58 protein-coding genes are annotated in these 57,671 nt (G+C 47.8%); 35 read left to right on the top strand and 23 right to left on the bottom strand.

Annotated elements, in window-relative coordinates; all coding sequences use genetic code 11:
- From BR62_RS0109680 to nosA, 7 genes are all read left to right on the top strand, one after another.
- Positions 1-1,128, top strand: a 1,128-nt coding sequence (locus BR62_RS0109680) for an exosporium glycoprotein BclB-related protein (RefSeq protein ID WP_050498181.1), incomplete at its 5' end; no start/stop codon positions are given.
- Positions 1,129-1,312: 184 nt separating this feature from the next.
- Entirely contained in the window at positions 1,313-2,917 is a 1,605-nt protein-coding gene (locus tag BR62_RS0109685; RefSeq protein ID WP_032870665.1) for a sensor histidine kinase, read from the top strand.
- A complete protein-coding gene (locus BR62_RS0109690) occupies positions 2,914-3,594 on the top strand; it encodes a response regulator (protein WP_007408483.1) in 681 nt (226 codons plus the stop codon). Before BR62_RS0109685 ends, BR62_RS0109690 begins: the two co-directional genes overlap by 4 nt.
- 12 nt (positions 3,595-3,606) lie before the next feature.
- A complete protein-coding gene (locus BR62_RS0109695; protein ID WP_012117061.1) occupies positions 3,607-4,569 on the top strand; it encodes a tripartite tricarboxylate transporter substrate binding protein in 963 nt (320 codons plus the stop codon).
- Positions 4,570-4,761: 192 nt separating this feature from the next.
- Positions 4,762-6,060 (top strand): Mg(2+)/citrate complex secondary transporter CitM, encoded by a 1,299-nt coding sequence (locus tag BR62_RS0109700; protein ID WP_032870667.1) that lies wholly within the window; start codon positions 4,762-4,764, stop codon positions 6,058-6,060.
- Between the two features lie 51 nt (positions 6,061-6,111).
- Complete coding sequence (locus tag BR62_RS0109705) at positions 6,112-6,906, top strand: MBL fold metallo-hydrolase (RefSeq protein WP_007408486.1); 795 nt, start codon at positions 6,112-6,114, stop codon at positions 6,904-6,906.
- 123 nt (positions 6,907-7,029) lie between these two features.
- On the top strand, positions 7,030-8,121 hold the full coding sequence (gene nosA / locus BR62_RS0109710) for a nitric oxide synthase (protein WP_007408487.1): 1,092 nt from the start codon (positions 7,030-7,032) through the stop codon (positions 8,119-8,121).
- Here nosA and BR62_RS0109715 read toward each other — a convergent pair.
- On the bottom strand, positions 8,115-8,387 hold the full coding sequence (locus BR62_RS0109715) for an acylphosphatase (protein WP_015239384.1): 273 nt from the start codon (positions 8,385-8,387) through the stop codon (positions 8,115-8,117). The genes nosA and BR62_RS0109715 overlap by 7 nt on opposite strands.
- Positions 8,388-8,454: 67 nt before the next feature.
- On the opposite strand from BR62_RS0109715, the gene BR62_RS0109720 reads away from it, so the two are divergent.
- Positions 8,455-9,114 (top strand): MOSC domain-containing protein, encoded by a 660-nt coding sequence (locus BR62_RS0109720; RefSeq protein ID WP_015239385.1) that lies wholly within the window; start codon positions 8,455-8,457, stop codon positions 9,112-9,114.
- A 40-nt stretch (positions 9,115-9,154) separates the two neighbouring features.
- On the opposite strand, the gene BR62_RS19180 is transcribed toward BR62_RS0109720, so the two are convergent.
- The 4 genes from BR62_RS19180 to map form a co-directional block, all read right to left on the bottom strand.
- Positions 9,155-9,289 (bottom strand): YflJ family protein, encoded by a 135-nt coding sequence (locus BR62_RS19180; protein ID WP_003155609.1) that lies wholly within the window; start codon positions 9,287-9,289, stop codon positions 9,155-9,157.
- 178 nt (positions 9,290-9,467) lie between these two features.
- Positions 9,468-9,623, bottom strand: coding sequence for a hypothetical protein (locus BR62_RS19565; protein ID WP_003155608.1), 156 nt, complete (start codon positions 9,621-9,623; stop codon positions 9,468-9,470).
- Between the two features lie 82 nt (positions 9,624-9,705).
- Positions 9,706-10,017: a DUF3243 domain-containing protein gene (locus BR62_RS0109725; RefSeq protein ID WP_032870668.1), complete on the bottom strand. Its 312-nt coding sequence runs from the start codon at positions 10,015-10,017 to the stop codon at positions 9,706-9,708.
- 56 nt (positions 10,018-10,073) lie between these two features.
- Positions 10,074-10,823 carry a type I methionyl aminopeptidase gene (gene map, locus BR62_RS0109730; RefSeq protein WP_007408490.1) on the bottom strand — a complete coding sequence of 250 codons (750 nt, stop codon included), beginning with the start codon at positions 10,821-10,823 and terminating at the stop codon, positions 10,074-10,076.
- A 164-nt stretch (positions 10,824-10,987) separates the two neighbouring features.
- Here map and nagE point away from each other — a divergent pair, with 164 nt between their 5' ends.
- Together nagE and BR62_RS0109740 are read left to right on the top strand one after the other, a co-directional pair.
- Positions 10,988-12,370 carry an N-acetylglucosamine-specific PTS transporter subunit IIBC gene (nagE, locus tag BR62_RS0109735; RefSeq protein ID WP_015239387.1) on the top strand — a complete coding sequence of 461 codons (1,383 nt, stop codon included), beginning with the start codon at positions 10,988-10,990 and terminating at the stop codon, positions 12,368-12,370.
- Between the two features lie 126 nt (positions 12,371-12,496).
- Entirely contained in the window at positions 12,497-12,940 is a 444-nt protein-coding gene (locus BR62_RS0109740) for a YfmQ family protein (RefSeq protein ID WP_032870670.1), read from the top strand.
- Between the two features lie 40 nt (positions 12,941-12,980).
- Here the strand turns inward: BR62_RS0109740 and BR62_RS0109745 are convergent, their stop codons facing one another.
- Positions 12,981-14,918: a lipoteichoic acid synthase gene (locus BR62_RS0109745; protein WP_020955498.1), complete on the bottom strand. Its 1,938-nt coding sequence runs from the start codon at positions 14,916-14,918 to the stop codon at positions 12,981-12,983.
- Positions 14,919-15,163: 245 nt separating this feature from the next.
- Here BR62_RS0109745 and BR62_RS0109750 point away from each other — a divergent pair, with 245 nt between their 5' ends.
- A complete protein-coding gene (locus BR62_RS0109750) occupies positions 15,164-15,541 on the top strand; it encodes a DnaJ family domain-containing protein (RefSeq protein ID WP_020955499.1) in 378 nt (125 codons plus the stop codon).
- Positions 15,542-15,550: 9 nt separating this feature from the next.
- Here the strand turns inward: BR62_RS0109750 and BR62_RS0109755 are convergent, their stop codons facing one another.
- The 3 genes from BR62_RS0109755 to BR62_RS0109765 are packed head-to-tail and all read right to left on the bottom strand — an operon-like array spanning position 15,551 to position 16,515.
- Positions 15,551-15,982: an Hsp20/alpha crystallin family protein gene (locus BR62_RS0109755; protein WP_032870672.1), complete on the bottom strand. Its 432-nt coding sequence runs from the start codon at positions 15,980-15,982 to the stop codon at positions 15,551-15,553.
- Positions 15,983-15,997: 15 nt separating this feature from the next.
- The gene (locus tag BR62_RS0109760; protein WP_003155595.1) at positions 15,998-16,240 is read right to left on the bottom strand and encodes a spore germination protein; all 243 of its coding nucleotides are present in this window, start codon (positions 16,238-16,240) and stop codon (positions 15,998-16,000) included.
- Positions 16,241-16,254: 14 nt separating this feature from the next.
- A complete protein-coding gene (locus BR62_RS0109765; RefSeq protein ID WP_007408496.1) occupies positions 16,255-16,515 on the bottom strand; it encodes a spore germination protein in 261 nt (86 codons plus the stop codon).
- 269 nt (positions 16,516-16,784) lie between these two features.
- Between BR62_RS0109765 and treP the strand changes: the two genes are divergently transcribed.
- The 4 genes from treP (at position 16,785) to BR62_RS0109785 (ending at position 21,497) form a co-directional block, all read left to right on the top strand.
- Entirely contained in the window at positions 16,785-18,200 is a 1,416-nt protein-coding gene (gene treP, locus BR62_RS0109770) for a PTS system trehalose-specific EIIBC component (RefSeq protein ID WP_032870674.1), read from the top strand.
- Between the two features lie 75 nt (positions 18,201-18,275).
- A complete protein-coding gene (treC, locus tag BR62_RS0109775; protein ID WP_032870676.1) occupies positions 18,276-19,961 on the top strand; it encodes an alpha,alpha-phosphotrehalase in 1,686 nt (561 codons plus the stop codon).
- 21 nt (positions 19,962-19,982) lie between these two features.
- Positions 19,983-20,699, top strand: a complete 717-nt coding sequence (gene treR / locus BR62_RS0109780; protein WP_032870678.1) for a trehalose operon repressor — start codon at positions 19,983-19,985, stop codon at positions 20,697-20,699.
- Between the two features lie 132 nt (positions 20,700-20,831).
- Positions 20,832-21,497, top strand: coding sequence for an NAD(P)H-dependent oxidoreductase (locus tag BR62_RS0109785; protein ID WP_003155588.1), 666 nt, complete (start codon positions 20,832-20,834; stop codon positions 21,495-21,497).
- A gap of 35 nt (positions 21,498-21,532) precedes the next feature.
- On the opposite strand, the gene BR62_RS0109790 is transcribed toward BR62_RS0109785, so the two are convergent.
- The 3 genes from BR62_RS0109790 to BR62_RS0109800 all read right to left on the bottom strand — a co-directional run bounded on the left by BR62_RS0109790 (position 21,533) and on the right by BR62_RS0109800 (position 27,932).
- Positions 21,533-22,294: a YibE/F family protein gene (locus BR62_RS0109790; protein WP_007408500.1), complete on the bottom strand. Its 762-nt coding sequence runs from the start codon at positions 22,292-22,294 to the stop codon at positions 21,533-21,535.
- Entirely contained in the window at positions 22,291-23,430 is a 1,140-nt protein-coding gene (locus BR62_RS0109795) for a YibE/F family protein (RefSeq protein ID WP_032870679.1), read from the bottom strand. The genes BR62_RS0109790 and BR62_RS0109795 overlap by 4 nt, the downstream gene beginning before the upstream one ends.
- Before the next feature lie 209 nt (positions 23,431-23,639).
- The gene (locus tag BR62_RS0109800; RefSeq protein ID WP_119027121.1) at positions 23,640-27,932 is read right to left on the bottom strand and encodes a multifunctional 2',3'-cyclic-nucleotide 2'-phosphodiesterase/3'-nucleotidase/5'-nucleotidase; all 4,293 of its coding nucleotides are present in this window, start codon (positions 27,930-27,932) and stop codon (positions 23,640-23,642) included.
- A 220-nt stretch (positions 27,933-28,152) separates the two neighbouring features.
- Here BR62_RS0109800 and BR62_RS0109805 point away from each other — a divergent pair, with 220 nt between their 5' ends.
- Positions 28,153-28,668 carry a type 1 glutamine amidotransferase domain-containing protein gene (locus tag BR62_RS0109805; protein ID WP_003155578.1) on the top strand — a complete coding sequence of 172 codons (516 nt, stop codon included), beginning with the start codon at positions 28,153-28,155 and terminating at the stop codon, positions 28,666-28,668.
- A 20-nt stretch (positions 28,669-28,688) separates the two neighbouring features.
- On the opposite strand, the gene BR62_RS0109810 is transcribed toward BR62_RS0109805, so the two are convergent.
- The 5 genes from BR62_RS0109810 to BR62_RS0109830 all read right to left on the bottom strand — a co-directional run bounded on the left by BR62_RS0109810 (position 28,689) and on the right by BR62_RS0109830 (position 33,341).
- The gene (locus tag BR62_RS0109810; RefSeq protein WP_007408503.1) at positions 28,689-29,720 is read right to left on the bottom strand and encodes a LacI family DNA-binding transcriptional regulator; all 1,032 of its coding nucleotides are present in this window, start codon (positions 29,718-29,720) and stop codon (positions 28,689-28,691) included.
- A 136-nt stretch (positions 29,721-29,856) separates the two neighbouring features.
- Positions 29,857-30,741: a shikimate dehydrogenase gene (locus tag BR62_RS0109815; RefSeq protein ID WP_007408504.1), complete on the bottom strand. Its 885-nt coding sequence runs from the start codon at positions 30,739-30,741 to the stop codon at positions 29,857-29,859.
- 65 nt (positions 30,742-30,806) lie between these two features.
- Complete coding sequence (gene aroD, locus BR62_RS0109820; protein WP_032870683.1) at positions 30,807-31,568, bottom strand: type I 3-dehydroquinate dehydratase; 762 nt, start codon at positions 31,566-31,568, stop codon at positions 30,807-30,809.
- 26 nt (positions 31,569-31,594) lie between these two features.
- Positions 31,595-32,788 carry an MFS transporter gene (locus BR62_RS0109825; RefSeq protein WP_032870685.1) on the bottom strand — a complete coding sequence of 398 codons (1,194 nt, stop codon included), beginning with the start codon at positions 32,786-32,788 and terminating at the stop codon, positions 31,595-31,597.
- Between the two features lie 337 nt (positions 32,789-33,125).
- A complete protein-coding gene (locus BR62_RS0109830; RefSeq protein WP_003155571.1) occupies positions 33,126-33,341 on the bottom strand; it encodes a DUF1128 domain-containing protein in 216 nt (71 codons plus the stop codon).
- Between the two features lie 155 nt (positions 33,342-33,496).
- Here BR62_RS0109830 and BR62_RS0109835 point away from each other — a divergent pair, with 155 nt between their 5' ends.
- Genes BR62_RS0109835 through BR62_RS19570 form a run of 4 tightly spaced genes read left to right on the top strand, consistent with a single transcriptional unit; the run spans position 33,497 to position 35,313 of the window.
- Positions 33,497-33,970, top strand: a complete 474-nt coding sequence (locus BR62_RS0109835) for a low molecular weight protein-tyrosine-phosphatase (protein WP_007408507.1) — start codon at positions 33,497-33,499, stop codon at positions 33,968-33,970.
- A 13-nt stretch (positions 33,971-33,983) separates the two neighbouring features.
- The gene (locus BR62_RS0109840; RefSeq protein WP_012117079.1) at positions 33,984-34,310 is read left to right on the top strand and encodes a hypothetical protein; all 327 of its coding nucleotides are present in this window, start codon (positions 33,984-33,986) and stop codon (positions 34,308-34,310) included.
- A gap of 11 nt (positions 34,311-34,321) precedes the next feature.
- Positions 34,322-35,161 (top strand): YihY family inner membrane protein, encoded by an 840-nt coding sequence (locus BR62_RS0109845; protein WP_007408509.1) that lies wholly within the window; start codon positions 34,322-34,324, stop codon positions 35,159-35,161.
- A gap of 8 nt (positions 35,162-35,169) precedes the next feature.
- On the top strand, positions 35,170-35,313 hold the full coding sequence (locus BR62_RS19570; protein WP_017419116.1) for a hypothetical protein: 144 nt from the start codon (positions 35,170-35,172) through the stop codon (positions 35,311-35,313).
- A 34-nt stretch (positions 35,314-35,347) separates the two neighbouring features.
- Here BR62_RS19570 and BR62_RS0109850 read toward each other — a convergent pair whose 3' ends face one another.
- Complete coding sequence (locus tag BR62_RS0109850) at positions 35,348-36,526, bottom strand: MFS transporter (RefSeq protein WP_007408510.1); 1,179 nt, start codon at positions 36,524-36,526, stop codon at positions 35,348-35,350.
- Between the two features lie 159 nt (positions 36,527-36,685).
- On the opposite strand from BR62_RS0109850, the gene cax reads away from it, so the two are divergent.
- Positions 36,686-37,741, top strand: coding sequence for a calcium/proton exchanger (gene cax, locus BR62_RS0109855; RefSeq protein WP_007408511.1), 1,056 nt, complete (start codon positions 36,686-36,688; stop codon positions 37,739-37,741).
- A gap of 70 nt (positions 37,742-37,811) precedes the next feature.
- Complete coding sequence (locus BR62_RS0109860) at positions 37,812-38,606, top strand: YfkD famly protein (RefSeq protein ID WP_023356782.1); 795 nt, start codon at positions 37,812-37,814, stop codon at positions 38,604-38,606.
- 28 nt (positions 38,607-38,634) lie between these two features.
- Here the strand turns inward: BR62_RS0109860 and BR62_RS0109865 are convergent, their stop codons facing one another.
- A complete protein-coding gene (locus BR62_RS0109865) occupies positions 38,635-39,468 on the bottom strand; it encodes a mechanosensitive ion channel family protein (RefSeq protein WP_007408513.1) in 834 nt (277 codons plus the stop codon).
- A 6-nt stretch (positions 39,469-39,474) separates the two neighbouring features.
- Complete coding sequence (yfkAB, locus tag BR62_RS0109870; RefSeq protein WP_032870687.1) at positions 39,475-40,596, bottom strand: radical SAM/CxCxxxxC motif protein YfkAB; 1,122 nt, start codon at positions 40,594-40,596, stop codon at positions 39,475-39,477.
- 146 nt (positions 40,597-40,742) lie between these two features.
- Between yfkAB and BR62_RS0109875 the strand changes: the two genes are divergently transcribed.
- Together BR62_RS0109875 and pdaA are read left to right on the top strand one after the other, a co-directional pair.
- A complete protein-coding gene (locus BR62_RS0109875) occupies positions 40,743-40,928 on the top strand; it encodes an SE1561 family protein (protein ID WP_003155558.1) in 186 nt (61 codons plus the stop codon).
- Positions 40,929-41,028: 100 nt separating this feature from the next.
- Positions 41,029-41,820 carry a delta-lactam-biosynthetic de-N-acetylase gene (gene pdaA, locus BR62_RS0109880; RefSeq protein ID WP_020955506.1) on the top strand — a complete coding sequence of 264 codons (792 nt, stop codon included), beginning with the start codon at positions 41,029-41,031 and terminating at the stop codon, positions 41,818-41,820.
- A 37-nt stretch (positions 41,821-41,857) separates the two neighbouring features.
- Here the strand turns inward: pdaA and BR62_RS0109885 are convergent, their stop codons facing one another.
- The 3 genes from BR62_RS0109885 to corA all read right to left on the bottom strand — a co-directional run bounded on the left by BR62_RS0109885 (position 41,858) and on the right by corA (position 44,439).
- The gene (locus BR62_RS0109885; protein WP_032870689.1) at positions 41,858-42,718 is read right to left on the bottom strand and encodes an NAD(P)-dependent oxidoreductase; all 861 of its coding nucleotides are present in this window, start codon (positions 42,716-42,718) and stop codon (positions 41,858-41,860) included.
- 50 nt (positions 42,719-42,768) lie between these two features.
- Positions 42,769-43,416, bottom strand: coding sequence for a hypothetical protein (locus BR62_RS0109890; RefSeq protein ID WP_015239402.1), 648 nt, complete (start codon positions 43,414-43,416; stop codon positions 42,769-42,771).
- Positions 43,417-43,479: 63 nt separating this feature from the next.
- Entirely contained in the window at positions 43,480-44,439 is a 960-nt protein-coding gene (gene corA, locus BR62_RS0109895) for a magnesium/cobalt transporter CorA (protein WP_012117086.1), read from the bottom strand.
- A 106-nt stretch (positions 44,440-44,545) separates the two neighbouring features.
- Between corA and BR62_RS0109900 the strand changes: the two genes are divergently transcribed.
- The 11 genes from BR62_RS0109900 to BR62_RS0109950 all read left to right on the top strand — a co-directional run bounded on the left by BR62_RS0109900 (position 44,546) and on the right by BR62_RS0109950 (position 57,655).
- The gene (locus tag BR62_RS0109900; protein ID WP_032870691.1) at positions 44,546-45,409 is read left to right on the top strand and encodes a DNA-3-methyladenine glycosylase family protein; all 864 of its coding nucleotides are present in this window, start codon (positions 44,546-44,548) and stop codon (positions 45,407-45,409) included.
- A 134-nt stretch (positions 45,410-45,543) separates the two neighbouring features.
- Positions 45,544-46,944 (top strand): 23S rRNA (uracil(1939)-C(5))-methyltransferase RlmD, encoded by a 1,401-nt coding sequence (rlmD, locus tag BR62_RS0109905; RefSeq protein WP_021493862.1) that lies wholly within the window; start codon positions 45,544-45,546, stop codon positions 46,942-46,944.
- A 793-nt stretch (positions 46,945-47,737) separates the two neighbouring features.
- Positions 47,738-48,037, top strand: a complete 300-nt coding sequence (locus BR62_RS0109910) for a YfzA family protein (protein WP_032870693.1) — start codon at positions 47,738-47,740, stop codon at positions 48,035-48,037.
- A gap of 925 nt (positions 48,038-48,962) precedes the next feature.
- The gene (locus tag BR62_RS0109915) at positions 48,963-49,946 is read left to right on the top strand and encodes a tRNA dihydrouridine synthase (protein ID WP_007408522.1); all 984 of its coding nucleotides are present in this window, start codon (positions 48,963-48,965) and stop codon (positions 49,944-49,946) included.
- 156 nt (positions 49,947-50,102) lie between these two features.
- A complete protein-coding gene (locus BR62_RS0109920) occupies positions 50,103-50,582 on the top strand; it encodes a DUF6884 domain-containing protein (protein WP_020955511.1) in 480 nt (159 codons plus the stop codon).
- Positions 50,583-50,858: 276 nt separating this feature from the next.
- Positions 50,859-51,860 (top strand): acetoin:2,6-dichlorophenolindophenol oxidoreductase subunit alpha, encoded by a 1,002-nt coding sequence (gene acoA, locus BR62_RS0109925; RefSeq protein ID WP_007408524.1) that lies wholly within the window; start codon positions 50,859-50,861, stop codon positions 51,858-51,860.
- 1 nt (position 51,861) lies between these two features.
- Complete coding sequence (gene acoB / locus BR62_RS0109930) at positions 51,862-52,890, top strand: acetoin:2,6-dichlorophenolindophenol oxidoreductase subunit beta (RefSeq protein WP_032870694.1); 1,029 nt, start codon at positions 51,862-51,864, stop codon at positions 52,888-52,890.
- A 14-nt stretch (positions 52,891-52,904) separates the two neighbouring features.
- Positions 52,905-54,098, top strand: a complete 1,194-nt coding sequence (locus BR62_RS0109935) for a dihydrolipoamide acetyltransferase family protein (protein WP_032870697.1) — start codon at positions 52,905-52,907, stop codon at positions 54,096-54,098.
- Positions 54,099-54,112: 14 nt separating this feature from the next.
- Entirely contained in the window at positions 54,113-55,492 is a 1,380-nt protein-coding gene (lpdA, locus tag BR62_RS0109940; RefSeq protein ID WP_032870699.1) for a dihydrolipoyl dehydrogenase, read from the top strand.
- Positions 55,493-55,598: 106 nt separating this feature from the next.
- Positions 55,599-57,407 (top strand): sigma-54-dependent Fis family transcriptional regulator, encoded by a 1,809-nt coding sequence (locus BR62_RS0109945; protein ID WP_020955513.1) that lies wholly within the window; start codon positions 55,599-55,601, stop codon positions 57,405-57,407.
- A 65-nt stretch (positions 57,408-57,472) separates the two neighbouring features.
- The gene (locus BR62_RS0109950) at positions 57,473-57,655 is read left to right on the top strand and encodes an H-type small acid-soluble spore protein (protein WP_003155535.1); all 183 of its coding nucleotides are present in this window, start codon (positions 57,473-57,475) and stop codon (positions 57,653-57,655) included.
- Positions 57,656-57,671: the final 16 nt, after the last annotated feature.

Genomic DNA, 57,671 nt, shown 5'->3' on the forward strand with positions numbered 1-57,671 from the left:
GGGATAACGGGAGCAACCGGGATCACCGGAGCAACCGGAGTAACGGGAGCCACCGGGATAACGGGAGTAACCGGAGCAACCGGGGTAACGGGAGTAACCGGAGCAACCGGGGTAACAGGAGCAACCGGGATAACGGGATCAACAGGAGTAACAGGGATAACGGGAGCGACAGGAATAACAGGAGCAACCGGGATCACCGGAGCGACAGGAATAACGGGATCAACTGGAGATACTGGAGCCACCGGAGTAACAGGAGCAACCGGGGTAACGGGATCAACAGGAGCAACCGGGATCACCGGAGCCACTGGAATAACCGGAGCAACAGGAGCGACAGGAATAACGGGAGCCACCGGAGTAACCGGAGTAACAGGAGTGACCGGAGTAACAGGAGTAACCGGAGTAACCGGAGTAACCGGAGTAACCGGAGTAACGGGATCAACTGGAGTAACAGGAGCCACCGGAGTAACAGGAGCGACCGGAGTAACAGGCTCGACCGGAGCAACCGGAGATACTGGATCTACCGGAATAACGGGTGCAACCGGAGTAACGGGAGCCACAGGTGCAACTGGGGTAACGGGAACAACCGGAATAACCGGCGCAACAGGAGCAGGCGCAATCATTCCTTTTGCTTCAGGTCTCCCAACTGCCGTGACGACCATTGCCGGCGGATTAATCGGAACGGTGAGCCTTGTCGGGTTCGGCAATTCTGTGACGGGCGTCAATGTCGGAGGGGGAGGCGCAATTGATCTTACAGGAGCCGGAGGGACTCTGCTGAACTTTGCTTTTTCTGTTCCGAGAAGCGGAACCATTACATCAATTGCCGCCTATTTCAGTACAACCGCAGCATTGTCGCTTGTCGGCTCGACTGTTACGATAACCGCACAATTATACAGTTCCACAGTGCCGAATAATACGTTCACGCCGATTCCCGGAGCATCCGTCACTTTAGCTCCTCCCCTCACCGGCGTATTGTCAATCGGCAGCATCAGCAACGGAATCACGACAGGGCTGAACATTGCGGTAACTCCTCAAACCCGGCTGTTAATGGTATTCTCCGCCACTGCGACAGGCCTTTCGCTTATTAATACAGTGGCGGGATATGCAAGCGCGGGAGTTACGATTTCCTGATAGATTGCCAGACTGACTTCGGTCAGTCTTTTTTATGTGTTATATCAATTGTGTAAAAGTAAATATATATCTATCATCACCTTTTTGGTAAGCCACAAGAGAAAAAGATCACGAAAATTCTCAAAAATGAGAAATGAAGATTTAAAAAATGGTATGATTTTAGGAGGAAAGGACGGCTGGTGCTGTGTTGGAAGCGAAGCGGTTTTATGTCTCTCTGCAAATGAAAATCGCCGGATTAATTGCGGCTTTATTAATACTTGTCATCGGAACGCTCACAGTTATATTTGCCTTTCAGCAATTAAAGGAAGGCCAGAAGCAGGCTGAACAGCTGGCGGTGCAAACGGCAAAAACCATTTCATACATGCCTCCTGTAAAAGAAGCGTTCCGGCTTGCGGATCAAGAGGCTTTTACAAAGTTAGACGTCATTGAACAAATGAAAGAACAGGCAGGCGCGCACGCCGTCTACATCACTGATCAAAAAGGGCATGTTGCATTTCATTCGGCCCGAAGCAGTATTCCGAAAGAAAATCAAAATTTGCAAAATAAAACCGTCATGTTCGGCGGGTCACCGGTTTCCGACGGAATGAAGGCTGTCCGGGGGAGCGCGCCGGTTATTTTGGAGGAAAAAAATCATAACGAAGTCGTCGGAACGGTGACAGTCGAGTTTTTACAAGATGAGATAGAAAAAGATATGAAAGCGCATCTGCGGCATTTAGGCTATTTTGCATGTTTGGTGTTTCTTATCGGCATCGGGGGAGCGGCGGCGCTCGCAAAAAGCATCCGTAAAGATACACTCGGCCTTGAACCGCATGAAATTGCAGCGCTGTACAGGGAGCGCAATGCGATGCTCCTTGCGATTAAAGAAGGGATTATCGCCGTAAACAAAGAAGGCGCGGTAACCATGATGAATTTATCTGCGGCTGATATGCTGAATCTGCCGGAACCGATGATCGGAAGGCATATAAAAGAAATCATGCCGGGCGCAAATCTCATGCCGGTGTTGGCAGGGGGAGAATTACCGCCGAACGTGGAGGTGCGTGCCGGAGATAAAGTATTTATCTTAAACGTGAAAGAAATGAAGCAGACCGGGCAAGTATACGGAGCGGTGATCAGCTTCCGCGAGAAAACAGAGCTCAAGAAACTGATTAACAAGCTGACTGAAATGAAAAAATACTCGGAGGATCTCCGGGCGCAAACGCATGAATTCTCGAATAAGCTTTACGCGATACTCGGTCTGTTAGAGCTGGGAGAATATAATGAAGCCATTGAACTGATAAAAGAAGAGTACGCCATCCAGAATGAACAGCACGAAATCCTCTTTCAAAACATTCATTCACAGCGGGTTCAGGCCATACTATTAGGAAAAATGGGAAAGGCGTCTGAGAAGAAAGTGAAGCTTTCAATAGATGAAAACAGCTTTTTAGAATCGCTGCCGGAGCATGTGGGTTCATCCCAGCTCATTACGATCATCGGAAATCTTATTGATAACGCTTTCGAAGCCGTCGCCGAAAAAGAGAAAAAAGAGGTCGCCTTTTTTATGACTGATATCGGCAGGGATATCGTCATCGAAGTGGCGGACTCAGGGGATGGCGTGCCTCAGGAAAAAACAGAAACCATATTTGAAAAGGGCTACTCTTCAAAGGGGACAAGGAGAGGATACGGCTTAGCCAATCTGAAAGAAGCCGTCAGTGAATTACAGGGATCGATAGAGATTTCGCAGCAAAAGAGCGGCGGAGCCGTATTTACGGTGTTTATACCGAAAGAAAGGCCAAAGGGGGAATCGGAGTGATTAACATCGCGATTGCAGAGGACGACTTTCGAATAGCGCAAATTCATGAAAAATTTATCGAACATCTTGATGGATTCAATGTCATCGGCAAAGCAATCAATGCCAAAGACACCATATCGCTGCTTGAGAAACGGCAGCCTGATCTGCTGCTTTTGGATATTTATATGCCGGATGAGCTGGGAACAGATCTGCTCCCGCTTATCCGCGGCCGTTTTCCTTCCGTTGATATCATCATTATTACGGCTTCTGCCGAAACAAGACTGCTGCAGGAAGCGCTCAGATCAGGCGTTTCCCACTATGTCATAAAGCCGGTGTCGGCACATAAATTTACAGAAGTGCTTTTGCAGTACCGTGAAAAAAGAGAATGGCTGCACTCACAGCCGGAGCTGAGCCAGTCCGTTATCGACATGTTTTTCGGAAGCGGTCAGAAAGAACAAAAACAGCTCAATGATCTGCCGACCGGGATTAATTCGATTACACTTCAAAAAATCAAAAACGCGCTCAGGGCAGCCCAAAAAGGGATGACGGCTGAAGAACTGGGCGAAAAAATGGGCGCCTCCAGAACAACGGCGCGGCGCTACGCCGAGTTTCTCGTTTCTCAGGAAGAAGCGCTCGCTGAATTAGAGTACGGCATTATCGGCAGGCCGGAACGGAAATATTATTTAGCACATGAATAAGGGATGGGAGAAATGAAGCGGTTGGGAGTGCTTCTTGTCATGCTGGCGGCGCTGGTTTCTTTTGACGGACGGCAGATGGCGGGCATCCGTTCAGCCGAAGGGCCGGTTGAAATTGTCGTCCCGGCAGCGCCTCAAGGGGGCTGGGACGTAACGGCAAAAGCTTTGCAATCGGTAATAGAGCGGAAGCAAATATTAGGCCGGCCCGTAAAGATCGTCTATAAACCCGGCGGAGGCGGAGACAGCGGCTGGAAATATGTAAACGAACGAAAAACGGATGTCATCAGTATGAATTCAAGCCTGCTGTTAAGCAATGAAATTTTGGGACAAAGCCGGCTGAAGGCAGCTGATTTTACGCCTTTGGCCATTATCGCAAAAGAGTGGCAGACCGTCGCTCTTCCGAAGGATTCAAAGATAAAAAGCGGAAAGCGGCTGCTCGGCGATATTAAAGCACATCCGGGCGGCATAAAAATCGGATTTGCGCCCGGCCTCGGAAATGATGACCAGCTCTCCTTTGCGAGAGCGGCGGAAATGGCCGGAATCTCTCCGTTTGATATCCGCTTTTTTCAATACGGGAGCAGCAATGAAGTCATTGAAGCTCTTATCAGCCACGAGATAGACGCCGCCTCAATGACCATTTCAGAAGCGAGAGACGCCTATCGGAAAGGGAAAATCACATTGGCGGCCGTTACGTCGGACAAAAGGCTCTCCGGCTTCAGCGATGTGCCGACATGGAAAGAGCAGGGGGTGCCGTTTGTCTTTGCGCACTGGAGAGGCATCATGGGGCCGAAAGACATGACCGAAGGCGAGATCGCCTATTGGGATCAGGCTTTGAAACAGATTACCTCATCCGCGGAGTGGAAGCAAATGTTGAAAAAACGGGATTGGGAGAGCTTTTATAAAAACAGCAGCGGCGCAAAACGCTTTTTAGAAGAGCAGACCGAGTTTTATAAAGAGATGATGAGCAGCGAAAAATAAGCCTTCCGCATATTTGCGGGAGGCTTTTTATTTATAAATGAACAAAATGAACGAAAAGGTTATAAAAAATTAAAAATCTTTAAAATCCAAAATATTTACTTCAATATCCAATTCTCATAAGATAGCAAAAAGGCGGATAAAGGGGATCGGGCCTTTAAAATGTAAGCGTATTCATGATAAGGGGGACATACTGTGTTAGCAATCTTAGGCTTTCTTATGATGCTTGTTTTTATGGTACTGATTATGACAAAACGGCTTTCAGTGTTAACGGCGCTCGTATTAACGCCGATCGTGTTTGCGCTGTTTGCCGGGTTTTCTTTTAACCGGGTCGGCGAGATGATGATTTCCGGGATTGAACAGGTGGCGCCGATTGCAGTCATGATTATGTTTGCGATTCTTTATTTCGGCATTATGATTGATACCGGTTTATTTGATCCGATGGTGTCGCGTATTTTAAAGCTGGTTAAAGGTGACCCGCTCAAAATTGTAGTCGGAACAGCCGTTTTAACCATGCTTGTCGCACTGGACGGAGACGGCTCGACGACGTATATGATTACGACAAGCGCAATGCTGCCTTTGTATATCATGCTCGGAATCCGTCCGATTATTTTAGCGGGAATCGCCGGTGTCGGCATGGGTATCATGAACACGATACCATGGGGCGGCGCGACGCCGCGTGCGGCGAGTGCGCTCGGCGTTGACCCGGCAGAGCTGACGGGGCCGATGCTGCCTGTCATTGCCAGCGGAATGGTGTGTATGATTGTGGTCGCTTATGTACTCGGAAGGATGGAAAGGAAACGGCTCGGGGTGATCGAATTAAAGCAGCCGTCCCATACAAATGAAACGGCTGCGGCTGCGGAAGATGAATGGAGGCGGCCGAAACTGTGGTGGTTCAATTTACTGTTAACGCTTTCTTTAGTGGGATTTTTAGTGTCAGGAAAAGTGAATTTAACCGTGCTGTTCATCATTGCGTTTTGTATCGCGCTGATTGTCAACTATCCGAAGCTTAACGATCAAAGGGAGCGTATTTCAGCCCATTCGAGCAATGTGCTTGCGATCGGTTCGATGATTTTTGCCGCAGGCGTGTTTACCGGAATTTTAACGGGGACGAAGATGGTTGATGAGATGGCCATTTCCCTCGTAACGCTTATTCCGGAACAGATGGGGGGATTTATTCCGGCGATTGTTGCCTTAACGAGCGGTATCTTTACGTTTCTGATGCCCAATGACGCCTATTTTTACGGCGTGCTGCCCATTTTGTCCGAGACCGCCGTGGCGTACGGTGTAGATAAGGTGGAAATCGCCCGCGCTTCGATCATCGGCCAGCCGATTCATATGTTAAGCCCGCTCGTGCCGTCGACGCATTTATTAGTCGGGCTTGCCGGGGTCACCATTGATGAACACCAGAAGTTTGCGATGAAATGGGCGGTTCTTGCCGTTATCGTCATGACGGCCTTTGCGCTCATCATCGGCGCAATCACGATTTTTTAACATAAAACACCCGGTTCGTCGCACACTAAAGGCATCAGAGGAGGTGCCATGATGAGTGATCCGTTTATGCCGCTTTTTTCAGTGAGAAGCGGCGCCGGTTTTAAAGCGGCGGACGGCGTTTACGGACTGACCGTGCAGATTGCGAATGTTTACTTTATCGAAAATCCCTCAGCTCCGCGGGAAATCATTCTGGTTGACGCGGGAATGCCGCAATCGGCAGAGATGATAACAGAAGAAATGAAACGCCGATTCAAAGAGGGGTATCAGCTGAAGGCGGTCATTTTGACACACGGTCATTTTGATCATGTCGGTGCGATTGAAGAGCTGCTTGAGCTTTGGGATGTGCCGGTTTACATTCATGAAAAGGAGCTCCCGTACGTCACGGGGAAAGCGGATTATCCGCCTGCCAGGCCCGATGCGAAAAAAGGGCTTGTCGCAAAGCTGTCACCGCTGTTTCCGCGCCATACGATCCGCATTCCGTCCGTTCAGGCACTGCCTTCAGACGGTACCGTTCCGTTTCTTGAAGAATGGAAATGGGTGCATACGCCCGGTCACACCCCCGGCCATATTTCATTATTCCGGGATAAAGACCGCGTTCTGCTTGCCGGTGATGCCGTGATCACTGTTGAACAGGAATCGCTTGCGGACGTTGTCATTCAAAAGCAAGAGCTTCACGGGCCGCCTGCTTATTTTACAGCGGATACGCAGACGGCGGCCGCATCCGTTCAGAAACTGGCCGAACTGGAGCCGGAAGCGCTTTTGACGGGTCACGGAATTCCGATGACGGGAAAAAACTACCGTGAGGATTTGCTTACACTGGCTGAAAAACTGCATTCCGTTTTGTAAAACACCTGCGAACATCACAGGTGTTTTTTCTTTGCAGTTTCCAGTATGATACAAAAAAACCATTGTGTTCACACTTAAAAACGATACAATGGGAAACAGATGTAAATTGAAGGAGAGAGTTTTTTGAAACATACGGAAATACTTTGGGATGAGGCGAAGGATTTTATTGATGTCTGCTATCAGGAACTCGGAATGGAATCGCAAATCAACGCGCGTCTGCACGCGATAAAAGATGAGATAGATCGGACGGGAAGTTACGTCCATACGGCGGAAGAGCTTGAACACGGGGCGAAAATGGCGTGGCGCAACAGCAACCGCTGTATCGGGCGTCTGTTCTGGCAATCGCTGAACGTCATTGACCGGCGCGGTGTGAACACGAAAGAAGAGGTGCGCGACGCATTATTTGAACATATCAAAATCGCCACGAACGGCGGAAAAATTAAACCGACGATTACGATTTTCCCTCCTGAGAAGAATGGGGAAAAACAAGTGGAGATCTGGAATCACCAGCTCATCCGCTATGCGGGATATGAGACTGAAAAAGGAAGAGTCGGTGATCCGGCATCATATGAGCTGACGGCTGTCTGCGAAAAACTCGGCTGGCGCGGGAAGCGGACCGATTTTGATATTCTGCCGCTGCTTTTCCGGATGAAAGGGGACGGGCAGCCGGTCTGGTATGACCTGCCTCAGACGCTCGTGAAAGAAGTGCCGATCACCCATCCGGATATTGAAGAGTTTGCCGATTTAAATCTCAGATGGTACGGGGTTCCGATTATCGCCGATATGAGGCTTGAAATCGGCGGGCTGTCGTACAACGCGGCGCCTTTTAACGGATGGTATATGGGAACCGAAATCGGCGCAAGGAACCTTGCTGACGAAAAACGGTATGATATGCTCAAAAAAGCCGCTGCGGTCATGGGGATTTCCGCCAGCCTGAATACCGACCTGTGGAAAGATCAGGTGCTGGTGGAACTGAATAAAGCAGTGCTCTATTCATACAAAAAACACGGTGTCAGCATTGTCGATCACCATACGGCGGCGAATCAATTTAAACGCTTTGAAGAACAGGAACAAGACGCGGGCAGAAAGCTGACGGGCGACTGGACCTGGCTGATTCCGCCGATCTCGCCGGCTTCCACCCACATTTTCCATAAATCATATGACAATACGATTGTGAAGCCGAATTATTATTATCAGGACAAGCCTTATCAGTAACTGATGGTAAAAGTGCGGTACCCTTTCAGACGGTGTGATTCTTCGATGGTTACGCCTGTGACATTTGAGAAGGGGCTGCCTTTTCTGACTGCTTCGGCAAATTGTTTTAACGACTCTTCAGGACCTTCGGCAAGGATTTCCACCCGGCCGTCATCACGGTTTTTTACCCAGCCGGCTACCTTATGTCTGTCGGCTTCCATCTGGACGAAGTAGCGAAAACCTACGCCCTGAACCCGGCCGTCTGCAATCATATGATATTGAAGCATGGAAAAACCACCTTTTTCTTACTATGATAAAGGAAAGATATGAGATTTCGCAAAGGATGTGAACGAGGTGACGCAAGACTATTCTGTCTTATCTATCAATCTCGGAAAGCCCGCAATTCATGAATTTGCCGGCAGACAAATCAATTCCGGCATCATAAAGCGGCCCGCAGATTCTCCCGTCATGCTGTATAAAACCCATTTTGACGGGGACGGGCAGGCTGATCTGAAGCATCACGGAGGTCCCGATAAAGCGGTGTGCGTGTATCCCGCCGAGCATTATTCATATTGGGAAACAACGCTCGCAAGAAAACTTCCCGCCGCCGCGTTCGGGGAGAATGTAACGGTCAAAGGACTTGCCGAACAAGACGTGTGGATCGGAGACGTCTTTCAGCTGGGGGAAGCCGTCGTTCAAGTAAGCCAGCCGCGCCAGCCCTGCGTCAAACTCGCGCTCAAATATGGCATCAAAGATATGGTGCTCCGTGTACAGCAGACGGGATTTACCGGCTTTTATTTCAGGGTGCTTGAAGAAGGATATGTCGATCCGCGTCCCGTCCTCAAGCGTCTGTCGAGAGGAAAAGAAAGCATTTCCGTCTGGTATGCGAATGAAGTGAAATATCGTGATTCCGGCAATCTGTCAGCGATTGAAGAAATACTGCGGGAAGAAGCGCTGTCAGAAAGCTGGAGGGAGTCCTTCCTTAAAAAAAGAGACAGGCTCACTAATGTATAGAAAAAAAGCCGTGCTGCACTGACAGCACGGCTGATTTACGTTATGCTTGTTTTTTTGTTTCCAGCAGATTGGCAAGGAAGTACTTTTTGAAGCTTTGAAGCTTTCTTCCTTCATAGTGGGTAATTCCTTTTTTCTTTAACTCTTCTACATACCAGCCTTTACTGCCATAATGCATGTCAGAAAACTCCTTTCTCCGTTCTCCCGCTGGGGAGGTTTCTTCAGTTTTTGCCAAACTTTTGGCATTGTAACATCTATAAAAAGACGCTGAAAAGGGATAACGCAAAAACTGAGACTTTCGATTCAGAGATGTAAAGCTTTCTTACATATATATGTAAAGGGCGGTCTTTTCATGCTTAATGGCCGGTTAATTTTAACAGCACCGTTCCGAGTGTCATGATTCCGAAAACGACGCCGAAATAAATCAGCATCCCCTTCTTTTTCTTCACTCCGTAAACGGTGAGAATGATGCTTTCAATAAAGAAAATAAACCCGAAGATAATAAACCACATGTTGAAAAATGGCTCCTTTCACAGACATATGTCCAGTGTAGCACAACTCTTATAACGGAGCATAAAAAAGCCGGGCACTGTATCAGTGTCCGGCAAGTTTGACGAGAAGCTGGGCCAAATGCTGTTTTTCATTGTCATCCGCAATGTCCCACAGTTCTTGTAAGAGTTTTTCTTCCGCATTGCGGGGCTCCTCGTGTTTGGCGAGATAGTCCCCGAGGATGGCGGCGCTTTTGATGATTTTGCTGTCATCCAGACCCAGTCTTTTTCCGGCGGAAATTTTCTGATGAAGGTACGCCTTAAATTCCTCGAAATCCTCTAAAATCTGCTGTTTCGTTACGCCGTGCATGGCGTGTATTTCGTTTTCGATTTTGATTTTTTCTTTATCTTTTTTCATGCGTCTCCCTCCTTCGGGTTAGTTGTTGTATACCTGTTTGGAAGGGAGATGAAACATTACAATGCAGTTAAAATAATCGGTTTATCTTTTGTGATCACGATGGTGTGTTCCACTTGGGCGACAAGGCTTTTATCCGGCGTTTTAAACGTCCAGCCGTCTCCCGCTTCAACAATCGTTTCCGCTTTCGTGGAAATAAACGGCTCAAGCGCGATCACGGTTCCGTTTTTAAACAGCGCGTTATCAAACGGATCGTAGTAATTCATGATGTGGTTCGGCGCTTCGTGGAGGTTTCTGCCGATCCCGTGGCCCGTCAGCGTTTTAATGACGGTAAATCCGTTGGAGCGGGCTTCGTGGTAGACGGCTCTGCCGATCTGGTTTTGGCGTTTGCCGGCTTTTGCCTGATCCAATCCTTTCTGAAATGCGGATGCTGCGCAGTTACAAAGCTTTTGCAGACGTTCATCGCCTTCTCCGAGCACAAATGAAATTCCCGTATCGGAATAAAAACCGCCGAACTCCGCCGAAATATCGATATTTACAAGATCTCCGGCTTTTAAGATTTTAGAGGCGCTCGGAATGCCGTGAGCGACTTCGTCATTTACGCTGATGCATGTCACGCCCGGGAAATCGTATTCCTTCTCCGGAGCGGAAGCGGCTCCGTGCTCGTCAAGCACCGCCTTTCCGATCAGGTCAAGATCTTTCGTGCTCATGCCGGGCTCGGCTTTTTTCTTCATTTCTTCACGCGCCAGCGCGACGATTCTGCCGATTTTTTTAAGGCCTTCTAATTCTTGATCGTTCGTTACAATCATTGTCATTCCCGCTTTCTATTTTTAATCATCTGATTCAAGCTTACCACAACTGGTTTATAAATAGAAAACCAACAAGCCTTATGTGAATAAATGAAGGAAAATTGGTATAGATCACTAGATAACTTATGTGGTATATTTAAGAAAAAAGAAGGGGGATGGGTAAAATGCTTCAATTTTTGCAAAAACTCGGAAAATCATTTATGCTTCCGATTGCCGTTCTGCCCGCCGTTGGTATTATTTTGGCCATCGGCAGAGAGGACTTATTAAATATTCCGTTCATTTACGCGGCGGGGACCGCGGTATTTGATCATCTGCCGCTGATTTTCGCGATCGGAATCGCGATTGGGATTTCGAAAGACAGCAACGGGGCCGCCGCTCTGTCGGGAGCAATTTCTTATATCATGCTGGACGCTGCTGTAAAATCAATCAATTCGACAAATAATATGGCCGTTTTCGGAGGGATTATCGCGGGGTTAATTGCGGGATACACGTATAATCGCTTTAAGGATACGAAGCTGCCCGAATATCTCGGGTTTTTCAGCGGGCGCAGGCTCGTTCCGATTGTAACGGCGCTGATTACCATTATTTTGGCGGGGATCTTCGGATTTGTGTGGCCGCCGATTCAGTCGGTGATTACGTCTTTCGGGGAATGGATGATCGGGCTTGGCGGAATCGGCGCCGGGATTTACGGGATTTTTAACCGGCTTTTGATTCCGTTCGGTCTTCATCATGTGCTGAATAATATTTTTTGGTTCCAGTTTGGCGATTTTCACGGAAAAACGGGAGATCTGGCCCGCTTCTTTGCGAAGGATCCGACGGCGGGAACTTATATGACGGGATTCTTCCCGATTATGATGTTCGGGCTTCCGGCCGCATGTCTGGCAATGATTGCCGCGGCTAAGCCAAGTAAGCGCAAAGCGACGGCCGGAATGATGATCGGTCTCGCGCTGACGGCATTTATTACCGGAATTACAGAGCCGATTGAATTTGCATTTATGTTTTTATCACCGCTTTTGTACGGGGTTCATGCTATATTAACCGGGTTCTCTTTATTTATCGTGAATGTTCTCGGAATCAGGTCAGGTTTTTCATTCTCGGCGGGGGCGATCGATTATCTCCTCAGCTACGGCATTGCCGAAAAACCGCTTTTGCTGCTCGTTGTCGGGCTTTGTTATGCGGTGATCTATTTTGTCGTCTTCTATATGCTCATCAAAACGTTAAACTTGAAAACGCCGGGACGGGAAGATGATGAGGAAGAGGAAGAAGTGCTTAGTGAAGATACGGCCGGTTCCGTCGAAGAACATGCCATGCTCAAGGGGCTCGGCGGCAGGCAAAACCTTGAAACGATTGATCACTGTGCGACCCGCCTCAGGCTGACCGTGCAGGATACGTCTCTCATTAATGAAGCGGCGCTTAAAAAAGCGGGAGCAAAAGGGGTTATCAAAACGGGGAATAAAACGGCGCAGGTCATTATCGGGCCGAACGTCGAATTTGTCGCGGAAGAGCTGAGAGAAGCCGTCCGCCGTGACGACCAGAAGCAGACTTGAAAAATCCGGATCACCTAGGTGATCCGGATTTTTTTTGAACATATATCAAGTTTCACATAATGTACAAAAAACAACGTTTTCTTCTATGTTAAGATTCATGTAGAACAAGTATGGAGATGATGTAAGGTGACATGGATTGCAGTTGTTTCAATTGTTGTCATAAGCCTGATTAAGATTGTGCTGACATGCCTTCCTACCGGAGCGGTGGAATGGATCCTCCGCAAGTTTGAAACCCATTCAAAGCTCAGTGACGCGTCCGCTGCCGTTTCCCTCGGCGGAAAACGTCTGGAAGGCGAAGACAAACGCCGGGTGATTGATGATTTTAACGAAGCCGTGTTTATCGAACGGCATTATATATACCCAGGGGATGAAGAGCGTTATCTTCATCCGCAAAACGGAGCCGATCCGCTTGTCATTAAGACGAGAAAAGGAAAAAAAGATATGACGGTGTTTGTATACAGCTACGAAGATCATGTAGATGTCGTCAAACAGCAGAAAAAGAAAGTCGTCGCTTATTCAGTTCTTTCCGACAGCCTGCAAAAGCGCTCTATGGCCGCCGCCGGGAGCTGAACATAAAAAAGCCAGATCATTGATATGATCTGGCTTTTGTTTATTCTTTTTGATCATCTGCTGAGGAATCTTCACGCTTCGTATAATCGAATTGTGAAGGATCCACTTTCTTAAAGCCTTTCGGCTGATAGAAACGAAGCAGATCGCCGTTGATGATCTTATCAGACATTTCAAGCTCAGTCTTGACGAGAGAGTCTTCTTTTTTGTCGACTTCTGAATCATCTAAAAGTCTTCCGGTTTTCGTATCGTAATACTTGCCGGACACTTTCGTATAGTTCGGCGAGATGAAGTCTCCGTTACGGAACGGAATGACTTCTCTGTGCTCTTTCGATAAGATATCTGAACCTGACATGAGATAATCTTTCGTATCGACGCCGAGCAGATGAAGAACGGTCGGCGCGACATCGACTTCACCGGCAAATTTGTGATTGCGGCCGCCTTTCACGCCGGGAGCGTGGATAAAGAGCGGCACCCGCTGAAGCTGGGCATTGTCGTATTCAGTGATCTCATCTTTGCCGAGCACTTTCGCCATCGCTTTATTATGGTTTTCGGAGATGCCGTAGTGGTCTCCGTACATCACGATAATCGACTTATCGTACAGGCCGTCTTTTTTCAGGTCATGAAAGAACTGTTCGATTGATTCATCCAAATAGTTCGCGGACTGGAAGTAGTTATTGACGACTGAATCGCCAAAGTCTCCCGCCGGGAAGTCCGTGTCTTCTTTATCCATTCCGAACGGGAAGTGGTTGGACAGCGTAATGAACTTCGTATAGAACGGCTGCGGCAGGCTCTTTAAGAGCGGCATGGATTCTTTGAAATACGGTTTGTCTTTCATGCCGTAGTTTTTCGTGTTTTCTTCGCTCATGTCATAATAAGCGGAATCGAAAAACTTATCGATGCCTTCCGCTTTGTACATTTCGTTACGGTTCCAGAAAGTCTGCGTATTTCCGTGGAAAGCGGCAGACGTGTACTTTTTGCCTTTTAGGATCGCAGGAACGGACTGCAGCGTGTTTTGTGCTTTATTGACGAAAACAGAACCTTGCGAAAGCGGGTACAGAGAGTTCTCCATCATAAATTCCGCATCAGATGTTTTACCTTGTCCCGTTTGGTGGAAAAAGTTATCAAAGTAGAATGTTTGATTATCGTGCGCCAGCTTATTTAAAAACGGCGTCACTTCCTTGCCGTTAATTTTATAGTCAATGATAAAGGATTGCAGAGACTCTAATGAGACGTAGATGACGTTTTTTCCTTCGGCTTTTCCGAAGTAGACGTTATTCGGCACGTCATAGTTGGCCTTCATATAGTTTTCCACATCCGTTACATCGCTTGAATCGGCAAGCGCGCGCTGGCTGTTTGATTTCACATTCTGCACGGCATCGTAAATCGTAAAGTTGTACGTGCCCAAGTATTTCACCAGATAGTTTCGGTCAAATGAGCGTGTCAAAAGCTCAGGACGGTCGGATTCCGCGACGGCGAGGTTGATCAGGAACATAAGCACGGCGGAAGCCAAAACGATTCTGAATGATTTCTTCGCCGGTTTTTCAGCCGGTTTTTTCATCTTAAGGGCCAAAATAATCAAAATGACGGTATCCAGGAAGTAGAAGGCGTCTGTCCATCTCATTAACGAGAACGCGCTGTCTCCGAGCTGGCCGCCGTTTGTCTTTGCCTGCATCATGACCGGGATGGTAATGAAATCATTAAAGAATCTATAATAGACGATGTTTGCAAAAAGCAAAAAAGACAATAAAAAATGAATCACAATAATGGCTGTCTGCTGTAATTTTTTCTTGAAAAGAAGCCCAAATCCAAGAAAGAACAAGCTGGAGCTCAGCGGATTCACAAAAAGCAATATTTTCTGGATCGTGTTGTCTATGCCGAGGTTAAAGTTTAAAATATAAGCGACATATGTTTTCACCCACAATAACACGACCGCTATCAAGAAGAAGGCAAGTCCTCTTTCTTTTATAAATGTTTTCATTGTTACACTCCTTTTTTCCGATCACGGTTTACACGGAACGATAGAAAAAACGAACATAATCAATATACCATGAAACCAGCAAATAGAAAAGGTGGAAAAGGCTCATCGGAAAAAGGGCGAAAAACGCTGTCGCAACGGCGGTTGATCTGTTGAATGACAGCTTTAAAACATATAAATGGCACAAACTGGGATTTGTGTTTCCGTATGATCATACCCGGTTCTATTGAAAAAAGAGGTGAACAGTGATGGATATTGCCCATATCGTGGCTGAAGATAAAATCAAGCGCGCCATTAAGGATGGAGAGTTCGCCGACATCAAAGGAATGGGAAAGCCCCTGCCGAAAGACGATGCCGCACATCTTCCGGAGTCGCTCAGAATGGGCTACCGCATATTAAAAAACGCCGGGATCGCCGAGGATGAGGGCGCGCTGAAGAAAGAGCTGATGACGCTCGATTATTTGATCGCCAAGTGCCGCAATGAACAGGAGCGGGATCACCTGCGGAACAAACGGACGGAAAAACAAGTCAGACTCGACAAACTGACGGAGGAGAAAGCCATGTTCTCAAAACCCGCATCTTCTCATTATAAGGAGAAAGTGTACAGACGGCTGGGCCGCCCGTAAGCCGGCTCTTTAGATTTTTTTCTGAAAAGGAATGTGCTCCATAAGGCGCGGGTAGGAAATGTGGAGCAGGCCGTTTACGCACTGCGCCTGTAACAGGTGGGGCTCAGCCGGTTCAGGAAGCTCAATCGTCTCATCGATTTCCCCGTAATACCGGTTTTGGCAGACGCCCATGTTCTTTGGAAAAAGGGGTGTGATGTTTCCTCTTATATGCAGCCGTGTTCTTGACAGCAGCCTCAATGTCAATTCTTCTTCGTAAACGCCGGGCATTTCCACAATGACAAATGTGTGCTGTTCATCCTGATAAATATCATAAGTCAGGGTGTTTTTTTGTAAGGAGAAAAAATCTTCGGGAGATTTCCGTTTCAGGACATTGGTCCAAAATTCGCTGGGCTTGTGCTCGTTCGTAATCTCAAGCCACTTTCTCATTTTCTCGATATCCACTTCGGCAGAACCTCCCTATATTTGATTTGCGATCGGCATTGACGGGTTGGCGATCTGATCCTGATCGCTCACGTCAGGGTCAAGATGGCCCGAATTCAAACATCCGGCGGCCGGCGAAAAATCCCCTAAAGAAAAGTTCGCGCCGACAAATTTGCTGTTGGCGGTGTGGCTGTTTTGTACGGTCTGACCGATATCGACGTTTCCGTTTTGCGTTGCTCCGTTTACTTTTATATTGACGACGTTAATTTGGTAAGGCATTCATAAAAACCCCTTTAATCTATAATGGGCGGCACCGGCGTAATATTTGCGGTATCTGCGGTTCCGATGGCTGTCTGGTCGTTGACATCAGGATCATTTAACAAGTTCTCCATCATCGATTCTATAGGTGACGTATCGCCGAATGAAGAGTTCAGTCCTTGTGATTTGTTATTTGTGGTGGGACTGTTGTATGCCGCTTCCCCAATCGTAATAGATCCGTTGCCAGAAATACTGTTAATCTTCAAATAGTACAGGTTGATAACAGTGGATGGCATCTCTTCACACCTCTTTAACTTAGTTGTACAGTACTGTATGCTTTTTGTGCTCCTGTTGTGAATTCCGCCCGGACATGTTCCCGATAAACAAGAAGTCAAGGCCCGGTTCCGGCGGGGCTTTTTTTGTTTCAGGGTCTTTCGCAGTATATTTGTGATGAAAGCGCTATAAAAATAGATTGACGACATGTATATACATCATTACAATAGAGTCATAAACATGTATATACAAGTTTGTAAGACAAAATGAAAACGGTTACGGAGGGGATGGCATGGGTGAGTTTAACCGGGCTGCGCGGCAGATCGCTGAAGCTGTCGGCGGAATCGAAAATATTGAGGCGGCGACTCATTGTGTGACGCGTTTGCGGTTTGCATTAATAGATGAAACCAAAGTAAACCAAAAAATGCTTGATGCAATAGACATTGTCAAAGGATCTTTTGCGGTAAACGGGCAGTTTCAAGTCGTGATCGGGCAGGGGACGGTCAACAAAGTATATGCGGAATTAGTGAAGGAAACGGGGATGGGTGAAGCGTCCAAGGATGACGTGAAGAAGGCGGCGGCGCAAAACATGAATCCTTTACAGCGTGCTGTGAAAACGCTTGCGGACATCTTTATTCCGATCTTGCCGGCGATCGTCACGGCCGGGCTGTTAATGGGTCTGAACAATATCTTAACGGCGGAAGGCATTTTCTACAGCACGAAATCGATTGTCCAAGTGTATCCGCAATGGGCGGATCTCGCCAATATGATTAATCTGATCGCGGGGACGGCTTTCGCTTTTCTGCCGGCTTTAATCGGCTGGTCGGCAGTGAAGCGGTTCGGAGGAAGCCCGCTCTTGGGTATCGTGCTCGGGCTGATGCTGGTGCATCCTGATCTGTTAAACGCATGGGGCTACGGGGCTGCCGAGCAGAGCGGCGATATTCCGGTGTGGAACCTGTTCGGCCTTGAGGTGCAGAAAGTCGGGTATCAAGGTCAGGTGCTCCCGATTCTGCTGGCGTCTTATTTACTTGCCAGGCTTGAGCTCTTTTTGACGAAACGGACGCCGGAGGGCATTCAGCTGTTGGTCGTCGCGCCGGTGACGCTTTTGGTCATCGGTTTTCTATCCTTTGTCATCATCGGTCCGATTACCTTTGCGATCGGTAACGCGCTGACGGCGGGATTGATTGCCGTTTTCGGACAATTCTCCGCCATCGGAGGCCTGCTGTACGGAGGGCTGTATTCGGCGCTTGTGATCACGGGGATGCACCATACGTTTCTCGCGGTCGATCTTCAATTAATCGGATCAAAGCTCGGCGGCACATTTTTATGGCCGATGCTCGCATTGTCAAATATCGCTCAAGGATCGGCGGCTTTGGCCATGATGCTGATTACAAAAGATAAAAAACAGCGGGGGCTTTCACTGACGGCCGGCATTTCCGCATATTTGGGCATTACCGAGCCGGCGATTTTCGGCGTGAATCTTCGTTACAAATTTCCGTTTGTGATTGCCATGATCAGTTCGGGAATCGCGGGGATGTTCATCTCCGTCAAAGGCGTTCTCGCAAGCTCGGTCGGAGTCGGCGGCGTGCCGGGGATCTTCTCCATTATGAGTCAGTACTGGGGGCCGTTTGCGATCGGAATGCTGATCGTGCTGATTCTCCCGTTTGCGGGAACATACGGGTATGCGCGGCTGAAACGGCAAAAATAGAAAAACTGCGGGGCGCCTTCTATCAGGCTGTCCCTTTTCCATTTCAATTCAAAACATTACAGGCGGTGAAGAAAAATGAAAACAGACAGCACACCATGGTGGAAAAAGGCAGCGGTATATCAAATTTATCCGAAGAGCTTTAATGATACGACGGGAAACGGGATCGGTGATCTGAACGGTATTATCGAGAAGCTTGATTATTTGCAGAAGCTTTTAATTGATGTCATTTGGCTTACGCCGATTTACGATTCGCCGCAGAATGACAACGGTTATGACATTCGCGATTATTGCACCATTTATGAAGAATACGGAACGATGGAGGATTTTGAACGCCTTATCGATGAAGCGCACAAAAGAGGAATCAAGGTCGTCATGGATCTTGTCGTAAACCATACATCAGTCGAGCATCGGTGGTTCAAAGAAGCGGTCTCGTCACCCGACAGTCCGTATCGGGATTTTTACATTTGGAAAGACGGAAAGGAAGACGGCCGGGCGCCGAACAACTGGGAATCAAAATTCGGCGGTTCCGCTTGGGAGCTCGACCCGGCGTCAGGCCAGCACTATCTGCATTTATTTGATGTGTCGCAGGCCGATTTGAACTGGGAAAATGAAGAGATGAGAAAACAGGTTTACGACATGATGCATTTTTGGTTCCGGAAAGGGATCGACGGCTTCCGGCTGGATGTGATCAACCTCATTTCTAAAGACCAATCGTTTCCTGATGCCAAAGATGGGCGTGACGGGCGCCCTTATTATACGGACGGGCCGCGCGTGCACGAATTTCTCCATGAGATGAACCGGGAAGTGTTTTCGAAATATGACAGCATGACGGTCGGTGAAATGTCCTCGACAACGGCTGACCACTGCATCCGGTACACAAACCCTGAGAATAAAGAACTCGATATGACTTTTAACTTTCATCATTTAAAAGTGGATTATCCGAATGGTGAAAAATGGGCGCTCGCTCCGTTTGATTTTCTGAAGCTGAAACGGATTTTAGCGTTTTGGCAGACGGAGATGCAAAAAGGCGGAGGCTGGAACGCATTATTCTGGTGCAACCATGACCAGCCGCGGGCCGTATCCAGATACGGAGACGACGGCGTATACCGGACGAAATCAGCCAAAATGCTGGCGGCGGCCATTCATATGATGCAGGGCACGCCTTACATTTATCAAGGTGAAGAGATCGGCATGGGCAATCCGAAATTCGATGACATCGGCTCATACCGCGATGTCGAATCATTGAACATTTACAAAAAGATGAAGGAAGAAGGCGTGCCCGAAAAAGACATTATCGCCATTTTAAAAGAGAAATCAAGAGACAATGCAAGAACCCCCATTCAGTGGAACAGCGGGCCGCACGGCGGTTTCACGACGGGAACGCCTTGGATTCCGGCGGCGGATGATTATCGGGACGTTAACGCGGAAGCGGCTTTGCGGGACCCGGATTCAATTTTCTATCATTATCAGAAGCTCATCAAGCTCAGAAAAGAATATGACATCGTGACGGAAGGAACGTTTGAGCTGCTTGCTGAAGACGATCCGGCGGTTCTGGCGTACGTCAGACACGGCAAGGATGAAAAACTGCTGTGCATCAACAACTTCTACGGGAAAGAAGCGGACTTTACGGTTCCGCTTAAAGACACGGACGGCTGGCGGTTTACGGTGCTGCTGACGAATGATGAACCGAGGGAAGGGCGGCCGGAACGATTGACGCTCCGTCCGTATGAATCGATCGTTTATCATCTGACAAAAGCGTGATACACTAATCTGGGTGGTCAAATGAAAGTGAATAAATACATCACAATCTATAAAGATATGGTGCGGCAGATCGAAAGCGGCCAGCGGAAGGCTGAAGACGTTCTTCCGTCTGAAAATGATTTGTGCGATCAATACGGCACATCACGAGAAACCGTCCGCAAAGCGCTCAATATGCTGGCGCAAAACGGCTACATCCAGAAAATCAAAGGCAAAGGCTCCGTCATATTAGACAGAGAAAAAATGCGTTTTCCCGTCTCAGGCCTGATCAGCTTCAAAGAGCTTTCGGAAACGCTCGGAAAAGAGACGAGAACGACGGTTCACCGTCTCGGGCTGATCCTGCCTCCCTCAGAAGCCGCAAAAGAGCTTGGTACAGAAGCGGATGAAAAGGTGTGGGAAGTCGTCAGATCAAGACGGATTGACGGAGAACATATTATTTTGGACAAGGATTACTTTGTGAAAAAACATGTGACTTTATTGACGAAGGCGATTTGCGAAGGTTCGATCTATGAGTATCTCGAAGGAGAGCTCGGCTTGTCCATCAGCTACGCGCAAAAGGAAATTGTCGTGGAGCCGGCGGGGGAAGAGGACCGGAAGTATTTGGATCTCGGCGGATTCAGCCAAATGGCGGTCGTGAAAAACCGCGTCTTTTTGGAGGATACCAGCCTCTTTCAGTACACGGAAAGCCGGCACAGGCTCGATAAATTCCGTTTCGTCGACTTTGCGAGAAGAGAAAAATAAAAACGGACTGCCGCGGCAGCCCGTTTTTTTGTCAGTATCAAAATGAATACTATCCAACAAAAATGTGCGTACTGGTACTTTCAAAAATAATGGCTACAATAGTACATAACGATTGAAAAGGAGAGATCATGAATGTCAGATAAAAAACAGCAGATCATCGAAGCGTATCAATTCAGACACGCCACAAAGGAATTTGATCCTGAGAAAAAAATTTCAGAAAGCGATTTTGAATTCATTTTAGAAACGGGAAGATTATCCCCAAGCTCACTCGGTTTGGAGCCTTGGAAATTTGTCGTCGTTCAAAATCCGGAGCTTCGTGAAAAACTCCGCGAGTTCACATGGGGGGCGCAAAAGCAGCTGCCGACCGCAAGCCATTTCGTACTTCTGCTTGCCCGGACGGCAAAGGATATCCGTTTTGACGCCGACTATGTCAAAAACCACTTGCGGGAAGTCAAAAAAATGCCGGAAGATATGTATGAAGGCTATATCAGTAAAACGGAAGACTTTCAGAAAAATGATTTCAATCTGCTAGAATCAGATCGCGCGCTGTTTGACTGGGCATCCAAACAGACTTACATCGCCCTCGGCAATATGATGACAGCCGCTGCGCAGATCGGAATCGACTCCTGCCCTGTAGAAGGCTTCAACTACAAAGAAATTCACCGGATTCTTGAAGAAGAAGGGCTTCTGGAAAACGGAAGTTTCGACATCTCTGTTATGGCCGCATTCGGCTACCGTGTCAGAGAACCGCGCCCGAAAACAAGATCTGCCTCAAAAGACGTTGTAAAGTGGGTATAAGATAAAAAAGGCTGCCGGGCGTGTCCCGGCAGCTTTTAACGTTTATTTGGTTTTGCTAAAAAACAGGCGGTGATCCAGGACGTAACGGGAATGATGATGCCGATCCCGATTCCGGCACAAAGAATGGTAACGGCTTCCGCACTGAATACTTTTGAGTTCACTATTTTTTCAGCTGAGTATGATAAGTCTTTAAACCAGATAATTAAAGCCAAATAGCTGCCGAAAAAAGCAAAGAATAACGTATTCGTATTCGTTCCTAAAATATCTCTCCCGATGCTTAATCCGAATGTGTACAGATCTTTTCTGCTCATGGACGGATTATGACTGTAAATTTCCCGCATGGGTGAAGTAATGGAAATCGCGACATCGGTAATCGCCCCTATCGTGCCCATGATGATCATAGCCGCGGTAACCTTCACAAAATCCACCCCGACAAACAGTGTGAATATGCCGATATCACCCAATTCTTCTTCACCGAATCCCTGAATCGAAGTATGTTTTGTTACAGACATAATAAAAAACAGCAGCAATACAATCGTCAGCATTGCAGAAATAAAGGCGGTTACGGTTTTGACGTTTCCTCCATTAATATAAAAAAGAGTAATGCTGCAAATCACCGCGGAAGAGAGCAATGTTAAAACAATCGGATTGATATGCGGGTCTGTCATGAAAATGATGGTGAGAAAGAGAACACCGAAATTTAAGAATAACGCAATAAAAGACCTCGCTCCTTTTTTTCCGCCGATGATGACCATCAATAGAAATAAAATCGCCGCGAGAATTACGATGACATTCATGAGCTTGCCTTCTTTCGTTTAATAAAAAAGATAGAAGCATACAGACTGGCGGGTATGGCTAATACAATTCCGATCCCTCCGGCCAATGCTCTGGCTATTTCCAAGGAAATGTTCATAGAAAGAGTGAATCCTATCGGGGAATCATTTTTTAAATACAAAAGCATCATCGGAATAGAGCCGCTTATATAAGCAAAAAACAGAATGTTGGTCATCGCCCCCATGATGTCTTTTCCGATCTCCATCCCGGAACGTCTGAGAGCTTGTAATGAGATACCGTTGTTTTCTTCATATAATCCGAAGACAGATGACGTCATGGTAATGGCCACATCCATAACCGCTCCCAGTGATCCGATAAATACCCCGGCCATAAACACCGTGTGATAAGGGCGGGTTAAATACTGCATTTCCTCATATCTGAGACCTTTCTCTCCGGTTGCCAGCATCACCAGATACGTAATCAGCAGGGAAACGAAAGTGCCTGCGAGCGTCGCGGCAATGGCGGCGTATGTTTTCGCGTGAAAACCGCTGACAAGCAGCAATGAGATGACAGTAAAGATGAGAATACAGATACCGCAGATGAAAATTAACCCTATATTAGGATGCTTCCTGTACAAATCTAATGCAAACGACAGTAAAACGGCGTTAAACATCAGGCTGACGATCGAAAAGAAGCCTTGTTTTTTGCCGACGATAAGCAAGGTGAAAATGAAAACCCACGCGATCAGCAAAAGCTGTTTATCCCGTTTTTTATCTATAATGCTTCCCGATATATCCTTGTTTGATGGTTTCCCTTTATCAATAGAAACGAATACTTCATCGCCAATCGAATATTTCTGATCGTTCGCTCCGGATGATGAATACTGATTGGGCAAATGAATGAGCTGTCCTTTCTGACTGCCGTTTTCAAGTCTGGCAGTGATCGTCTGATTGAAAATCTTATCTTTGTTTTTATGCATGTCCTGTACGTCAGACTGATGTTCCAATGTTGTTTTCGTCACTTTGGCAATCGGCCGCTCATAAAAAGAAGCGTTGTGAGTGACGAAAATGAGCGAGCTGATAAAACAGAGCGCTGTTATCACGTAAAACAGCTTTTTCTTGTAAGACATGCGGTTTCGTTTGTGTCCTGTTATCTTCAAAAAAAGTCCTCCAAACAGGCGGCGCCGTATGAAAGAGAGGCCCTGCCGTGAAGTGTTAAACGATGCGGATGTAGTCTTTCGCGAATAACGTTCATATTTTATCACTCGGCCGTACGGCTGTCGACTCAGAGGGGGACCGAGAGAAAAAGCTCCCCTGAAATCAGATCAGGAGAGCTTTTGGGATGAACCGCACGATAAAAGCGGTCTTTTTATGCTTCGTTCACTTTTTTTGCTTTTCTTCTTTGATGCAGATACAGTGCCGTTCCGAGCGCGCTGATGAGAAACCCGGCAAGAAGGATGGAATACATCGTTGTGGCCGTATCAGGAAGCAGGCCGCCCGGCGATACTCCGTCCTGTGCAGGGCCGGATGACGGTTTTTGTCCGCTTGGCTGCTTTCCGGAGCCGTGGTCTCCGCTTGTCGGCGGCGCGCTCTTCGTGTTTGCGTTTAATATGGTGTATTCACTGAAATGATTTGTATAGCCCGTGACGAGATCGTGTGAAACCGAACCGTTGTCTGTTTTTGTATAGACGTTCTTTTTCCGGTCTACATGGTAAATGCCCGGCTGTTTCGCCTTTTTCGTATTCTCAATGCGCAGGGTGAGCTTTACCGGCGCTTTGAATGTTTTGATGTCTTTGTTTTTCTGCTTCATTGTAAAGTCGTATACATTTGAAAGCGCCCCGCTTACTTTTCCTTTCGGCGTCACGCCGAATCGTGTATCAGCTGAAGCAGCGTTTGCCATCGGCATTTTCATGCTGAACTTGTCATGCAGGATCGTAAGGGAAGAATCCGATGTTCTGTCCTTTAACAGGCCGATTTGTTTTTTGGTCACGCTGAGATCAATCGGCTTTTTGGCGCCGTCATTCTTATCGTAATACACGATCGGCGTGTTGGCGTTTTTGGCATAAACGGCAAATGCGCTGTCATCTTCAAGCGTCCACGAACCGTTTTTTTGTTTCGTCGGCAGATACACTTCCTGCGCGCGGCCGTCAACTTTCGGTTCCACCGCTTTTCCCGCTTTTTCAAGCTGCTCGGTGAAGACCTCATAGTCGACAAAGCCAAGGTCTTCTTTATGGGACGCTTCGTTAAAGACGGAATATCCGTCTCCGCCTTCACCGACAAAGTTACTGGTGGCGACTCTGTATGTCTTCTTATCAGAAATCGGCTTTACGCTGCCGTCATCCTGTACGGCCGCAGCTTGAAGAACGCGGTGTCCCGGCTTTTTATTCAGTGTAAACGTGTATGTTAAACCGGCAACTTGAGGGAAGGCGCCGCCTTGAGCCTCAATTCCGCTTAACCCTTGTTCCAAGGCTTGTTTGATCTGTTTTCCGGTTAAATCCGCGACGTAAAGCGTGTTGCCGAACGGCATCACATTCAGCACATCGCCGAGTGTGATGTCTCCTTTATCAATGCCTGCGCGGATGCCGCCCCCGTTTGTGATCGCGATTTGGGCGCCGGCCGCTTCCTTCGCTTTTTGCAGCATGCCGTCCGCGATGAAGTTTCCGAGATTGGTTTCTTTGGAGCGGACATGCTCGCGCTGGCCGTCAAGTACGACCTTCGTTGAGCCGACTTTTTCATTTTTGACTGAGACGAGCTCTTTTTTAAACGGATCAAGCTCTTTTTTCAGATCCGGGTCTTCTTTCGTCTGCTCGTTCACCGGAATCGCCTGAAGAGAGGATTGTTCCGGCAGGACGACGCCGTTTTTGTCAAAGGCGACATCTGCCCGGCCTAAATATTCGCCGTATTCTTTTGCCTGGGCGACGATGGTCGGCTCTTCGTTTTTAACAATTTCCATTTTATCTACAAGCGTATGCGTATGTCCGCCGACGATCAAGTCGATGCCTTTTACCTTTTTGGCAAGATCGAGATCACGCTGATGCCCGATATGGGTCAGGGCGATAATTTTATTGACATGTTCCTTGTTCTGTATTTCTTTTACCGTATCTTGTGCGGATTGGAAGGCATCATGAAAGACAATGCTTTTTCCCGGGCTTGATGTGACGGACGTATCTTCTGTCGTTAAGCCGAATACGGCGACTTTTGCTCCGTTTACATCAAGCAGAATGTATGGATAGATGCCTGCTTTTTTCTTTTTCCCTGCCGTAAATGTGTCTGCTTTTTTCATGAATGGTCTGAGTTTTGACTCTTTGGACACATCGACATTTGAGCTGACGAGCGGAAAGTCAGGCGCTTGAAAATTGTATTTTCCGGACGGGTCAGCCGCGCTTCCGTTCCCGCTCAGGAAGCTGGCGAGAGCACCCGGGCCTTTATCAAACTCATGATTTCCGAAAGTCATTGCGTCGTAACCCATGCTGTTCATCAATTTTAAATCAGCCAGCCCCTGCCACTTTGTGAAATAGAGATCGCCTGAGAAAACGTCTCCCGCATCCAGCAAAATGCTGCGGTCGGTTTCGCTTCTGATTTCTTTGATTTTCGTCATCCGCCTCGCCGCGTTATCAAGGTGGGCGTGCGTGTCGTTTGTATGCATAACGGTGAGTTTCCATGCGTCATCTTTCGGCGGATCTGTGCCCGGTTCATCATCTTTGAATTGGAGCTTGTACTGTCCGTAGCCCGCGTTTTGTGATTCACCGATATAGGCGACGTCATCTGCGCGGTCAGCAAACGGCTTTGCGGCCAAGGAAGATTCAAATGTCAGGTTTGTCCCTTTGACCGGAAGGATGGACCAGTTATGATCAGCCTGCGGATTAATCGTTTTCTGCTGGATGATGTAATCCATTAAGACCTGCCTGTTCTCATCGGCAGAAGAGTATACGATTTTATCATTGCTTAAGTGAGGGAATCCTCCGCCGCCTGAAGCGCGGTAATTATTTGTGACGATCAGAAATTCCTGCTTGGCGCTGACGGGCTTTCCTTGATAAGAAAGGTTGACGATCCGGCTTGCATCGGGATGAATGACTGTTCCGTTTTCGTTGTATTTCGCCGGTTTTGTGACATCGACCTGATAGGTGACACCGTCAATGACATCAAAATTGTATGAGCGGTAGGCGTCATTTAAAAGCGCTTGGCTGCCGCCTTTTGCCTGATCGATCTGATTAAATTGCCCTGCGGACATTTCGAGCCAGTCCTTCACTTCGCTTCCGTTCAGCTTGACGATCTGAACCGTGTTGTCATACAGGTACAAATCGCCGATATTTTTGATGGCGAGGTCGCCAGCGGAAATGTTTGTATAGTAGTTTGAGCCGTTCCGCCCGCCGGCTTTAAACGGGGCGCCCGCCGAGAGGATAGGCAGATCTTTGTATTCCGTATCCTTCATCTTATTTTCGGCGTACCATTTTTGCGCATCCGTTACGATTTGAATGGACGGATCATCTTTGACTTGGGCGAAGAAACTGTTGATATCGGCTTTTGTCTGGCCGACGGGTTCTCTGATGTATTTCAATGTGCCTTCGTGCGCTTTTTTGACGGTATTGACGACGGTTTCGTTTTCCGACGTCACATTGCCGGCAATCGGCTCGATGCTGCCTTTTGCATCTTCCACATGCCACGCGCTGTCTGTTTTTTCAAGCCGGAGGTCGATGACGCCCGCATATTTGCCCCAGCTGCTTGACATGACAACGGGGATGCCGTTAATCGTGCCTTTATCGACGTCAAATTGATCAGCGCCTTTGTATTCGGCATCAGGGAAAAGCCCGTGCTGATGGCCGGATACGATCGCATCAATTCCGCTGACTTTCGTTGCCAGGTCAAAAACGGCGTTTTCCGCTCCGGAAGACTGCGCTTTTTTTTCGATGCCGCTGTGGGCGAGGGCGATGACGATATCGGCTCCTTCAGCTTTCATTTTCGGAACGGTTTTCTTTGCGGATTCCACAATGTCTTCGACCTGAACGCGGCCTTCGAGATTTTTCTTATCCCACGTCATGATTTGGGGAGGAACAAAGCCGATGTAGCCGACTTTTATCTGATGCTTGCCGCCGTTTTCATCCGTGACGGTTTTGTCTTTTATGACATAAGGCGTATAACGGTTTTCGCCGCTTAATGTTTTCACATTGGCGTTAACGATCGGATAATCAGCGCCTTTGATTGTCCCGTCCAGAAATTCAAGCCCATAATTAAATTCATGATTGCCGAGTGTTCCTGCGTCATAATGCAGACTGTTCATCACTTCAATGATCGGATGGGTCTTTGCGCCTGAAATAATATCATTTTTCTCATATTTTACGGCGTATTCTCCGAGGGGATTCCCCTGAATCAGGTCTCCGTTATCGACAAGCAGCGTATTCGGGTTTTCGCGCCTGTGCTTCTCAATAAGCTGAGCCGTTCGGGCCAGCCCGAATTCCGTTGTCGGTTTGTCGCTGTAGTAATCGTAGTCCATCATGTTAGCGTGAACGTCAGTTGTGGCTAAAATGCTGAGATTCACACTGGAGGATTTGTTTTCTTCTGCTTTAATGGGTGATGTTGGGAGGATTAGACTAAGTATCATAACTAGGGGCAGCAGAATACGGAGTGTCATATTGACGCTGCATCGTCTTTTCTGTATTCTCACCTGTTCTCCACCTTTCAACAAATTTTGTCATGCAGTACCATTGTAAGAATATTTTGTGAAAGTTCATATAGATTTCATGATGATTCTTGTAAAAAGATGAAAAATGAGGATAATGACCTATGTAAAACGGATGAGCGGCAAACGCGTTACCTATGTTTGATGTTAGTGTGGCTGGGGTACATGGATTTATGTAGACTTCATCAAGCAGGAGGTAGTAACTATGGGTAAAAAAATTGCAGTTGTATTAACGGATTATTTTGAGGATGTCGAGTATACTGAACCTGCGAAAGCTTTTAAAGATGCAGGTCATGAATTAACCGTAATTGAACAGGAAAAAGGAAAAACAGTCAAAGGCAAACAAGGGGAAGCGGAAGTGAAAGTAGACGCGTCCATCGATGATGTGAATCCGAAAGACTTTGACGCATTGCTGATCCCGGGCGGATTCTCGCCTGATATGCTGCGTGCGGATGACCGTTTCGTCCAATTTGCCAAAGCGTTTATGGATGACAAAAAACCGGTGTTCGCCATTTGCCACGGACCTCAGCTTCTCATTAACGCGAAAGCATTGGACGGGCGCAAAGCGACAGGGTTTACATCAATCCGAATCGACATGGAAAACGCGGGCGCGAATGTTGTGGATGAAGAAGTCGTCGTCTGCCAGAACCAGCTGGTCACAAGCCGCACACCGGATGACATACCGGCATTCAACCGCGAATCATTAAAACTGCTTGCGTAATATAAAAGCGGAGCGCCGTATCAGGCGTTCCGCTTTTTTTGTGAAGATTCCCGGATGACCAGCTCAGGCGCCAGAATAATGCGTTGTTTTTTGTGCTGGGAATTGGTGATTTTATGATGCAGCAATTGAGCCGCTTCTTTTCCCGACTGCCGCGGAAAGGAAGAAACGGTTGTAAGCGGGGGATAAGAAATTTCAGCTTCCGGCACGTTATCAAAGCCGACAATGTCAATATCTTCGCCCGGAACGAGCCCGGCTTTTCTAATCCCTTGCATGACGCCGAACGCGACCAAATCACTGAAGCAGAAAATCGCGGTCGGGCGCTCAGACCGGCGGAGGAGCTCCGTCACGGCTTCACAGCCTGCTTCGCGGGTCGGCGCGCTGTCAATGACATAGTCATTTTTTACTTCCAGATCCGCTTCACGGAGCGCTTTTTTAAACCCTTTCATGCGCTTCGTCCATGTTGACGAGTGCTTCACGCCGCCCAGAAACGCAATCTCCTGATGGCCTTTCTCAATGAAATGACGCACTGCCTTATAGGTGCCTTCCTCATAATCGGCTCCGACAAAATCACAGTCGGCATCGGCAATCTCCCTGACGGCGAGCACGACCGGAATGTCAAGCTGCTCAAGGCGGGAAAGGGTTTCCTCAGCCGTACCTGAAACCGGACACAAAATCAATCCGCCGACCCTGTGCTCCAGCATGGTCGAGATCAGCTGCTCCTGCTTGGCGACGGAATCAAATGTCGTGCCTAACAGCACCGTTAATCCGACTTCCTCAAGCGTATTCTGAACGCCGATCAGAAACTCTGAGAAAAACGTATTGGAAATGTCAGTAATAATCAATCCTACCGTTGTGGACGTCTGTGATCGTAAATTCGCGGCGACCCGATCATATACGTACCCCAGCTCCCGCATGGATTGCAGCACTTTCTCACGGGTCGCTTCGGAAATTCGCGGATTATTGCGGACGATTAATGAAGCGGTGGATGTTGAGACGCCGGCATGTTCAGCGACCTGCTGCAATGTCACCCGGCGTTTTTTTTGCTGTTTCATACGTCGCATTCCTCACTTGGTTTTTATTCGTTACATCCATTATAAGCGTTTTGGCGCATGAGAAGAAAGAGAGAGGGGGAGAAAATGATAAAGCGCCGGAAGACGGATTGTCCTTCGGCGCTTCTGTCACAATAGGTTATTCAAACATTTGCTCTTTAATATACTGAACCGGCATTTCACGGCCTGTCCAATATTCAAACGCCATGGCGCCCTGCCAAAGCATCATGCCGAGGCCGTTAATGGTGTTGCAGCCGGCCGCTTGAGCTTGTTCAAGCAATTTCGACGTAACGGGGTTGTAAACGACGTCTGTCACAATCAAATCCGGACGGAGCATGGATGTATCTTCAATGACGCTCAAGCCTTCAAGCGGTTTCATGCCGACACCCGTTCCGTTCGTGAAAATATCGCTTGAAGCGATTTCAGCACGCAGCGCATCTTGATCTTCGAGCGGGAAGACTTTCGCTTTGCAAGAAGATCCCTTCATTTCTTCATTGATGATGCGGACATTTTCTTCCGCTTTTTCGAAAAACGCGTCATTGCGGGCGAAAATAGAGATTTCTCCGAGGCCTTCCAATGCGGATTGAATCGCTATCGGAGTGGCGGCCCCGCCGGAACCGACCAGCGTCATTTTTTTGCCTGTGATATCGATGCCGTGTTCTTTTAAGTTGCGGACGTATCCCATACCGTCAGTGGAGTGTCCGATCAGTCTGCCGTTTTCATTAACGACTGTATTCACCGCGCCGGTGAATTTCGCTGAATCCGCGAGTTCATCGAGGTAAGGGAGAATGTTCATCTTGTTCGGCATCGAGACATTGAAGCCTCTGACGTTTAAGGCGCGCATTCCCGTTACCACATCTTCCAGCTGTTCATTGCCGACTTCAAACGCGAGGTATGCGTAGTTCAATCCTAATTTTTTAAACGCCAGGTTGTGCATCGCCGGAGATAAAGAGTGTCCGATCGGTGTCGCGAATAATCCGATAAGCTGAGTTTTTCCGTTAATCCGTCCTAAATCTTTCTTCATGATGTATTCCTCCGTTAGTCCATTCATTTGTTTTTCATCCCGCTTTAAGGGCAGAAAAACGCTGATTACATATGTTTATTTAAAATGCTGAGTACGCTGCGCAATTCTTCAACGGGAATTTGTCCGGGCGCTGATGCTTCTTTGCCCGCTCCGAACGTGCACGCTGAGCCGAAGACTTCGCCGGCCAGGCGGCTGATCAGACCTGTTCCCGCCATTGACATCGTGATGATCGGCCGGTCTGCGTATTGTGTTTTCATCGTGTGAGTGGCATCCAATAAGACGAAAACATCTTCAGTGCTTTGCGGCATCACCGCGATTTTCGGAATGTGCGCGCCGTACGCCTGCATGTTCCGCAGCCGGGAAATGATTTCTTCTTTTTTCGGTGTCTGATGAAAATCATGATTGGACATGACGACATATACGCCGTTGTCTTCAGCGGTTTTCACAATTGATTTGACTTCCGCTTCTCCCGTAAACAACTCAACGTCTGCAAGGTCAATGTGTTTTGTTTCGATGGCGGTTTTAAGCAATTCAATGTAAAAGCGGTCATCAATAACTTTATTTCCGCCTTCTTTATGAGTTCTGAATGTGAAAAGCAGCGGTGTTGCGCCTGCGGCTTTCCGCAGCTTTTCAAGCATGCCTTTTACGGCGTCCAGGCTGTCAATGTGCTCATACACATCAGCCCGCCACTCAATGATATCCGGGCGAAGTCTGTTGACGGCTTCAATTTCTTCGAGCAGTTCTTTCTCTCCGGCCGCCATCAGCGGCACAATGATCTTCGGAAGCCCTTCGCCGATGACCGTGTTTCTGATCGTGATAGATTGCATGATAAATCCTCTCCCTTAAAAAATAGTCAGGCTTTCATCACTTGCTTAAAGCGGATTCCGATAAACAATGCGAGAAGGGCGCTGACGGCCGCAATTCCGATATCAAGCAGAAAAACAGGCGTCAGGCCGGCCGCTTTGGAGATCGCTCCCGTTACAAGCGGAATGACAATAAAAGATAAGCTTGATGCTATATTAACAAAAGATGTGATCGTACCTTTATTTTTAGGGAATAAAACAGCCATAACCGTCATCGCCAATTGCAGAATGCCCGCAGTTGAAAGTCCGATGACAAAGGAGCTGATGACTGATACGGCCGGCTGATGAATGAAAATCAGAGCAAGCAGCGCGATTGCCGCGATCACAGGGTACAGCACCATTACCGTAATCGGCTGAATCACTCTGTTTAACAGCACGGCCAGTAATAATACGGACACAAGCGCACCGATGCTGTAATAGCTCAGCAATTTGACAGCCTGCACCTCAGGCATGCCCAAAACGGTTTGCCCGAACTTAGGAAGCCATACTTGAACGAGCATAAACAGCGCCGTAGATGAAAAGCCTAACAGAATGATCGCAAGACCTTCGCGCCATATCGACGCCTGTGATGTGAACGCGTCATCAGACGGAGAGGCTTCCGTCCGGCCGCCGTCTTCTTTTTGCTTATGATTCGGAAACGGAACTTTTAACAGGAAAAAGCCGTTCAGGAAGAAAATAATGCCCGGTACGAAAAACGTCCAGCCGTAAAACAAATGCCTGTCCGCAATAAACGCGATGAAAAACGGAAGCACCGTCGCGCCGATGGATACAAACGCTTTGATTAACACGGTTGCAGAGCTTGCGTTTTTCGGAAATCCTTCAATAAGCGCCGGATATGTCCCGGAATCCAAGAAGGAATTGGCGATCCCTGCGAAAATGGCGAAGATAAACGCGGCCGTATAGTTTGTCGAAAGCGGAATTCCGATTAGGAAAATCAGATACAGAAAGGCGCCCGACACGATAAACGGCCGTCTCCCGAATGTATCCGAAAGCTTCCCGGCAAACAGAAGCGAAATCAGCTTCCCGATCCCGATGGCGGAGACCAAATAGCTGACCCCGGCTGCGGATGTATGAAGCTGTTTTGATAATGCCTCCATATTGGATGCGATAATAATATTGATCATGCCCAGCAGGAAATAATTAATATAAAGACCCGCTGCCATTTTGGTGTATATGTTTTTCATGATGACATCCCCTAATGCGGTTAATAAAGAATTAAATTAATTTTTAAATTAACAAAAGCACAGAACCATTCCCCTTTATTGAACCACTGCCTTTCTTTGAAAACTGGTTTGATAAAACGGTTGCAGATACAAAACTTGAATAACGCTGATATCACAACGAGTATATCGTTCTACTAAATAAAAAAAGATAAGCGGCCCGCTCATTTAGTATATCGTTCTACCAAGTTCACAGTTACTATACTCCTTCTTTTTATATGTGTCAAACCGATGAACTTTTATTTTTTACTTTTTTAAATCAAAAAAAGACCCGCCGTTTTTCGGCAGGTCTGACACGGGTTTATTTTCTGAGAGAGGCGAGCTCCTCGGCAATGGCCTGCATTTCACTCGGGCTGAATGATGCTTTTTTCATGACCATTTGATGAAGGTATGTAAGATCTTCTATTTTTTCATCACTGAAATCTTCCGCTCTGATGACGCCGACATTGAGCATGTTGAGCTTTTGCGAAATGTCTTCAATCATTTTGTTTAACGTTTCTGTTTGTTGGCTCGGCAAATTCATGCATCCTTTCATGACCGTTTTCGTACCCTTTATTCTAACAGAATTCATTTAGAATAAAAGCTTATTTCCACAGCAGCAGAAAAGTTGCTAAGATGATGATAAGGTTTTTGATCCTCAAAATGCGGGGAAAGAATAGGGAGGTTATCGATATGATACATGTGCTGTTTGTCTGTCTTGGAAATATTTGCCGGTCGCCTATGGCAGAGGCGGTATTTTCTGATATGGTGAAGAAAAACGGGCTGAACGGGCAGATTAACATTGATTCAGCGGGAATCGGCGCCTGGCATGCGGGAAATCCGCCGCATGAAGGGACAAAGGAGATCCTAAAGAAGAAAGGGATCAGCGTAAGCGGCATCACGGCGAGGCAGGTGCGTGAGTCTGATCTGACCGATTTTGATTACGTCATTGCGATGGATGCAGAAAATATCGGACATCTGCGCAGCATGGCCGGTTATAAAAAAGCGGCGCCGCGTATTGCAAGGCTGCTTGATTATGTACCGGAGTCGGACCTTGCGGACGTGCCCGATCCGTATTATACCGGGAATTTCAGCGAGGTGTACGCTTTGGTCGAGTCCGGGTGCCGTCATTTGCTGGAGACAATAAAGAAAGACCATCATTTATAAGGGGGATTGATCGATGAAGCAGACACGCATCATGGCAAAAGCGATTCTGATCGGCGCTGCCGCCGGCGGAGCACTGTCCTTATTACATAAGCCGACGAGAGAGGCATGTTTCCGGAACATGGACGCGTGCAGGCGGCGTGCGGCATTTTATCGAAAACATCCTGAAGCCCTGAAACAGCAGGCTTCTGCAAAACTTGATCAAGTGAAAATCATCGCCAATACCGTATCGGAAGATCTGAGTTTTTTAAACGGGCAGATCACCAAGCTGAAGCAGACGACGCCGCAGGTCATTGACCTGTTAAAAGAAACGAAGGAGCATTTTTCGAAAAACGATCATTGAGGTGGGATGTCATGAGTTTTATAAAGGAGCTGTTTGCAAGGTTTTCTCTCCATGAAGGACAAAGTAAATCGGCGGAGCTGGCGTATTTTTTCCTGCTGTCATTGTTTCCGTTGATGATTTTCATGCTGACGCTCACCGCCTATCTTCCCATATCGGCAGAAGACGTGCTCGGGGCGGTCGATCAATACGCGCCCGACAGTGCCATGTCTATGGTGAAATCCATAACGGAGCAAACGCTGAACAAGCGCAGCGGCGGGCTTTTGTCATTCGGGATTATCGCCGTCATCTGGTCGGCTTCGAATGGTATGAACGCGATTGTCAGAGCATTTAACCATGCCTACGAAGTCGAGGAAAACCGCTCATTTATCATTATTCGCCTGACCTCAATTTTTTTAACCATCGCGATGGTGGTTACGATTTTAATCGCATTGCTTCTGCCGGTGTTCGGCAGAGAAATCGGAATGCTTGCCGCAGATTTCATCGGCGCCTCCGGCCTGTTTTTGCAGGTGTGGTCGGTTGTCCGCTGGGGTATCAGTCCGCTTATCCTTTTAATCGTGTTTACCGCGCTTTACATTTTCGCGCCGAATAAAAGGCTTTCCCTCCGTTTTGTGCTGCCGGGAGCCGTATTTGCGGCAGCAGGCTGGATTATCGTCAGTATGCTGTTCTCATTTTACGTCGGCACCTTTGCCAACTACAGCGCCACATACGGGAGCATCGGGGGAATTATCGTCCTTATGATCTGGTTTTACCTTACGGGAACACTGCTGATTTTAGGAGGAGAAATCAACGCGCTTTTACATAAACGTAAAAAGCTTCCTGATGAAAATCCGTACCGCGGGAGCAAGCTATAGAGGAACGGATGACGTTCAAGCTGAAAAACGGAGGGGAATCGATTATGACCAAGCATACGAAAAAAGGCGGAAGCCATAATAAACAAAACTCCAAAAACGGCCCGAAGAATAAAACAAGCGGAAGCGCTAACGGGCAGAACGGATACCACTAGAAAGAAGCCGCCTGACTTAGATCAGGCGGCTTTTTTATGAGGCCGGAAAAGAATGGGATTCGGATGCGGGACTGTGCTTTGTTTTCCCGAAGACGAGCGCAAGCCAAATACAGACCAGAATCACCGTAATAAAGTAAAACAAATTGGCGTTTTCAAACCGCTGCATATACCAGCCGCCCGCCACCGGGCCGATCATGCTGCCGAGGCTGAAGGAAATGCCGCAGAGCAGATTGCCCGCAGGCAGCAGATGGGACGGCAGCAGGTCGCTCATATAGCTGATGCCGAGGGAAAACATACTGCCGACCGCCATTCCCGCCGTGAAAAAGCAGCAGCCGATGACAGAAGGCGACGGAAACAGTCCGGCCGTCAAAAAGCAAAGGGCACCCGTTAATAAGATGACGAGCAGGACACGTTTTCTCCCGAATCGATCGCTTAATAAACCGAGAGGGAACTGGAATACAATACTTCCGATGGCAAAAGCGGGCAATATCAGCGCGACGGCATCGACGGATATGCCTAAGCGCAGGGCGTACACGGGAAAGCTTCCGTTCAGCGCCGTTTCTAAAAAACCGTACCCGAAAGCCGGGAGAAAAGCGACCCAGCCGAAAAGAAGGGCGCGGTAAAACCGTTTTGCGCTGTTGTCCCCGGATGTTTCATCCGGACCTTGCGCCGGGTACTCGTTACGTAAGACAAATACAAACAGCCAGGCGGCAAGACTGATACAGCCGGATACGATAAACGGAAGGGACGGACTTGTTTTCACAAGAGGGACCATGAACGGGCCGACAGCGAATCCGAGCCCGAAGGACAGTCCGTACAGCGAAATGTTTCTTCCTCTGTTTCGGGGCGTTGACTTTGACGTCACCCACGTTTGGGTTGAAAAATGCAGCATATGATCCCCGATTCCGATAAGCAGCCGAAGAAAAAACCATAACCATATGGATTGAAGCCAAATAAAACTGAATAAGCTGATGATAACAAGAAATCCGCCCATGACCATCAGAGGTTTGAATCCGAGCTTGCGCAGCGGGGCCTCCATAAACGGCGACGCCAGAAGCACGCCGATATAAAGGCCGGTTGCGTGAAGTCCGTTTATAGCGGCTGATTCCCCGTTCGTTTCAAAAATGACGGAGATCACCGGCAGAAGCATGCCTTGGGAAAATCCGGAGATGGAAACAAGCAGAACCAAAATAAAGAAGTACAGTCGTGACATCGCGTATTTTCTCCTTCGTCAGTATCTTTCTTGATCGTACACGGATTTGTCGCGTCCGGCAACCTGAAAATGCCAATTCGGGCTGCCGCGGAAGTGTAATTGAGGGAGTTTTTGAGAAGAATATAAAAAGACTCATTCGAAAAAAGGAGCCAGGCAGATATGAATCGGATTTTTTTCTTTACGGCTGCGGCGGGAGTGCCGCTTTCAGTCATCGGCGGCCTGATGCACTGGCCGTCAGCGGTTTTGTTTATTATTTATTGCTTGACGATTATTGCGCTTGCAAGTTATATGGGGAGAGCGACTGAATCTCTAGCCATTATCGCGGGACCGCGGATCGGCGGTCTGCTGAATGCCACGTTCGGCAATGCGGTAGAGCTGATTATATCGCTTTTTGCCTTAAAAGAAGGGCTGACGGGTATCGTGCTTGCTTCACTGACCGGTTCGGTGCTCGGCAATCTTTTGCTCGTCGCGGGATTGTCGTTTTTTATCGGCGGTTTGAAATACAAGCGGCAGGAATTCAATATTCATGATGCCCGGCATAATTCTGGCCTGCTGATTTTTGCCATTATCGTAGCTTTTGTCATTCCTGAAGTGTTTTCCATGGATATGGGGGAAAAAAACAAGCTTGATTTGAGTGTCGGCATCAGCATCATCATGATCCTTTTGTACGTGGCAGCTCTTTATTTCAAGCTCGTCACCCACCGCGGTGTTTATCAGCCGAATCAGCCGGAGGCAAAGGAAGAAGAGGAGCAGCCTGAGTGGTCGGGGAAAAGAGCGACAGCCGTCTTATTTATTTCAACCATTATCGTCGCCTACATATCTGAAAACCTTGTCCATACGTTTCATGCGGTGGCTGAACAGTTCGGCTGGAGCGAGCTGTTTATCGGAGTGATTATCGTCGCAATCGTCGGAAATGCCGCAGAGCATGCGTCGGCGATTATTATGGCGTACAAAGACAAGATGGATGTCGCCGTTGAAATCGCGGTAGGCTCGACTTTGCAGATCGCCATGTTTGTGGCTCCGGTTCTTGTGATCTGTTCCATCTTTTTTCCGGTCAATATGCCGCTTGTATTCACATTGCCCGAGCTTGTCGCGATGATCTCATCCGTCCTTTTGATGACAATGATTTCAAATGACGGTGATTCGAACTGGTTTGAAGGGGCTACGCTCCTTGCCGCTTATGTCATTATGGCGATCGGTTTTTTCCTGCTTTAACCTGTAAAAAATGCGGATAACAACGATTGCGGAGGAAAAGACTAAAGGAAAATGCTATAGAAAGAGTGATATGATGAGAAAGCTGTTTCATGCCACACTGATTCTGCTGTTATCCTTTAGTTTTTTCGCAACGCCGTCTGCCGCTGCAAAGAAACCGTTTAAAGTTCCCAACTCTGTCGTAAGCATTTCAAAGGAAAATACGTATCCGAATGCTTCACAGGACCAGCCGATGCTTCAGCCGAGCAAACTGGCAAAGGAATTGTTAGATACATCCGAGATCAACATCGAAAATCCGCATCTGATAAAGATGCTGAATGAATCCTCGGTTTCCGGTTCACCGCTTGCCATCGGATACCGGGCGACAATATTTCTCGGGAAATGGGCGCTTGGCTATCAATCGAACGAAACGGTCGCCAACTGGGAATATAAAAAAATCAATACGAACAGAGCGGATAACCGGGGCGGGCAGCAAACCGCGGTTATCTCATACGCCCAAGAACAGCAATACAAAATCAAAGGCGGGCTCACAGCGAAGGTGCCGAACGCAGAAGACGTAAAAAGCATGATGATGCAAAAAGCGATGAAGAAAACAAAACTGCCGCTCGCGTTTGAAACGGTTATCGGCGCAGGCACAAAACGCGATCAAACCTACAAAATTTCTCCGCAGCGGCTCGGCTACCTGCATGCCTACGCTCCGGCCGTTAATGAAAAAGGAAAAGTAACATACGGTGAAGTGTATTTGGTGCTGAAAGGCAGCAAGCGGAAACTTGTCGTCAAAAATGTGACTTCGCAAGGAATCGGGGCTTGGATTCCGGTGCAGGATCACGTCACATTCGGTTTTCAAATGACAGCGCAGCCGAGATAAATAAAAAAAGCTGATTCCGGTTCGGGAATCAGCTTTTTTGTGTGTGATACATTTCCTCGAGCAATTGCACATTGTTGTTGTACAGCTCCCGGGCAAGAACGCGTCTCACCGCAAGGCTCGCCGAGAAGTATTCTGTGTCTTGAACCATGCCTTTCACTGTAAATTCAATGCCTCTGGTTAATTTGTTCAGACTCATAATTCCATGCACTTGAAACGGCTCCGTCGCATTGAGAAATTCATCCCGCTTCAGTGAATCGCGAAGCTCATCATTGAGCATGTCGCAGGCTTTTTCTAAGACGGCATAGACCCGCTCGGGATCTTCCTTGTAACTGATCACGACGGACTCGGTAATCCGCATAAAATCAATGTTATAGTTTTGAAGCTGTCTGACCTCACCGTTAGATATGGTAAGCAGCTTGCCGGTCCACTCACGGATCTGGAGGGAACGGAGTCCGATTTCTTCGACTGTGCCGTTGAACAGATTGTTAATCGTCACGTAATCACCTTTATGAAGCTGGCGTTCGTATATTAAAAAGACACCGGCCAATATGTCCTTGATTAACGACTGGGCGCCGAAACCGATGACGATACCGGCAACACCCGCCCCGGCTAAAATTCGGCCGAAATCATGAACGAATAAAGAAATGACGTAAAAGATAAAACCGATCGTCGCCGTATACTGGGTGATGGATCGGACGAGGCTTTCAATCGTTTTCCCTTTCCGTTCCTCCAAGAAATCCGTGCGTTTAAATAACACCTGGACAAAGCGGTTGATCAGAAAAACACCGGCGTAAAGCACGAGAGCGACGATGATGATCTCAACCACTTTGCTTTTCAAAATGTCTGTAATTGTCGTTTCCATCTTTTGTTAACCTCTGGCTTTTCGTAATGAAAAATCCGTGTCCTGATAATAACTGTTTTTGACAAGGACGTTCGGGCCGAGGCACCGGACGTTTGTGCAGCGGCAGTTCAGCTCTTTGCTCAGCTTCGTCTGTCTCCACTTGTCATATGCTTCGGGAAGGCTGTCTGTTTTAATATTGCCGAGCGGCGGTGTATCGCCGAAATCCGTGACAATGATATTTCCGTCAAAAATGTTGACATTCAGGCGGGAGCGGCCGTCAGGGTCGTTTCGCACCGTAACGTTTTTCGCTTCCCGCAGGCGGCGGAGGAGCTTCTGGTCTTCTTCATCAGGGCTGCATGCGTAAAACGGGAGCGTACCGAACAGCATCCATGTCCCTTCATCGCGAATGTCGAGCAGATGATGAATGGCCTGTCTCATGTCCTTCAGGCTGAGTGATTCAAGCGCGCTGGCGAAATCACTCGGATACATCGGATGGACTTCGTGCCGCTGGCATTTCATTTCTTCGGTAATTTGCCGATGAATATGTTCAATATGCGGCAGCGTCCGTTTGTTCAGCATCGTTTCCGCTGAAACCATTACGCCTGCTTCGACCAGCGTGCGGCTGTTTTCAATCATTTTGTCAAAATAGCGCGCCCGCTGTTCAAATGTCGGTTTCTTCTCCATCATTGCAAATCCGATGTCGGCAAAGTCCTCGACCGTTCCCCAGTTGTGAGAAATGTGAAGGACGTCCAAATAAGGAATAATCCGTTCGTAGCGCCCGATATCAAGCGTCAGGTTTGAATTGATCTGTGTGCGCACGCCGCGTTCATGGGCATATTTCAAAAGCGGGACGACGTATTCCTTTACCGATTTCAGCGAAAGCATCGGTTCGCCGCCCGTAATGCTGATAGAGCGTAACAGAGGAATTTCATCAAGCCGCTTTAATAAAAGGTCGATCGGCAGCGCATTCGGGTCTTTCGGCTGGAGCGTGTACCCGACGGCGCAGTGCTCGCATCTCATATTGCACAAAGTCGTCGTTGTGAATTCAACGTTCGTCAGTTTCATATCTCCATACTGGTCGACATCCATGTACGCTTCCCAAGGATCGTACTCCGGTGTGATCGGACGCAGTGTTGTGTTTTGTGTCATGACTATCTAACTCCTTTATAAATGGGGCATACTAACGTCTGCCAACTGTTAATTTTAGACCTGATCTGCCAAGATCGCAAGTAGCGGAACCATTGAAAAACGGCAAAAAATACGCTACCATTATAAAAAATGAATGGAGTGGAAGTATGGGGAATGCAGTAAACAGCAAAGATCAGCAGCTCGATTACCTGAAGAACAGACTCGATATGTTTATGAATGTCATTGATTCATTAGACCCTGAATCAACGGACGTTGAAGATATAGACCGGCTCATCGGCATGCTTGATGATCTGGAAGCAAAATACGAACGCTTTAAAAAGGATTGGGAATAAACCCCGGCGGATGCCGGGGTTTTTCTTTTTCCATAATGCGGCTGTATAAAAGGGCAGAGCCTACTGCAAAATAAGGAAAAATGCAGAAGGAGTGCTGGTCATGAAATGGTTTTGTTCAATTTGCTGCATGGCCGTTTTACTTGCGGGAGGCATCAACAGCGCAGAAGCCGTGCCGAATGAACGGATAAACTGGGGATTTAAACGCAGCGTCAATCATCAGCCGCCGGATGCCGGCAGACAGCTAAACAATCTGGTCAAAAAATATGATGCCTTTTATTTGGGCAATACGAAAGAAAAGACCATCTATTTAACGTTTGATAATGGATATGAAAATGGGTACACCCCGAAAGTGCTTGATGTGTTAAAAAAACATCACGTCACGGGCACTTTTTTTGTCACGGGTCATTTTGTGAAAGAGCAGCCTGATTTGATTAAACGGATGTCAAAGGAAGGCCATATCATCGGCAATCATTCTTTTCATCATCCTGATCTGACGACAAAAACGGGCGATCAGATTCAAGACGAACTCGATTCCGTCACGGAAGCTGTGTACAACATTACCGGAAAGCGGGACAACCTGTATCTCCGTCCGCCGCGCGGCGTATTCAGCGAATATGTCCTGAAAGAAACGAAGCGCCTCGGCTACCAAACCGTTTTCTGGTCCGTCGCATTTGTCGACTGGAAGGTTAACGAGCAAAAAGGGAAACAATACGCCTATGATCACATGATAAAGCAGGCACATCCCGGCGCGATCTACCTTCTCCACACCGTTTCAAAGGACAATTCAGAAGCTCTGGACGATGCCATTACCGATTTGAAAAAAGAAGGCTACACGTTTAAAAGCATAGATGACCTGATGTTTGAGAAAGAAATGAAGCTGCCGCGCCTGTAGAAAACACCTCTCCTGGTAATGGAGAGGTGTTATTTTGTTATTTTAAGCTTTTAATCAGTGCAGCCCAATCCAGATCCCCGAAGCCTTGTGCGATCCCGCTTTCAAAATGGTTCTTGGCCAGTTCGGCAAGAGGGAGTTTTGCGGAAACCTGTTCTGCGGCGGCGAGCGCCAGATTGGTATCCTTCAGCCCTAAAGACATTTTGAAACCGGCCGGCTCAAATTTCTCCTCAGCCATGATCGTGCCGTAATTTTGATAGACGGGAGAGCCAAAGAGCGCGCCGGCGATTTCTAAAAATTGTTTTTGCTCTAACCCGTACTTCTCCATCATTAAGAACGATTCAGATAACGCCTCAAGCATGGACACGAGCAAGAAATTGATGCTGATTTTCGCGGCATTGGCCGTTTTTGTTTCTTCACCAGTGTCAAATACTTGCTGACTCAGGATGTTAAGCAGCGGTTCGGCCTTTTTCTTCGCTTCCGCCGGTCCGGCTGTGATGATGCGAAGCTCGGCCTTCTCGGCGGCATCGGGGCGGCCGAGGACGGGAGCGGCAATAAAGGACTGTCCTCTGCCCGAATGTGCGGCGGAAAGCTGTTCTGACAGCGCCGTACTGATCGTGCTCATTGAAATATGAATGCCGTTTTCAGATAACCCGGCAATAATGCCGCAAGCTCCGAAAGTCACGTCTGTTACGGCGTCATCGTCTGACAGCATGGACAGCACGATGTCCGCATGTTCAGCTGCCTGTCGGGGCGTTTCGGCATATCCGGCCCCTTTTTCCAGCAGGTCAGCCGCTTTTTCTTTCGTCCGGTTATATACAGTCAGGCTGTATCCGGCTTTCATGATATTTTCGGCGATGGGGCGGCCCATATTGCCGAGTCCGACGATGGCGATCTTCATTTGACAGTCCCTCCAATGAAAAGTTTTCCACCATTATACATGCAAAATGGTTAATCTGCTGTGTACAGGATTGCCACTTTCAGTTCAGGTTCTGAAGACCATCCGGAGTCTGAGGCGGCTTTCCCCTTATAAAATCCGGTAAATCGGGTTTTGATGATTGTTTTTGAACGGGGTTTTACAGTGAATGTTTTTGATTTGAATGTGACGTCCTTTATGTTTTCTGATAAATCCGGGGTGACAGAAATGGTTTGTTCCCCTTTTCCGTAATGATTGATATAAAGCGTGCAGCTCATGCCCGCTCTTTTTCGCTCAACCAGATGACTGCATTCGCTGCGGTGCTTCAAATACTCGACAGCCTCTTTTTCGGGCGCGAACTGTTTTAAGGAAAAAACGGCATATTCGGTGGCAGGACTGATACCGGAAGCGGCCCCCATACTGAGAAAGATCAGAAACAGCCCCGCCGCGGGAAGCGTCCGCCTGAACGCGGCGGCACACCAGATTAACGCCGCAAAGTAAAGCACGACCCCGGGAATGACGGAGATATGGGCTCCATCTTCCGGCCAAGAGGAAAAGCCGAGTAACTCAAAGATGTAATCAGACACCGTACGGCCGTTATACAGCGGGGCAATGGACATGACACTGAAAGCCAGGAGGACAGAAGAAATGATTTTGTGAGAAAGGATGGTAACGGCGCACACCTCTTTACGTTTTTTTCCAGACTATCATGTTTTCTCAAAAAAAAGAACAGCCGGCAGCCGTTCTTACTTGAAAATATTAAACCAGCCTTTGCGGGCGAACCAAAACAGCATGGCGGCCACAAGAACGGCCATTACGCCCAAAACGATAAAATACCCGTATTTCCAATGAAGCTCAGGCATGTTATCGAAATTCATGCCGTAAACCCCTGCGATGAACGTCAGCGGGATAAAAATGGTCGAGACGATGGTTAATGTCATCATAATGGCGTTCATCCGGTTTGAATTCAGCGTCACATAGCTGTCCCGCAAATCTGACGTCATATCACGGTTTGACTCGATCAGCTCAGCCAGTTTTAACAGGTGGTCATAAATATCGCTGAAATACGCTTTCGTTTCACGGCTTTCTTTTACATGGTCAAGGCTCAAAATCCGGTACATTAAATCGCGCATCGGAATGATCGTCCGCCTCAGGTTCAAAAGATCAGTCCGCAATTCAAACACTTCATTCATTAAAGTGCCGTAAGATTTATGGGTTCTGCTGTCTTCAATTTCATTCAGCCGGTCTTCAATTTTGTACAGCACGGGGAAATATTCATCGACAAGCTGATCCATCATCATATAAGTGATGTGCCCGGGCCCTTTTTTGGCTAATCCCGGAGAAGCGAAAAACCGTTCTCTCACCTTTGAGACGCCGGGCGATTCGTGCAAATGGAAGCTGACGATGAAACGGTCGGACTGAAAAATGTCCACCTCTTCCATTTCCAGTGTGTCCGGGTTCAGAGCGTGGAGCACATAAAAACGGTAGCCGTCATAATGGTCGATTTTCGGCCGCTGCATATGCTGAAAGCAATCCTCGATCGCAAGCGGATGAAAGTGAAAATAATCACGCAGCAGCTCGGTTTCATGCATCTCAGCGCCGAAAAAATCAATCCAGTACCATGCGATGTCCGGTTGTTCTGTACGTGATAGGGGGATATTATCTAATATCTCATTATGTGTTGTGATTGCGGTTATATGTATCATAAACAACCCTCCGCCTGCCATTATATCATGCGGCGTTATGAAGAAAAGTATACGAATTGCCGCCCGGCCGCTTCATGATATACTTGGACAAAAAGGGGTGGAGCATATGTGGAAGGAAACGGTTTCGGTCACACCGCCGTATCATTTTGATAAAGTCCTTGAAAGGCTGTCGCTCGATCCGCTGAATGCGGTCGATCTTCATGCAAGATCAATCAAAGTGCCGCTCAGAACACGGGACGGCAAACTGTCCGTCATCACGGTTCAAGCGGAAGGCACCGCCGCAGACCCGGTCTTTCTCGTCAGCGGAGAAACGGACCGCGAGGAGATGATTGAACGGATCAAACACATTTTTCAGTGGGAGCAGCCGCTTCAGCCTGTGCTTGATCATTTCTCAAAAACAAATCTGTCGGCGCTTTTTGAGGAGCATGCGGGAACCCCGCTCGTCTTGGAATATGGCGTCTACAACTGTCTCATGAAATGCATCATCCACCAGCAGCTCAACCTGTCCTTCGCTTTTACTTTAACGGAACGGTTCGTCCATGCCTTCGGTGAACAAAAAGACGGCGTCTGGTGTTATCCCGAGCCGAAAACGATCGCGGGGCTTGAGTATCAGGACTTGCGGGAGCTCCAGTTCAGCATGAGAAAAGCGGAATATGCGATTGACATTTCACGGATGATTGCAGAAGGAGCGCTCAATCTGGCGGAACTTACCCATTTGTCGGATGAAGACATTATGAAAAAGCTGATCACCATCAGAGGCATCGGCCCGTGGACCGTCCAAAACGTCCTCATGTTCGGCCTCGGCCGCCCGAATCTGTTTCCTTTGGCGGACATCGGCCTGCAAAACGCCGTCAAACGCCGCTTCGCCCTTGAGGATAAACCGTCAAAAGACGTGATGCTCCAGGTAAGCAGCGAATGGGCGCCGTATTTAAGCTATGCGTCCTTGTACTTGTGGAGAAGTATTGAATGATGAGGATTTTTGGAAACTTCCAGTGAAAAACATGAAGGAACCGCCGGCTGCATGTTATACTGAAAAGATGTGATATTTCAAATCAGCCGTTTTCCCATGAGAAAGGCTTTATATAGAAACGGAGAGAAAAAAACGTGAATCAACATCAAAAAAAGGCGCCTGCCGAATTGAAAATCGGACAGACATTTCCGCTGACCATCAAACGTCTCGGCATTAACGGAGAGGGCGTCGGCTATTTTAAGAAAAAAGTTGTCTTCGTTCCCGGCGCTCTGCCCGGTGAAGAAGTCGTTGCCGAAGCGACAAATGTGCAGCCGAAATTTTCAGAAGCACGCGTCAAAAAAATCCGCAAGCCGTCTGAACACCGCGTCACGCCGCCATGCCCGGTCTACGACCAGTGCGGCGGCTGTCAGCTTCAGCATCTGGCATACACCCAGCAGCTTCGCGAAAAACGCGACATCGTCATTCAGTCTCTGGAACGTCATACGAGATTCAATGTCGAAGAAATGAACATTAAAGATACGATCGGAATGGACAACCCTTGGAATTACCGGAACAAAAGCCAGTTCCAAGTCGGACGCTCGCAAAGCGGCAGCATCATTGCCGGCTTATACGGACTGGATTCCCATAAAATCGTTCCGATTAAGGAATGCATTGTCCAGCATCCGGCGACAAACAAAACAACGGGTATCGTCCGCCGTATTTTGGAAAAACACAACGTATCCGTTTATAACGAACGGACCAAAAAAGGCGATGTCCGCACCATCGTGACGAGAGTCGGTTTTGAAACAGGCGAAGTGCAGGTCGTGCTTGTCACCGCGAAAGAGACACTGCCGAATAAAGACGAGATCGTCAAAGCCATTCAGAACCGTCTGCCGGAAGTGAAATCGATTATTCAAAACGTCAACGGCGCGCGCACATCCGTCATTTTCGGTGACAAAACAAAAGCGCTGGCCGGAAGCCATGCCATTCAAGAAGTGCTCGGCGACGTGTCATTTGAACTGAGCGCCCGCGCCTTCTTCCAGCTCAACCCTGAGCAGACGGTCAAGCTGTATGACGAAGTGAAACAAGCGGCTCAGCTGACAGGAAAAGAAAAAGTCGTAGACGCGTATTGCGGCGTCGGTACGATCGGCATGTGGGTTTCAAACGGCGCAAAAGAGATCCGCGGCATGGACGTCATTAAAGAATCAATTGACGATGCGAAGAAAAACGCCAAAAAACACGGCATCAAAAACGCAGCATATGTCACAGGAACTGCCGAACACTGGCTCCCGAAATGGACGAAAGAAGGCTTCCGCCCTGACGTGGTCATCGTCGACCCGCCGAGAACCGGCTGTGACAGAACATTTTTAGATACCATCAAAAAAGTAAAACCGAAACGCTTCGTCTACGTATCCTGCAATCCTTCCACACTGGCGAAAGACTTGCAGACGCTGTCGAAGGACTATCGCGTCGAATATATTCAGCCTGTTGATATGTTTCCGCAGACGGCTCATGTGGAAGCCGTGGCGAAGCTTGTATTAAAATCGTCTAACTAAAATAAACAATTCGTAATCAGACCTGGATTTCGGTAAATTAAACAATTCCGATTTCCGGGTTTTTTCATGTTTTGCCCTTGTCCTATCTGTCTTTTGTCTTTATTTAACTGATAAAAAGAGTTGAAAAAAACGTATGGAAAAGCAAGTGAAAAACAGCCAAGTAGGCTGCTTTCTATTAACACTTTCTTTTTTTCGTTTGGAAACGGCATTACAGACAAAATATGAAGATCTTGTTGTGAACCAGAAGCAATAACAAGTACGTTCAAGTTCCGTGAATACTTGTAATTTTAGTTAATATTTTGTAAACTTCTTTCTTAAAGAATAAAGTCCCCGACACTCATCGGCACATCTACTATTGGCGATAGTTGTAATAAATGATAAAAAGGAGGTGAAACCGAATGAGAGATATTGGAACCTCACCCACTGAACGAAGGTTCTGAAGCAGAAGCTGTAAAAGGCAAGGTTGCTTACTTACACTAATCACAACGGCAGTTGGCACATCTACTATTAGCAACAACTGTGGATAAAAGATCAAACACACTAAAAAAGCATGTTTGGTCGTTATACATGATATGAAAGCCTAAACAGGAAAAAAGGACCCCGATTATTTTCCTTATTCCCAAAAAAGGAATAAACCCGAGGCGGAAACGCAAGTGATAACAACTATTACAGTAATACCTGCGATGGTTATATCCTTAATAAGTAATTATCGCGACAATCATGCTTCATCATATAATGATGTTAGATTGTCACTTGGCTAAAAAGTATTGCAGAAAAGGAAATGGATAATGAAATGGATAAAGTAAACAAAAAACGACCGTTGTATAAAAAAGGTTGGTTTCTCACGGTTTTGGCATTTTTAGTTTCACAGCTTTATTTTAATTTTGCAGAATTAACGGGATGGGGTCCTAATTATAGAGAAATGAATGGATTCCCAGCAAACATAGTTGACCTGGATTTCTTTCAAACATATCTTTCATTCTATGATAATCCATGGTTTAATATTGTCACTGTTTTCTTGGGGGTTTTCACTGTTATACAAATCATCACAGGTATAACAAAGGATATTCGAAATGAAAGCAATAACTTCTGATGCCTTATTTAATGATGAAAGAAACTTTCTTATTAATCTTATGAATGAAGACTGCGGCACTTAGTCAGCAGTCTATTTTATTGGTTTTGGATCAGGATTACCGAATCGTAACCTTATCCAAACATTTATAGGTAATTGTATAAAGATATTAACATATGGGGTTTGAAAGCCAATCGACCCTTAGTACATATACTGTATAGAGCCAGAAAAAAAGCAATCTTTGTTAGCCACTTGCTGCGTTGGTTATTTCTAAACCATGAGCAAATCCCAAAAGATCCAGATTGAAGTACTTGAATTCTGTTAAGTTCGAGTTTATTTTCTCTTCCCATCCCATCCTCTTTACTCCATGTGATTCACAAGCGGTAAGTTAAGGCTTTTTCTATTTACATTCTCTTGAGTACCCAGATATACCACCCCCAGCCCCATTTGCTTAATCAAATTATTTTTTCGCAAATGATATTGAGATACGGATATGGTGCAGCGTTAAATATTTTCTCTTCGATAACAGGACAATTATTTTGCATTGGTAATAGGGAGAACTCATATGATATTCTATTTAGGTTGGAATCCTTTTTGTCCAAAAAGAGCAAAAGTAAGGCCGCTAAGAAAGATGAAGGTCAGCGCTACTATTAATAAACCACAATATAAATAAAAAAATAGGTGTAGATAATCATCACACTTTTTTCTCTCTCAAACCCTTTTAAAGGTTAAGGAGTTTGACTGAGTGAAAGTCTATTACGTTAACTCAATTAATGTGTTTTGCTTCAGTTTGCTTTTTCACGTGTAAAAAGTGAAATGTTCAAAATTTACTATCGTTTGATAAGAAGTGCTGACACATGCTATAAGTGTAAAAGAAGCATGGTCAGTTTTTAATTTTGGGATCAAGGTTTGGCTGTATCCCATCATGAAAGGATTTGGATTTGTTATGACAGATAATTTCTGGCGTGAATTACCACGGCCATTTTTTGTACTGGCACCAATGGAAGATGTGACGGATGTCGTTTTTCGCCATGTTGTGAGTGAAGCAGGCAGACCTGATGTGTTTTTCACAGAGTTTACAAACTCAGAAAGCTATTGTCACCCGGATGGGAAGGATAGTGTGCGCGGCCGTTTGACTTTCACGGAGGATGAACAGCCGATGGTTGCCCACATATGGGGAGATAAGCCTGAAAACTTTCGCCAAATGAGTATTGGGATGGCGGAATTAGGGTTTAAGGGCCTGGATATCAATATGGGCTGTCCTGTACCTAATGTGGCGGGGAATGGAAAGGGAAGCGGCCTGATTTGCCGTCCTGAAGTTGCAGCCGAATTAATACAGGCGGCGAAAGCAGGAGGTCTGCCGGTAAGTGTGAAGACCAGACTTGGCTACACGGATATAGACGAATGGCGCGGCTGGCTGACACACATACTGAAACAAGACATTGCGAATCTTTCCATTCATCTGCGTACAAGAGCGGAAATGAGTAAAGTAGATGCGCATTGGGAGCTCATCCCGGAAATCAAGAAACTTCGTGATGAGATAGCGCCGGATACCCTATTGACGATCAATGGGGATATTCCTGACCGTGAAACCGGCTTGAAACTCGCTGAACAATACGGTGTTGACGGGATTATGATTGGACGAGGCATTTTTACTAATCCATTCGCCTTTGAAAAGGAGCCGAGAGAGCATAGCAGTAAGGAATTGCTTGATCTTTTGAGATTACACCTGGATCTTCATGATGAATATTCAAAAGCAGAAGCTCGAGCATATAAACCGCTCCCTCGCTTTTTCAAGATATATCTTCGCGGATTCCGTGGAGCAAGTGAATTAAGAAATCAATGCATGAATACAAAGTCAACAGATGAAGTGCGTGCATTGCTCGATGACTTTGAGAGAAAGTATCTTGATGGGATGGAGCAAGAGTGACATAAATAACTCTTCATCCGGCCCGGATTTCGGTTTGAATTCCGGGTCTTTTTGTGTGCAGTTTTTACCCAGACAGACCCATGGCCAGTTTCGTCATGCAGAAATAAACGAATCATGGTACATTGATAGGACATACATCATAAAGGGGAGAGAAAAATGAAACGACTGTGCATCATCCCCTGCGGCAAGAAAAAAATTTGGGATGTCCATTCAGATACAGGTCCGGTAAGGGCGGAAGACGCTTATCTCAGCCCGTTTCATCAGGCGTGCGAGCGTTATGCGAAAGCATTTTTCGATGAGTGGGTAATTTTGTCGGCAAAGCACGGATTCCTTCGTCCGGATGATATGGTTCCCGGAAATTACGATGTCACTTTTGGAACCGGTCATCCGGAGATCATGGCAGCGGACGAGCTGCGCCGTCAATTTCATGAAAAAGGCTTTTCCGACATCGAAGAGCTTGTCATGCTTGGCGGGAAAAAATACCGAAGCGTCCTAAACGCCGTCATCAGAGAGCATCAGCATATCACCTGGCCTTTGTCATCGTATAAAGGCATTGGCTACATGCTTCAAGCGCTGAATCGGGCTGTTGAAGAAAAGCATGAACTGCAGCACGTGGATATGAAAAAAAGAGTGTAACCACTCAAACGCCACGATAGACTGTATGCAGAAGCATGAAGCAGTTAAAAGATTTCCGAGGAAATAAATACGTCGATCATTGTCAAAGACAGGGTGATGCCCGGTCTTTTTTGTATGCCTTAAAACGAGACAAAGGGAACAGATCGAGACAAAATGAGACACCTGTCTCAAACTGTCTCCATTGTAAAAATAAAAACATTCATTTTACGGGCTTCAAAGGCTGGCATGCTTCTTGCATTTATAAGTGTGAACCCTAAATAGAAGGAGGCGCACAAAATGGAATTGTTAAAACGAGAAGGCTTGTCATTAACTGAGGAAAAAGCGCTGTGGATGTACCAAAAGATGCTGGAAATCAGGGGCTTTGAAGACAAAGTGCATGAACTGTTCGCGCAAGGAGTGCTTCCCGGATTCGTCCATTTGTATGCCGGTGAAGAAGCGGTAGCTGCGGGGGTGTGCGCTCATTTAGATGATGGCGACAGCATTACAAGCACACACAGGGGACATGGCCATTGTATCGCCAAAGGCTGTGATCTGGACGGCATGATGGCGGAAATATTCGGAAAAGCGACCGGACTGTGTAAAGGCAAAGGCGGTTCTATGCACATTGCGGATCTTGATAAAGGCATGTTAGGCGCAAATGGAATCGTCGGGGGCGGATTCACGCTCGCATGCGGATCAGCGCTCACGGCTAAATATAAACAAACTAAAAATGTAAGCGTTTGCTTTTTTGGGGACGGAGCCAATAACCAAGGGACCTTCCATGAAGGGCTGAACTTAGCGGCAGTATGGAACCTTCCTGTCGTGTTCATCGCCGAAAACAACGGCTACGGCGAAGCCACGACATTTGAGTACGCATCAGCCTGTAATTCAATCGCCGATCGGGCGGCTGCCTACAACATGCCGGGGGTCACGGTGGACGGAAAAGATATTTTAGCAGTTTATCAGGCAGCCGGGGAAGCGATAGAAAGAGCAAGAAACGGCGGAGGACCGTCTTTGATTGAATGTATGACTTACAGAAACTACGGACATTTCGAAGGGGATGCCCAAACTTATAAAACAAAGGATGAAAAGACTGAGCATCTTGAAGAAAAGGATGCCATCCAAGGCTTTAAAAACTATCTTCTAAAAGAAACAGATGCAAATAAACTGTCAGACATCGAACAGCGTGTCAGCGAATCGATTGAAAAAGCCGTCTCGTTCAGCGAAAAGAGTCCATATCCGAAAGAGTCAGAGCTGTTGACAGACGTCTATGTGTCATATGAAAAAGGGGGAATGTGAGATGGCGAGAGTCATAAGCATGTCGGACGCGCTCAATGAAGCAATGAAGCTTGCGATGAGAAAAGACGAAAATGTGCTTTTGATCGGTGAAGATGTCGCCGGGGGAGCGGCGGTCGATCACTTGCAAGATGATGAAGCATGGGGCGGTGTACTGGGGGTCACAAAGGGGCTCGTACAGGAATTCGGCAGAAGCAGGGTGCTGGACACACCAATTTCTGAGGCGGGCTACATGGGTGCGGCCATGGCTGCGGCATCCACAGGGCTGAGACCGATTGCGGAACTGATGTTTAACGATTTTATCGGAACGTGCTTTGATCAAGTGATCAACCAAGGGGCGAAATTCCGCTATATGTTCGGCGGTAAAGCGCAAGTGCCGATCACCGTCCGCACCACATACGGAGCCGGGTTCCGGGCAGCCGCTCAGCATTCGCAGGCGCTGTATGGCCTGTTCACCAGCATCCCTGGACTGAAGACAGTTGTTCCATCCAATCCGTATGATGCCAAAGGTCTTCTGCTTGCAGCAATAGAAGATAATGATCCGGTGTTCTTCTTTGAAGACAAAACGTCCTACAACATGAAGGGCGAGGTGCCGGAAGATTATTATACAATTCCGCTCGGAAAAGCGGATATCAAACGCGAAGGCAGCGACATCACGCTCTTTGCGGTCGGCAAGCAGGTCAATACTGCGCTTGAAGCGGCTGCGCAGCTTTCTGAGAAAGGCATCGACGCCGAGGTGCTTGATCCCCGGAGTCTGTCTCCTTTAGATGAGGAAGCGATTTTCACATCGTTAGAAAAAACAAACCGGCTGATCATCATTGACGAAGCCAATCCGCGCTGCAGCATCGCCACGGATATTGCTGCGATTGTCGCCGATAAGGGCTTTGATTTGCTTGATGCACCGATTAAACGGATTACAGCGCCGCATACACCAGTGCCGTTTTCGCCGGTGCTTGAAGATCAATATTTGCCGACACCAGACCAAATTGTCAGCGTCACGCTTGAATTGCTTGGCGAGCCGGCAATGAATTAAAGGAGGGATATAGAATGGCTGTAAAAGTAGTAATGCCGAAGCTGGGAATGGCGATGAAGAAAGGTGAAGTATCCGTCTGGAATAAAAAAGTCGGCGACCCGGTTGAAAAGGGAGAAAGCATCGCCAGCATCAACTCGGAAAAAATAGAAATGGAAATAGAAGCGCCTGAAAGCGGCACGCTTCTCCATATTAAAGTCAAAGAGGGAGAAGGAGTCCCGCCGGGAACGCCCATCTGTTATATCGGGGAAAACGGCGAAGAAGTGCGGGAGAAGGAGGCGCCGGCTCCTGAAAATGCAGGGAAACCGCAATCTGAACCTGAACATATTCCCGCTCCCAAAGCCGTGCAAAAGCGTAAACACCGCGTGAAAATATCTCCCGTTGCCCGAAAAATGGCGGAGAAAGCCGGGTTGAAAGTTGAAACGCTGAACGGGACGGGGCCCGGAGGCAGAATCGTAAAAGCTGACGTCATCAAGGCCATGAAGACGGAAGCTGAACCGCAGTCTTCGGTTCAGACGGCACAGCCGGAGGGAAAACCGGCTTCAGCGATGAGAAAAGTGATTGCAGACCGAATGCACAAAAGCCTGCAAAACAGCGCCCAGCTGACGCTGACGATGAAAGCGGACATTACGGAGCTTGTAAAATGGCAGGAGCAGCTCGCCGACAGCGCGAAAAAGCGGAGCGGTGTTAAACTGACGGTCACACATTTCGTATCCCGGGCCGCGGTGCTTGCGCTGAAACAGCATCCTGAGCTGAACAGCTCTTATCAAGAGGAGCGGATCATCACCTATCCATATGTCCACCTCGGGATGGCGGTTTCTCTTGAAAACGGTCTCGTCGTGCCGGTGATTCGGGATGCGGAAAAGCTTTCATTCCTTGAGCTTGCGGATCACATCAGCACATCGGCACGCCGGGCGCGGGAAGGCAATGCTTCCGGAGATGACCTGCACGGATCGACATTTTCTATTACAAATCTCGGGGGTTACGGAATTGAGCATTTCACCCCGATTCTTAATCCGCCTGAAGCCGGTATTCTCGGAGTAGGCGCAAGCTATGAAACGCCTGCGTTTAAAGGAGATGAGCTGGTCAAAAGCACCATGCTGCCGCTGAGCCTTACCTTTGACCACAGAGTATGTGACGGCGCACCGGCAGCGGACTTCCTGAAAACGGTCAAAGCGCTGCTTGAAGAGCCGGCCGGATTGATTTTATAGAGAGGGTGAAGAGATTGACACTAGCCATTATCGGCGGCGGGCCTGCCGGATATGCAGCTGCCGTGACTGCCGCGCGGAGGGGAGAAGAAGTCGTTCTGATCGACAAAGGGCCGCTCGGAGGCACTTGTCTCAATGAGGGGTGCATCCCGACAAAGTCGCTTTTGGAAAGCGCGAATGTGCTCGATAAAATCAGGCATGCAGATACATTCGGCATCGAACTGCCGCAAAACATTACACTCAATTGGGCCCGCATGCAGGGGCGCAAACGGCAAATCGTCAGCCGGCTCGTGCAGGGAATTCAATACTTAATGAAAGCAAATCAGATTAAAGTCATCAGCGGGACAGCTTCATTTCTCACAGAGCAGACATTGCTTGTTGAAGGAGAAGGAGGCGCAAAAGACATTCTGGAAGCGGATCGGATATTGATTGCATCCGGATCTGAACCGGCGGAGCTGCCGTTTGCCCCATTTGACGGCGATTGGGTGATCGACAGCAAAGACGCGCTTTCTTTACAGAAAATCCCTTCTTCTCTGCTTATTGTCGGGGGAGGTGTGATCGGCTGTGAATTTGCCTCTTTATTCAGCCGGTTTAAAACGAAAGTGACGGTGATTGAATCGGCTGACCGGCTGCTCCCGGCAGAAGACGGAGAAATCGCTGCCGTTTTCGAAGACTCTTTAAGAGACAGCGGGGCTGATATTCAGACAAAAGCCGCCCTTCAGCGGATTGACAAAGAAAGGAAAACCGCCGTGTGGACAAAAGACGGCAAAGAAATTGAGGCGCAGGCTGATCACGTTTTGGTTGCAATCGGGAGAAAACCGCGTTTGCAAGGCCTGAATCTGGAGCAGGCCGGCATCCGGTATTCTCCGCGCGGTATTGAAGTCAATGACCATATGCAGACCAATGTGCCTCATATATACGCATGCGGCGATGCGGCCGGAGGAATGCAGCTCGCGCATGCCGCCATTCATGAAGGAATCACAGCCGCCGCGCATGCCTCGGGAAAGGACAGCAAAGTCAATATGCGGGCGGTGCCCCGCTGTATTTATACATCGCCGGAAATGGCCGCTGTCGGGCTGACGGAAACACAGGCGAGAGAGACATACGGAGATGTGAAAATCGGAGAATGCTCATTTTCTGCTAACGGAAAAGCGTTAATTAAACATCAGCATGGCGGCAAAATGAAAATCATTGCCGAACCGGAATTCGGAGAAATCGTCGGCGTGTCAATGATCGGGCCGGACGTGACGGAATTGATCGGTCAGGCGGTCATGATGATGAACGGTGAAATGACGGCGGATATGTCGGAGCACTTTATCGCGGCGCATCCGACTCTGTCAGAAACGCTTCAGGAAGCCCTGCTGAATGTCACCGGACTTGCGGTGCATTCCGTATAACCGGAATACCCTTTCTCAGATGAGAAGGGGTATTTTTCGTTGAAAGCGCTTTATTTTTCCCCTACAATATATGAAAAGATGGTCTGAACAGGGGGGAGCGAATACAATGAATGTCATTCGGAATGATTTTAAAACCTGGAAGCGCTTTGTGAAAGAAGGCGTGCTTGATGAATCCCGTATTCAGAAGCGGGTGGCCGCCTCATGGCACCGCTGCAAAAAAGCCGACGTCAACCCTTATCTCGAAAAGGGGCCGAATGTAATGCCGGCAGATCATTTAGAAAGGCAGGCCGAAAAGCATGCGTTATTTTTAGCGGCCTCAACGCCGTATGCAGAAAGAATGAAAACGGCGATGCGGGAAATGGAAATGATGGTTCTCCTGATTGATTCAGACGGCGTTGTCCATTCAGTTGACGGCCACCCGCGCACCATTCATGAAGCGAACCGCATCAATTTCTTAAAAGGCGCCCGCTGGACGGAAACGGCCGTCGGCACGAATGCGATCGGGACGGCTCTTTATACAAAAGAGCCGGTCATGATACACGGCTCTGAACATTATTCGCTCGCTTCTCATCAATGGAGCTGTTCCGCCGCGCCGATCCGTTATGAAGACGGGCGGCTGGCGGGTGTCATTGATATTTCCTGCCCCGCCGCCCGCGCTCAGCCGTTTATGCTCGGAATTGCCTCCTCCATCGCTTATACGGCGGAACGGGAGCTTGCCCTAAAGATCAAAATGACAGAACTTGACATGATCAGCAAGTTCGCCGGGCTTACCCGGTCTCACGATCCGATCGTGCTTTGCAATGAAATGAGCCGGGTTATCGCCGCAAGCCGTCCCGTTCAGCATTTTACCGGACATACGCTGCGCGAGCTTGAGGAACAGGGCTTTCACATCAAGCAGGCGAAGCGGGAGGAGAACGGCTACACATGCGTTTATTTATCCAAACGAGAAGAAAAGCCGTCTTTTATATTCCATGGTGCGGCAGGCAAAAGCCCGTCATCCCGACATATGCTTCAGCAGCTGGAGCTTGTCGCCCGAACGGACGCAACCGTTTGTCTTACGGGAGAAACCGGGACGGGAAAGGAGGTTGCCGCCCGGGCGATTCATAACAACAGTTCCAGGAAAAACGGCCCGTTTATCGCCGTCAATTGCGGAGCGGTCCCCGAAAAGCTGATTGAAAGCGAACTGTTCGGCTACTCGGAAGGCGCCTTCACCGGGGCCAAACGGAAAGGACATAACGGCGCTTTGCAAAAAGCCGATAAAGGCACGCTTTTCCTCGATGAAATCGGAGAAATATCACACTCCATGCAGGTCGCTCTGTTACGGGTGCTGCAGGAACGGAAAGTCACCCCGGTCGGCGGGACAAAAGAGATTCCCGTTGACATCAGAATCATCACTGCCACCCACACTGATCTGAGACAGCTTGTCGAATGCAAAAAGCTGAGAGAAGATTTATTTTACCGGCTTCACGTCTGTCCGATCCACCTCCCTCCATTAAGAGAACGCACCGAAGACATTCCCGGCCTCTTCCTTGAATTTCAGCGAAATCGCGGCTGGCGGGGGGAGCTTCCTGATGACTTTTTAGACCTATTAAAGAGCCGGAAATGGCCGGGGAATATCAGGGAATTGTTTAATGTATTTGAACGTCTTTCCGTCATGTTCCCGGACGGACGGCTGTCAGAACGCCCCATCGCAGCCCTGCTTGAAGCGTCAGGTCTTAAAGAGGCGGCCGAGTCTTATGAACAGGAAGAAGCGTCCCCTGTCTCCATCCGGGAGCACATTCAGAAAAACATCATCGTAAACGCCCTTGAATCAGCGAAGGGGAATGTCACGCTGGCCGCCAAAATGGCCGGAATCCCGCGGAGCACGTTTTACAAACGCCTCAAAAAATTCAAACTCACCACCGGACAATTGTAAGAAACAAGCATACTTCTCTTGGCTGCCGGACACGTTATGTGTGAGGCCTAAAGGAGGTTTGAGACGTGAATACACAGCGTGCGAAAGACATTTCGGAATCCGCCGCCATGGCGTATGTGACGTACGAAGGAGTTCCGATTTATATTCAGCATGTCAACGAAGACAAGGAAACAGCCAGAATTTTTCCGATCGGAAATCCGCAATTTGAGCAGGAAGTGCTGCTTTCTGATTTACAAGAGCATTTTTGAGAATGGGTCTGCTGAT

The organism is Bacillus sp. UNC69MF, from assembly GCF_000746035.1.
Taxonomy (GTDB): Bacteria; Bacillota; Bacilli; order Bacillales; family Bacillaceae; genus Bacillus; species Bacillus velezensis.

What these genes read in the sequence shown, in the direction of transcription:
- BR62_RS0109810 (WP_007408503.1), bottom strand. Translation starts at nt 29,720, where the DNA reads ATGAAACAGCAAAAAAAACGCCGGGTGACATTGCAGCAGGTCGCTGAA.
- acoA (WP_007408524.1), top strand. Translation starts at nt 50,859, where the DNA reads ATGGAATTGTTAAAACGAGAAGGCTTGTCATTAACTGAGGAAAAAGCG.
- BR62_RS0109935 (WP_032870697.1), top strand. Translation starts at nt 52,905, where the DNA reads ATGGCTGTAAAAGTAGTAATGCCGAAGCTGGGAATGGCGATGAAGAAA.
- BR62_RS0109745 (WP_020955498.1), bottom strand. Translation starts at nt 14,918, where the DNA reads ATGAAAACATTTATAAAAGAAAGAGGACTTGCCTTCTTCTTGATAGCG.
- acoB (WP_032870694.1), top strand. Translation starts at nt 51,862, where the DNA reads ATGGCGAGAGTCATAAGCATGTCGGACGCGCTCAATGAAGCAATGAAG.
- BR62_RS0109750 (WP_020955499.1), top strand. Translation starts at nt 15,164, where the DNA reads ATGGATATTGCCCATATCGTGGCTGAAGATAAAATCAAGCGCGCCATT.
- BR62_RS0109835 (WP_007408507.1), top strand. Translation starts at nt 33,497, where the DNA reads ATGATACATGTGCTGTTTGTCTGTCTTGGAAATATTTGCCGGTCGCCT.
- BR62_RS0109845 (WP_007408509.1), top strand. Translation starts at nt 34,322, where the DNA reads ATGAGTTTTATAAAGGAGCTGTTTGCAAGGTTTTCTCTCCATGAAGGA.
- BR62_RS0109840 (WP_012117079.1), top strand. Translation starts at nt 33,984, where the DNA reads ATGAAGCAGACACGCATCATGGCAAAAGCGATTCTGATCGGCGCTGCC.
- BR62_RS0109705 (WP_007408486.1), top strand. Translation starts at nt 6,112, where the DNA reads ATGAGTGATCCGTTTATGCCGCTTTTTTCAGTGAGAAGCGGCGCCGGT.
- BR62_RS0109860 (WP_023356782.1), top strand. Translation starts at nt 37,812, where the DNA reads ATGATGAGAAAGCTGTTTCATGCCACACTGATTCTGCTGTTATCCTTT.
- map (WP_007408490.1), bottom strand. Translation starts at nt 10,823, where the DNA reads ATGATTGTAACGAACGATCAAGAATTAGAAGGCCTTAAAAAAATCGGC.
- BR62_RS0109725 (WP_032870668.1), bottom strand. Translation starts at nt 10,017, where the DNA reads ATGAAAAAAGATAAAGAAAAAATCAAAATCGAAAACGAAATACACGCC.
- pdaA (WP_020955506.1), top strand. Translation starts at nt 41,029, where the DNA reads ATGAAATGGTTTTGTTCAATTTGCTGCATGGCCGTTTTACTTGCGGGA.
- BR62_RS0109850 (WP_007408510.1), bottom strand. Translation starts at nt 36,526, where the DNA reads ATGTCACGACTGTACTTCTTTATTTTGGTTCTGCTTGTTTCCATCTCC.
- BR62_RS0109815 (WP_007408504.1), bottom strand. Translation starts at nt 30,741, where the DNA reads ATGAAGAAAGATTTAGGACGGATTAACGGAAAAACTCAGCTTATCGGA.
- BR62_RS0109760 (WP_003155595.1), bottom strand. Translation starts at nt 16,240, where the DNA reads ATGCCTTACCAAATTAACGTCGTCAATATAAAAGTAAACGGAGCAACG.
- corA (WP_012117086.1), bottom strand. Translation starts at nt 44,439, where the DNA reads ATGATACATATAACCGCAATCACAACACATAATGAGATATTAGATAAT.
- BR62_RS0109785 (WP_003155588.1), top strand. Translation starts at nt 20,832, where the DNA reads ATGTCAGATAAAAAACAGCAGATCATCGAAGCGTATCAATTCAGACAC.
- BR62_RS0109910 (WP_032870693.1), top strand. Translation starts at nt 47,738, where the DNA reads ATGGATAAAGTAAACAAAAAACGACCGTTGTATAAAAAAGGTTGGTTT.
- BR62_RS0109805 (WP_003155578.1), top strand. Translation starts at nt 28,153, where the DNA reads ATGGGTAAAAAAATTGCAGTTGTATTAACGGATTATTTTGAGGATGTC.
- BR62_RS0109825 (WP_032870685.1), bottom strand. Translation starts at nt 32,788, where the DNA reads ATGAAAAACATATACACCAAAATGGCAGCGGGTCTTTATATTAATTAT.
- BR62_RS0109920 (WP_020955511.1), top strand. Translation starts at nt 50,103, where the DNA reads ATGAAACGACTGTGCATCATCCCCTGCGGCAAGAAAAAAATTTGGGAT.
- aroD (WP_032870683.1), bottom strand. Translation starts at nt 31,568, where the DNA reads ATGCAATCTATCACGATCAGAAACACGGTCATCGGCGAAGGGCTTCCG.
- BR62_RS19570 (WP_017419116.1), top strand. Translation starts at nt 35,170, where the DNA reads ATGACGTTCAAGCTGAAAAACGGAGGGGAATCGATTATGACCAAGCAT.
- BR62_RS0109900 (WP_032870691.1), top strand. Translation starts at nt 44,546, where the DNA reads ATGTGGAAGGAAACGGTTTCGGTCACACCGCCGTATCATTTTGATAAA.
- BR62_RS0109865 (WP_007408513.1), bottom strand. Translation starts at nt 39,468, where the DNA reads ATGGAAACGACAATTACAGACATTTTGAAAAGCAAAGTGGTTGAGATC.
- BR62_RS0109765 (WP_007408496.1), bottom strand. Translation starts at nt 16,515, where the DNA reads ATGCCATCCACTGTTATCAACCTGTACTATTTGAAGATTAACAGTATT.
- treR (WP_032870678.1), top strand. Translation starts at nt 19,983, where the DNA reads ATGAAAGTGAATAAATACATCACAATCTATAAAGATATGGTGCGGCAG.
- BR62_RS0109715 (WP_015239384.1), bottom strand. Translation starts at nt 8,387, where the DNA reads ATGCTTCAATATCATATGATTGCAGACGGCCGGGTTCAGGGCGTAGGT.
- BR62_RS0109915 (WP_007408522.1), top strand. Translation starts at nt 48,963, where the DNA reads ATGACAGATAATTTCTGGCGTGAATTACCACGGCCATTTTTTGTACTG.
- cax (WP_007408511.1), top strand. Translation starts at nt 36,686, where the DNA reads ATGAATCGGATTTTTTTCTTTACGGCTGCGGCGGGAGTGCCGCTTTCA.
- BR62_RS0109695 (WP_012117061.1), top strand. Translation starts at nt 3,607, where the DNA reads ATGAAGCGGTTGGGAGTGCTTCTTGTCATGCTGGCGGCGCTGGTTTCT.
- BR62_RS0109945 (WP_020955513.1), top strand. Translation starts at nt 55,599, where the DNA reads ATGAATGTCATTCGGAATGATTTTAAAACCTGGAAGCGCTTTGTGAAA.
- treC (WP_032870676.1), top strand. Translation starts at nt 18,276, where the DNA reads ATGAAAACAGACAGCACACCATGGTGGAAAAAGGCAGCGGTATATCAA.
- BR62_RS19180 (WP_003155609.1), bottom strand. Translation starts at nt 9,289, where the DNA reads ATGCATTATGGCAGTAAAGGCTGGTATGTAGAAGAGTTAAAGAAAAAA.
- BR62_RS0109790 (WP_007408500.1), bottom strand. Translation starts at nt 22,294, where the DNA reads ATGAATGTCATCGTAATTCTCGCGGCGATTTTATTTCTATTGATGGTC.
- BR62_RS19565 (WP_003155608.1), bottom strand. Translation starts at nt 9,623, where the DNA reads ATGTGGTTTATTATCTTCGGGTTTATTTTCTTTATTGAAAGCATCATT.
- BR62_RS0109875 (WP_003155558.1), top strand. Translation starts at nt 40,743, where the DNA reads ATGGGGAATGCAGTAAACAGCAAAGATCAGCAGCTCGATTACCTGAAG.
- BR62_RS0109885 (WP_032870689.1), bottom strand. Translation starts at nt 42,718, where the DNA reads ATGAAGATCGCCATCGTCGGACTCGGCAATATGGGCCGCCCCATCGCC.
- yfkAB (WP_032870687.1), bottom strand. Translation starts at nt 40,596, where the DNA reads ATGACACAAAACACAACACTGCGTCCGATCACACCGGAGTACGATCCT.
- nagE (WP_015239387.1), top strand. Translation starts at nt 10,988, where the DNA reads ATGCTTCAATTTTTGCAAAAACTCGGAAAATCATTTATGCTTCCGATT.
- treP (WP_032870674.1), top strand. Translation starts at nt 16,785, where the DNA reads ATGGGTGAGTTTAACCGGGCTGCGCGGCAGATCGCTGAAGCTGTCGGC.